Annotated in this window: 43 protein-coding genes; 9 read left to right on the forward strand and 34 right to left on the reverse strand. The window is 55.5% G+C overall.

Annotated features, from left to right (window positions below; genetic code table 11):
- Positions 1-333: 333 nt before the first annotated feature.
- On the reverse strand, positions 334-1,137 hold the full coding sequence (locus KI367_RS22850; RefSeq protein ID WP_212952285.1) for a stalk domain-containing protein: 804 nt from the start codon (positions 1,135-1,137) through the stop codon (positions 334-336).
- A gap of 457 nt (positions 1,138-1,594) precedes the next feature.
- Between KI367_RS22850 and KI367_RS22855 the strand changes: the two genes are divergently transcribed.
- From KI367_RS22855 to KI367_RS22865, 3 genes are all read left to right on the forward strand, one after another.
- On the forward strand, positions 1,595-2,029 hold the full coding sequence (locus KI367_RS22855) for a copper amine oxidase N-terminal domain-containing protein (protein WP_212952286.1): 435 nt from the start codon (positions 1,595-1,597) through the stop codon (positions 2,027-2,029).
- Between the two features lie 140 nt (positions 2,030-2,169).
- Positions 2,170-3,051: an AraC family transcriptional regulator gene (locus KI367_RS22860; RefSeq protein ID WP_212952287.1), complete on the forward strand. Its 882-nt coding sequence runs from the start codon at positions 2,170-2,172 to the stop codon at positions 3,049-3,051.
- Positions 3,052-3,111: 60 nt separating this feature from the next.
- Positions 3,112-4,215, forward strand: coding sequence for a DUF1835 domain-containing protein (locus tag KI367_RS22865; protein WP_197070100.1), 1,104 nt, complete (start codon positions 3,112-3,114; stop codon positions 4,213-4,215).
- Positions 4,216-4,298: 83 nt separating this feature from the next.
- Here the strand turns inward: KI367_RS22865 and KI367_RS22870 are convergent, their stop codons facing one another.
- Positions 4,299-4,559 carry a YqkE family protein gene (locus tag KI367_RS22870; RefSeq protein ID WP_212952288.1) on the reverse strand — a complete coding sequence of 87 codons (261 nt, stop codon included), beginning with the start codon at positions 4,557-4,559 and terminating at the stop codon, positions 4,299-4,301.
- 167 nt (positions 4,560-4,726) lie between these two features.
- Here KI367_RS22870 and KI367_RS22875 point away from each other — a divergent pair, with 167 nt between their 5' ends.
- Both KI367_RS22875 and KI367_RS22880 read left to right on the forward strand, forming a co-directional pair.
- The gene (locus KI367_RS22875) at positions 4,727-5,629 is read left to right on the forward strand and encodes a DMT family transporter (protein ID WP_212952289.1); all 903 of its coding nucleotides are present in this window, start codon (positions 4,727-4,729) and stop codon (positions 5,627-5,629) included.
- 39 nt (positions 5,630-5,668) lie between these two features.
- On the forward strand, positions 5,669-6,466 hold the full coding sequence (locus KI367_RS22880; RefSeq protein WP_036715721.1) for a Cof-type HAD-IIB family hydrolase: 798 nt from the start codon (positions 5,669-5,671) through the stop codon (positions 6,464-6,466).
- Between the two features lie 132 nt (positions 6,467-6,598).
- Here KI367_RS22880 and KI367_RS22885 read toward each other — a convergent pair whose 3' ends face one another.
- From KI367_RS22885 to cysT, 5 genes are all read right to left on the reverse strand, one after another.
- A complete protein-coding gene (locus KI367_RS22885; RefSeq protein WP_212952290.1) occupies positions 6,599-7,369 on the reverse strand; it encodes an MBL fold metallo-hydrolase in 771 nt (256 codons plus the stop codon).
- Between the two features lie 251 nt (positions 7,370-7,620).
- Positions 7,621-8,688, reverse strand: coding sequence for a sulfate ABC transporter substrate-binding protein (locus KI367_RS22890; RefSeq protein ID WP_036715398.1), 1,068 nt, complete (start codon positions 8,686-8,688; stop codon positions 7,621-7,623).
- A gap of 446 nt (positions 8,689-9,134) precedes the next feature.
- Positions 9,135-10,199, reverse strand: a complete 1,065-nt coding sequence (locus KI367_RS22895; RefSeq protein ID WP_212952291.1) for a sulfate/molybdate ABC transporter ATP-binding protein — start codon at positions 10,197-10,199, stop codon at positions 9,135-9,137.
- Position 10,200: 1 nt separating this feature from the next.
- Positions 10,201-10,998 carry a sulfate ABC transporter permease subunit gene (locus tag KI367_RS22900; RefSeq protein WP_036715396.1) on the reverse strand — a complete coding sequence of 266 codons (798 nt, stop codon included), beginning with the start codon at positions 10,996-10,998 and terminating at the stop codon, positions 10,201-10,203.
- A complete protein-coding gene (gene cysT, locus KI367_RS22905; protein ID WP_036715395.1) occupies positions 10,995-11,810 on the reverse strand; it encodes a sulfate ABC transporter permease subunit CysT in 816 nt (271 codons plus the stop codon). Before cysT ends, KI367_RS22900 begins: the two co-directional genes overlap by 4 nt.
- Before the next feature lie 299 nt (positions 11,811-12,109).
- Here cysT and KI367_RS22910 point away from each other — a divergent pair, with 299 nt between their 5' ends.
- Complete coding sequence (locus KI367_RS22910; RefSeq protein ID WP_036715394.1) at positions 12,110-12,511, forward strand: secondary thiamine-phosphate synthase enzyme YjbQ; 402 nt, start codon at positions 12,110-12,112, stop codon at positions 12,509-12,511.
- Between the two features lie 315 nt (positions 12,512-12,826).
- On the opposite strand, the gene KI367_RS22915 is transcribed toward KI367_RS22910, so the two are convergent.
- The 3 genes from KI367_RS22915 to KI367_RS22925 all read right to left on the reverse strand — a co-directional run bounded on the left by KI367_RS22915 (position 12,827) and on the right by KI367_RS22925 (position 15,509).
- Complete coding sequence (locus KI367_RS22915; RefSeq protein ID WP_036715393.1) at positions 12,827-13,411, reverse strand: TetR/AcrR family transcriptional regulator; 585 nt, start codon at positions 13,409-13,411, stop codon at positions 12,827-12,829.
- Positions 13,412-13,416: 5 nt separating this feature from the next.
- Positions 13,417-14,049, reverse strand: coding sequence for a YigZ family protein (locus tag KI367_RS22920; protein ID WP_036715401.1), 633 nt, complete (start codon positions 14,047-14,049; stop codon positions 13,417-13,419).
- Positions 14,050-14,153: 104 nt separating this feature from the next.
- Complete coding sequence (locus KI367_RS22925; protein ID WP_036715391.1) at positions 14,154-15,509, reverse strand: glucose-6-phosphate isomerase; 1,356 nt, start codon at positions 15,507-15,509, stop codon at positions 14,154-14,156.
- Between the two features lie 244 nt (positions 15,510-15,753).
- Between KI367_RS22925 and KI367_RS22930 the strand changes: the two genes are divergently transcribed.
- On the forward strand, positions 15,754-16,653 hold the full coding sequence (locus KI367_RS22930; protein ID WP_036715390.1) for an NAD(P)-dependent oxidoreductase: 900 nt from the start codon (positions 15,754-15,756) through the stop codon (positions 16,651-16,653).
- Positions 16,654-16,830: 177 nt separating this feature from the next.
- Here the strand turns inward: KI367_RS22930 and ppnP are convergent, their stop codons facing one another.
- From ppnP to KI367_RS22995, 13 genes are all read right to left on the reverse strand, one after another.
- Positions 16,831-17,151 (reverse strand): pyrimidine/purine nucleoside phosphorylase, encoded by a 321-nt coding sequence (gene ppnP / locus KI367_RS22935; RefSeq protein ID WP_212952292.1) that lies wholly within the window; start codon positions 17,149-17,151, stop codon positions 16,831-16,833.
- Positions 17,152-17,206: 55 nt separating this feature from the next.
- Entirely contained in the window at positions 17,207-19,225 is a 2,019-nt protein-coding gene (gene tkt, locus KI367_RS22940; protein ID WP_212952293.1) for a transketolase, read from the reverse strand.
- 331 nt (positions 19,226-19,556) lie between these two features.
- Positions 19,557-19,694 (reverse strand): hypothetical protein, encoded by a 138-nt coding sequence (locus KI367_RS22945; protein WP_212952294.1) that lies wholly within the window; start codon positions 19,692-19,694, stop codon positions 19,557-19,559.
- A gap of 255 nt (positions 19,695-19,949) precedes the next feature.
- A complete protein-coding gene (locus tag KI367_RS22950; RefSeq protein ID WP_212952295.1) occupies positions 19,950-22,871 on the reverse strand; it encodes a VWA domain-containing protein in 2,922 nt (973 codons plus the stop codon).
- Positions 22,855-24,825 (reverse strand): vWA domain-containing protein, encoded by a 1,971-nt coding sequence (locus KI367_RS22955; protein ID WP_212952296.1) that lies wholly within the window; start codon positions 24,823-24,825, stop codon positions 22,855-22,857. The genes KI367_RS22950 and KI367_RS22955 overlap by 17 nt, the downstream gene beginning before the upstream one ends.
- A gap of 38 nt (positions 24,826-24,863) precedes the next feature.
- Positions 24,864-25,799 (reverse strand): DUF58 domain-containing protein, encoded by a 936-nt coding sequence (locus tag KI367_RS22960; protein WP_212952297.1) that lies wholly within the window; start codon positions 25,797-25,799, stop codon positions 24,864-24,866.
- Positions 25,796-26,785, reverse strand: a complete 990-nt coding sequence (locus tag KI367_RS22965) for an AAA family ATPase (protein ID WP_212952298.1) — start codon at positions 26,783-26,785, stop codon at positions 25,796-25,798. The genes KI367_RS22960 and KI367_RS22965 overlap by 4 nt, the downstream gene beginning before the upstream one ends.
- Positions 26,786-26,843: 58 nt before the next feature.
- On the reverse strand, positions 26,844-28,505 hold the full coding sequence (locus KI367_RS22970; RefSeq protein WP_212952299.1) for a DUF8809 domain-containing protein: 1,662 nt from the start codon (positions 28,503-28,505) through the stop codon (positions 26,844-26,846).
- A gap of 89 nt (positions 28,506-28,594) precedes the next feature.
- A complete protein-coding gene (locus KI367_RS22975) occupies positions 28,595-29,539 on the reverse strand; it encodes an ABC transporter permease (RefSeq protein ID WP_212952300.1) in 945 nt (314 codons plus the stop codon).
- Positions 29,536-30,465: an ABC transporter ATP-binding protein gene (locus KI367_RS22980; RefSeq protein ID WP_212952301.1), complete on the reverse strand. Its 930-nt coding sequence runs from the start codon at positions 30,463-30,465 to the stop codon at positions 29,536-29,538. Before KI367_RS22980 ends, KI367_RS22975 begins: the two co-directional genes overlap by 4 nt.
- Positions 30,462-32,870, reverse strand: coding sequence for a DUF8725 domain-containing protein (locus tag KI367_RS22985; protein ID WP_212952302.1), 2,409 nt, complete (start codon positions 32,868-32,870; stop codon positions 30,462-30,464). The genes KI367_RS22980 and KI367_RS22985 overlap by 4 nt, the downstream gene beginning before the upstream one ends.
- Positions 32,871-33,198: 328 nt before the next feature.
- Positions 33,199-34,101, reverse strand: coding sequence for a formyltetrahydrofolate deformylase (gene purU / locus KI367_RS22990; protein WP_036714779.1), 903 nt, complete (start codon positions 34,099-34,101; stop codon positions 33,199-33,201).
- A gap of 67 nt (positions 34,102-34,168) precedes the next feature.
- A complete protein-coding gene (locus KI367_RS22995) occupies positions 34,169-35,290 on the reverse strand; it encodes a deoxyribonuclease IV (protein WP_212952303.1) in 1,122 nt (373 codons plus the stop codon).
- 121 nt (positions 35,291-35,411) lie between these two features.
- Between KI367_RS22995 and KI367_RS23000 the strand changes: the two genes are divergently transcribed.
- Positions 35,412-35,882, forward strand: a complete 471-nt coding sequence (locus KI367_RS23000; protein ID WP_036714776.1) for a DUF2621 family protein — start codon at positions 35,412-35,414, stop codon at positions 35,880-35,882.
- Positions 35,883-36,011: 129 nt separating this feature from the next.
- Entirely contained in the window at positions 36,012-36,929 is a 918-nt protein-coding gene (locus KI367_RS23005) for a TIGR01777 family oxidoreductase (RefSeq protein ID WP_246537216.1), read from the forward strand.
- On the opposite strand, the gene KI367_RS23010 is transcribed toward KI367_RS23005, so the two are convergent.
- The 11 genes from KI367_RS23010 to KI367_RS23060 all read right to left on the reverse strand — a co-directional run bounded on the left by KI367_RS23010 (position 36,908) and on the right by KI367_RS23060 (position 48,343).
- A complete protein-coding gene (locus KI367_RS23010) occupies positions 36,908-38,884 on the reverse strand; it encodes a DUF6382 domain-containing protein (RefSeq protein ID WP_212952305.1) in 1,977 nt (658 codons plus the stop codon). The two genes, KI367_RS23005 and KI367_RS23010, sit on opposite strands and share 22 nt — an antisense overlap.
- A 12-nt stretch (positions 38,885-38,896) precedes the next feature.
- Positions 38,897-39,409 carry an A24 family peptidase gene (locus KI367_RS23015; protein WP_036714773.1) on the reverse strand — a complete coding sequence of 171 codons (513 nt, stop codon included), beginning with the start codon at positions 39,407-39,409 and terminating at the stop codon, positions 38,897-38,899.
- A gap of 72 nt (positions 39,410-39,481) precedes the next feature.
- Complete coding sequence (locus KI367_RS23020; protein ID WP_212952306.1) at positions 39,482-40,483, reverse strand: TadE/TadG family type IV pilus assembly protein; 1,002 nt, start codon at positions 40,481-40,483, stop codon at positions 39,482-39,484.
- Positions 40,452-42,686, reverse strand: a complete 2,235-nt coding sequence (locus KI367_RS23025) for a TadE/TadG family type IV pilus assembly protein (RefSeq protein ID WP_212952307.1) — start codon at positions 42,684-42,686, stop codon at positions 40,452-40,454. The genes KI367_RS23020 and KI367_RS23025 overlap by 32 nt, the downstream gene beginning before the upstream one ends.
- A 19-nt stretch (positions 42,687-42,705) precedes the next feature.
- Positions 42,706-43,395: a TadE/TadG family type IV pilus assembly protein gene (locus KI367_RS23030; protein ID WP_212952308.1), complete on the reverse strand. Its 690-nt coding sequence runs from the start codon at positions 43,393-43,395 to the stop codon at positions 42,706-42,708.
- Positions 43,373-43,567, reverse strand: coding sequence for a Flp1 family type IVb pilin (locus tag KI367_RS23035; protein WP_036714770.1), 195 nt, complete (start codon positions 43,565-43,567; stop codon positions 43,373-43,375). Before KI367_RS23035 ends, KI367_RS23030 begins: the two co-directional genes overlap by 23 nt.
- A 13-nt stretch (positions 43,568-43,580) precedes the next feature.
- Positions 43,581-44,432 carry a type II secretion system F family protein gene (locus KI367_RS23040; protein WP_212952312.1) on the reverse strand — a complete coding sequence of 284 codons (852 nt, stop codon included), beginning with the start codon at positions 44,430-44,432 and terminating at the stop codon, positions 43,581-43,583.
- Positions 44,433-44,466: 34 nt separating this feature from the next.
- A complete protein-coding gene (locus KI367_RS23045; RefSeq protein WP_212952313.1) occupies positions 44,467-45,261 on the reverse strand; it encodes a type II secretion system F family protein in 795 nt (264 codons plus the stop codon).
- A 56-nt stretch (positions 45,262-45,317) separates the two neighbouring features.
- Positions 45,318-46,562, reverse strand: a complete 1,245-nt coding sequence (locus KI367_RS23050; RefSeq protein WP_212952309.1) for a TadA family conjugal transfer-associated ATPase — start codon at positions 46,560-46,562, stop codon at positions 45,318-45,320.
- The gene (locus KI367_RS23055) at positions 46,555-47,700 is read right to left on the reverse strand and encodes a P-loop NTPase family protein (protein ID WP_212952310.1); all 1,146 of its coding nucleotides are present in this window, start codon (positions 47,698-47,700) and stop codon (positions 46,555-46,557) included. Before KI367_RS23055 ends, KI367_RS23050 begins: the two co-directional genes overlap by 8 nt.
- 217 nt (positions 47,701-47,917) lie before the next feature.
- A complete protein-coding gene (locus KI367_RS23060; RefSeq protein WP_212952311.1) occupies positions 47,918-48,343 on the reverse strand; it encodes a thiol-disulfide oxidoreductase DCC family protein in 426 nt (141 codons plus the stop codon).
- Between the last annotated feature and the right edge of the window lie 285 nt (positions 48,344-48,628).

The raw sequence follows: 48,628 nt of genomic DNA on the forward strand, positions 1-48,628 counted from the left end.
ACTTCCTCCATCCTTGAGGTTTTTGGGTTTGGTCACTTGAAAACTTCTCCAAGTTGGGGTGAAGTCCCTTTTTTATGTCCGAAAATCCTTACGGCTCAAGGCCTCAGATTACTGCAAAACGCTCATTCATATAATGCGTATCCTGTAATAAGAGTTCGAGATCCGCTGCTAACATGATCCACCTTCCATTTTGTCTGGCTGATATACTCAGGCAAGGTAATGGGGGCTGTATAAGTAATTGCCGTACCCAATCCTTTATTTTGAACAACCGATTTTAGAAGTTTACCAGTAAAATACGTTTAGCCCGTTCTTTTAGAACGGGCTGCGGGTATGTTAAGGATTTACTATTTCGTCTACCATTTGAAAAGAAACACCATCCACCTTCCAACCTTTATCCGTATAAACTAGAGTAGCACGTCGATAAAGGGTCTGGTTATTTGAATTCGTTCCGGAAGATTGAATAACCGTTGCAGTACTACTATCTTTATACGTAGTTCCTGACTGGAAAATGACTTCAAACTTATTCTTATTTTCAAGTCCCTTGTTCAGGATAATGGAGTTAATAAAACGATCTGTAAAATAAGGGCTGAAGTAAGCGCGAACTTGTTTAATGGAAGAAATATCAGTTGCTTCATTTAATTTACCAACCAATACTTTCAGGCGTTGATCGGTAATTCGTTTAGCAGACGGAACCTCAACTTTTTGATCAAGACTTACAACAATTTGTTGATCTGCCGTTGTAATCGTTGCTTGCTTGGCCTGCTGATCCCATCCAACCTCTGCCCCAAGCGTTTGGCTAACAAAACGCAGCGGAACGTATGTCATTCCCCCGCCATATAATTTTGCCGGAACATCCAGCGTCACCTGCCATTGGTTGACCGACACTTTCGGGGAATTAATGGTGAGTTTTATGGTCGTACTATCCTTGGTAATTGTGATTTGCTTGGTTTGTTGATTCCAATCAACTTTCGCGCCCATATGCTCCGAAACAGAACGTAATGGAATCAGCACCCGATTGTTTTGCAATTTTCCACTATCTAATTGAACAGGCGCGCCATCTGCAAAGCTGGAAGCTGCAAATGTAGGCACCATCAACACCGCCGAAGCAAGTAAAGATACAGTCCATTTTTTAAACATAACAAACCTCCCAAAAATCTTCAGTATACTCATTAGACGCCAATTTCACAGAAATGTTCATTTAGGGTTCATCTTATAAATTAAACAATAAAAATAACTAAATTGAATCGACCTCCACTATGGCCAATCTAATAGTTTGTTAAACTCGTGCTGCGCCCGAAATTACAAGCATATCAAGGCTTTATCGAAGCTTTAAAAAATCAGTTTCACGTAAACCTTTTAGGCCATCCACAGAAACAACTCGAACACTTTCATTAGTGGTTGCAGGCTCGGCCTGGCAAAAGGCCCTGCTCGCGTTACCATACGGAAGGCATTTCTTCCTCGAGTTATCCCCGATCATGCTTATGTTACTCGCGACATTAATAACACCGTAACAATTACCGTAGATAGTCGTTATATAAATAACGTATTTAATAGGCAATGGATACTATTAAACTTCAAAGGAGGAATTTGCAACATGAAAACTACGGTAAAATTATTCATTTCGACTATGGCCATTTCCATGATACTTGGGGTAAATGCGGCCTTTGCTTCCCGAGAAAAACCTTCAATCTTCATAAATAATGAGAAAATGGATATTTACGCAAGCGTCACATACAGTGGAACCACCTTAGTCCCGATGAGGCCTATTTTTGAAAAATTCGGTATGACTGTAGTTTGGGATAATAAGACGAAGTCAGCTACCGCAACAAAAGGTGAAACATCCATAAAACTTATTCATAATGCCAATGAGGCTTACATAAATGGAAAAGTTCAAGTTCTGAATCAGGTCCCTAGTTTTAATCCAGACAACAGTACTTTTTATGTAATCCTCAGATTTATCGCTGAGACATTAGGAGCAAAAGTCGAATGGAAAAAAACAGCTAATGACGCATCCATATATATTTATTAGAAATGTTCGCTCACCTCCTCCTTCGCCTCGAGTGTATCCGTTTTCTGCCTATTGTATAATGAACCAAAGAACGCAAAAAATCGGGCATTCATTGCATTTAAATAGGGGATACCGGATCATTTCTAAAGGGAGGATTTCCTTTGAGAACAAGCTCGTTTGTGATCATGCAGATCGATTCGTTGCTGAACCCGAATGAAAGCATCTTCGTGAACCGGATCGCGGAGTCATTCGAAACGCCGCAGCACGGCCATGATTTCGTCGAAATCAATTACGTCGCCGAAGGGCGGGGATTCCATTATATCGGCGAAGATCGGGTCGACGCGGAGAAAGGCGACGTTTTTCTCCTGCCCGTCGGAACGACGCATGTGTTTCGGCCAACCGCGGTGTCGCCGAAGGAGCCGATCGTCATCTATAACTGCGTTTTTCATCCGCGGACGATCGAGAAATGGTCCGAATCGGTCCCGATCCCTCAGCGGCTTCTCGAATACCTGTCGCTGCCGTCTGACGAAAACTCGTCGCCCTCCTGGCTGAGAACGACGGACAATAGCGGCGACTTCGCGCTGCTTTTTACCGGCCTGTACTCCGAATATATCCGCAAAGCGGATGGCTACCGGGCCATCCTATGCGGAAAGCTGCTGGAATTGCTGGGACTACTCGACCGCCAACTATTCAGCACCGGGGAGGCTTGCAATCAAGACCCGTTGTTCGAAGAAATGCTGAGCATCGTTCATAAACGCTGCGGCGAATCCCAGTTTACGATCGGAAAGTTGGCCGGACAGCTGAACGTTTCTGCCGGATACGTCCAGCGCATGTTCAGGCGGTACTGCGGCGTGACGTTTCTGACGTATTTGCAGAATGTCCGGATTGACCGGAGCTGCCGCCTGCTGCGCGAAACTTCGTTTAAAATCCCCTACATCGCCGAACTATCCGGGTACCAGGACCCGAAATTTTTCCACGGCATTTTTAAAAGAAAAACCGGGTCGACACCGCATCAATATCGGCTAAAACACCGACAGTCTTAAGCGGTTAAGGCGGCGGCGTTCCAGGTTATGCAGTCATTTCGGAAAGAAAGGATTCGGAAGATGGACAATATCGTGAAGATGAAAGAAGCATTGAACCGGCTTTCCGCGCAAGAACTGAAGCAGCTGCTGTTGCTGACGTTTCATCAGGTAGAGGCCGCTGCAAATGACCAGCTTGCAAAAGAAGAGCTGTACCCTTTTCTAAAAGAGATGTACGACCATCTTCTTGACATCCGCCAAAACCAGGTCCGCCGCTGGCAGCCCGATACGGGCACAAAAACAGTCCATGTGGTCTTCGGCCGCTCGCCCGCTGGAAGCCTAAAATGCGTGATTGAGGCGCTGGGCCGTGTCGACACGGACAAAATCGTTTCGTTCGACCTGGATTATTTTGCGTTTGGCCCGCTGCATGATCTTCATACGGAAGAAGGCCGAAAACGCAGGGAGGAATGGTTCAGGGATCACATCAACGAGTCCCGAAAAGATGACGGGATTAGCTATGAAGAATACCATGGGGAGCTCGTAAAGCAGCTGTCCGGGATTCCCCCGGAAGCGCGAATCGTCATTTTGAGCTGTAAAAATGCCCATGAGCGGACGGGCTTGCTGTGGGCCGTCTATTTGCTGCGGCACCATCCGAACCCCATCCATATCATCGATGCGGACGAAGCCTGCGGCAAAAAATACAACATGCCGGATTATTGGTGCAAGTACAACCATACGGGCGAGATCACCCCTGAAAAACTGCAAGAGGTATACATGGAGGCCGAACAGGAAGACCCGATCCCCGGCGAGACCCGGCGGCAGTTGGAGGACAAATGGCTAAAGCTGTCCGGTCGGCACGAGACGCTGCGTCTGTGGGAAGACGATGATCTCCGGAGCGTCGGCGTGGACTACCTTGATGCCTACTTGCTTCGAACGGTAGAGGAACTTCAGCACAGGTTGCCGGAGCATGAATTCATCAAAGCGGCCCGCGTGATCGGCCAAGCCATCGGCATGTGGGACGACTATATCGGGGATGTCTTTTTCGAGTACCGGCTCCGGCATCTCATTTATGAGGGGCGGCTGGAAATCAAAGGAGTGCCGCGGGCGATGCGATATTACGGGGTAAGGCTTAAAAAGCGGAGCGTTCAGGGCCGCATGAGTCCCGGGAGTTCAACGAACGGGCCATGATCATGAATCACCGATCCCGCCCCTAAATCATAAGCCTGACGCGACATACGTAAAGCTGCCCGTGTGGGCAGCTTTTCCGTCGGTCATTTATATTTCTTCCAATCCATATTGCTGTTTTCAAGCAAATATTCAAAGTCGTTATCGCGGCGTTTTTGCTCGGCTTTGCGCGCTTCCTCCGCTTTTTTCAGCTCGGCTTCCTTTTGCTTTTGCTGCTCGGCTTTTAATTCCTCCGACTGCTGCTTCAGCTTGCTCAGCACCTCGCTGCTCAAAAGATCTTTCAGGGTTGCCGGCTTGTCCGCCGCCTGCGGCTTCACGGCCGCATCCTGTTTTCGTTTTTTGGCCATGTCATCAACTCCGTTTCACCCCACATTATAGCAGGTTTCCCGTTTAAGGTCAGGTAGCTTTGCGGCAATTTTTCTTGTCCGCCCGGCGGATTTGCGATACAATTTGGTCACTTGCCTTGGGGCTGATAGGAAGCGCCCGGGGTTCATGCATGAAAGGAATGACTTCATTGAACCGCTCTCGTCTTGCCGATCTCAGCCTGCTTATCGTCGCCGCGATGTGGGGATGCACGTTCTTGATCGTCCAGCATGCCGTGAGGGTGCTGCCTCCGCTGGCTTTCAACGGCATCCGCTTCGTCGGGGCGGCGGTGTTGCTTGCTTTGATCATCACGGTGTTTTACCGCGGCCAGTGGCGTGCCGTCAGCATCCGCATGCTGCTTCATGCCTGCCTGCTGGGTCTCTTTTTGTTTTTGGGTTATGCGTTTCAAACGGTCGGCCTGCTGTACACCACGACCTCCAATGCCGGTTTTATCACGGGGTTATCGGTCGTTTTGGTGCCCTTCCTGGCCCTGATCCTGCTCAAGCATCCGATTTCGCGTTTTACGTGGCTGAGCGCCCTGCTGGCGGCCTGTGGACTGTACCTGCTGACCTTTGCCGGTTCCGCGTTTGAAATGAACAAAGGGGATGTTCTCGTCTTCCTGTGCGCGATCGGGTTCGCCCTTCATATCGCCTATACCGGCATTTTTGCGCCCCGATATCCCGCGCTGCCGCTGGCTGCGCTGCAAATGGCCGTCGTCGGCCTGCTTAGCTTGATCGGATCGCTGCTGTTCGAGGATATGGGGCCCGCCGCCCAAACGATGGACAAGCTGCTGCAGCCGGAGGTGTTATGGGCGCTGGCCGTTTCGATCGGACCTACCAGCGCGTTTGCGTTCTGGATTCAAACCGTCTGCCAAAAATATACGAGCCCGTCCCGGGTGGCGGTCATTTTTGCGATGGAACCGGTTTTTGCCGCCCTTACCGGCTTGTGGTTCGGGGGAGAGACGCTCGGCGTCGCCGCCGGGGTCGGCTGCCTGTTTATTTTCGCAGGCATGATTATTGCGGAATTGAAATCCGCGCCCCCTACGGTACAATAAAGGAAGCCGGATACTATAGAAAAAGGGAGAGAAGCCATCATGTACAAACTGATCGCCATCGACATCGACGACACGCTCATCAACGATGACAAGGAAGTGACCCCTGCCACGCAAAAGGCTTTGGAGGCCGCAATCGCCAAAGGCGCCGTCGTGACGCTGGCCACCGGCCGCGCTTACGCGTCCGCTCAAGCCATCGCCCGCCAGACCGGCCTGAACGTGCCGATCATTACGTATCAAGGTTCGCTCGTCAAAAACCTGATGGACGAAAAGGTGCTCTACGAGCGTTACGTCCCCAAAGACGCGGCGCATAAGCTTTTTGAATACTGCATTCAGCATGATCTCCACCTGCAGGTATACATCGACGACAAGCTGTACGCGCGCGAGGAAAACCAGAAGCTGATCGACTACTGCAATCTGAACCGGACGCCGTATTATATCGAACCGGATTTTGAAAAGCTGGTCGAACAGCCGACGCCGAAAATGCTGATCATCGACGACCCTGATTATTTGGACAAGCTGATCCCTATTTTCCGCGAGCTGCTCGGCAGCGAGGTGCATATCACCAAGTCCAAGCCGCATTTCCTTGAGATTATGCATCGCGAAGGCACGAAAGGACATGCGCTGACCTTCCTCGCCAACCATTTTGGCGTGAATCTGGAAGAAACGATGGCCATCGGCGACTCCTGGAACGACCACGAGATGCTGGAGGCCGCAGGCCTTGGCGTGGCGATGGGCAACGCTATTCAAGGACTGAAGGATATTGCCGATTACGTGACGCTCAGCAACAACGAGGACGGCGTAAAGGCTGCAATCGAGAAGTTTGTTTTGAACGCCTGAGGCCGAAGTCCGCTCGTGTCGATCCATGACCCTAAGCCGCATCGTATCCTTGCACGGATAAAAAAACAGCCGCAGAGCAGGTTCGTTTCCGAACCCCTGCGGCTGTTTTTTACGTTTAGCTGGCGCACGGTTTCAGGCCAAATCCACCTTCATGCCGGTGCGCGCAAGCGCCACATTCGGCGGCAGCGGTATATCCCGATTCAAATCGACGTCGTGGGACATATGCGTGTAGAGCGCCCGTTTCGGGCGAACCTCGGCCAGAAGCTCCGCCGCTTCCCGCATGTCATAGACGGAACGCGTCTCGTACGGAGCCGTTTCATGCACGAAGCTTGTCCCCAGCACCAGCAAATCCAAATCATGCAAAGGCTGTTTTTCCTTCTCGTTCAAACCGATGGAATCGGAGCAGTACACCCAGCGGAAGCCGTTTTTTTCGAGCCGGTACGCGTAGCTGAACCCGTTGTAGCCGTGGCATACCTTCCAGCCCTGAATCTTCCAACCGCCCAGTTCGATCCCCTTATCGACCGCCGTCGTCATCAAATGTCTCGCAAGCCATGGAAACTGCTTCAGGATCGTGTCGATCACTTCCTGCGGGGCGTACAGCTCCCCTTTCCGGCCCAGCCGGCGGCAGGCATCCGCCCATTCCGGAAGTCCTCCGATATGGTCGAAATGCGCGTGCGTCACCAATATTTTTTCGGCAAAACGAATCCCTTGGCTTTCCATCTGGCCTCGCCAATCCGGACCGCAATCGATCAAAAAGCCGCCTTCCGGCCCCTCGACCATCACGAGCGAGCGCAATCGGCGGTTGATTCCCGTCGTTCTTGCTTCCCTGCATACGTCGCATTCGCAATAAACCCGAGGCACGCCCATCGCGTCGCCGGTTCCCAAAAACACAAGCGTATCCATTCTGTTTTTCCTCCTCCACGCCCCTTTTGGCGCCTATCATGTTCCGGGCCATTCAAACCTCATGGAATGCTTATATTGTATCACGCCGCGCAAAGGGGTGCCCGCCGAATACCGGCGATATCGCTCTGCGCAAAAAAACGGGATCTGCCATACAGGCATAATCCCGCTTGTTGTCCCTCTAGAGTCAAGCCAACATGTTAGCCGCAATTTCCCGTCCTTGACCGGCGGCTTTTGCCCGAAGATGCTTTCGGTTAAATGCCGGCGAGCACCTGATACCAGATTCCTTTTTTGGAATAGAGCGTTTCCCGCACCTCGTCCCAGCCGCCCAGATAGGAAATGTCAAACAATCCGGATGGCACCGGATACCGGCTTTCGTTGGCTTTCAGCACCTCTTCGTTCACCGGCCGGAAGCCGTATTCGGCAAACACCGTCTGCGCCTCTTTGCTTCGTAGGTACTCTACAAAAGCCTCCGCTACCTTGCGCGTTCCGTGCTGATCGGCGTACTTGTCGACGACCGCTGCGGGATTTTCGATTTTGATGGTGTATTTAGGGATGATGACGTCATATTTTTGCCCCTGCCTGATGCGGGCGAGCAGCTCGTTTTCGTAGGTCACGACCACGTCGCCGACGCCGTATTCGAAGGCCGCCATGGACGCCCTGCCGCTTTTGTCCAGCGATTCGATATTCCGATGCACCTTCTCCAAAAAGGCTTTGGCGTATGCCGGATCTTTTTGTCCCTGCTCCTCCGAAAGCTTCAGTCCGGCTCCGTAAATGGCGTTGATATCCCACTGGGCCCCTCCGGAGGTTTGCGGGTTCGGATACAGTACCTTGACGCCTGGTTTGGTCAAATCCGTAAAATCGCGGATGCCGAGCGGGTTCCCTTCCCGCGTGCCCAAAGCGACGATGGAGCGCGTAATCATGCCGCCGTCCGGAGCGTCTCGCCACTGCTTGCTGACGAGCCCCTCCTTGACCAGCTTATCGACGTCTCCTTCCATCGCAAGCAGCGTCACGTCCGCCTCAAAGCCGCCGATGATCGCGCGGGCCTGCGTACCGGACGCTTCATAGGATTCCTGGAATTTGACCGTTTGCCCGGTCTTGGCTTTCCATTCCTGCTGGAACTTGGGCAAAATGTCCGCCATGGCGTCCTTGACGATGCTGTAAGCGCCGATGACCAGCGTGACCTCTTTCCCGCTCGCCGGAGCCGCGCTGGCTTCCGTGGCGGTTTCCCGGCTGCATCCGGACAGCAGGGCCGACATCAGCAGAAGGAAGGCGAGCAGACCCGACATATTCACTTTCAACCGGCTTAAGGATGGTTTCATATGCGCTTCCTCCTGATTTTAAAAAATTGTGATGAACTCACATTAGAACATGTAAAAGCGAACGTATCGGAGGGGATTGAAACAAATCTTCCGAAGCTGCGGAGGTCGTCTGGGAATCTTTCGGAGGAAAGCGCGCTTCGTAAGGACAGGCTACTCCGAACCGGCTCATAAGTTATTAGGTATTTGACAATAAGCGTAAAAGTAGCGGAGGGGACGGAATCGATCTGAAGAAGCGTAGCGTTCGCCTTTGTCTCCGAATTTCTACGTTTTCGATAAACAAAATAAGAGAAATTTGGAGACAACAGCGATCGGAAGAACGATCCGTAACCGCAGCGTCACCTTGCGCCATACCTTAATAATTTTTCCTGAGCACCACAATTATTTTAAAGACGAGCAGACGATCGTAATCGCGGCGGCTTCTTCGTCACACGTGAAGCAGTCAATTTTCAGATCATCACCGGCATCGGATCGACCTTCAGCCGGTTCTCCTCCATCCAGCTCCGCTCCTCGTTGAACATATACGCGCGGTGCACCAGCACCCTCACATGCTGTCCCGGCGTCAACGACGGCTTCTCCAGCGAGCGGTAGGTCATCAGCTTATGGCCGCCGACCTCCACCTCCACCATCCACTCGCTGCCGCGGAAATGAAGGCGGTGCACGACCCCTTCCTCCGTGGCGGAAGGCATGGTGAATTCATGCGCATCACCGACTTCGATGTATTCGGGCCGTATGAGCGCGCGCGTTCCTGCGCCCGATCCCGCTTCCTCAAAGCCCCGAAGCTCCGACACGTCGTCGATGATCGTCGATTCCCCGATGAACGACGCGACGAATGGCGTTTTCGGCTCTTTGTATATGTCCCAAGGCGTTCCTTTCTGCTCCAGGCGCCCCTGATTCATGATCATGATCTCGTCGGCGACCTCGATCGCTTCATCCTGGTCATGCGTCACGAAAATCGAGGTGATGCCCACGCGTTCGATCAGCTCGCGCAGCCAGGAGCGCAGCTCCTGCCTGATTTTGGCGTCGATGGCCGCAAAAGGCTCATCCAGCAGCAGCAGCTGCGGTTCGGGGGCCAGCGCCCGGGCAAAAGCGACGCGCTGCCGCTGCCCGCCGGACAGCTGATGGGGATATCGCTTTTCGAAGCCGGACAAACCGGTCAGCTCCACCAGCTCCATCACCCGCTCCTTCAAAACCGCTTTCGGCACCTTTTTCACTTTAAGCCCGAACGCGATGTTGTCGAACACCGTCATATGCTTGAACAGCGCATAGTTTTGAAAGACGAAGCCGATCCCGCGCTCCTGCGGCAGCAGATCGGTGACCGGTTCCCCATGGAACAAAATCTCTCCGGCATCCGGCTGCTCCAGGCCGGCAAGCATTCGGAGCACCGACGTTTTCCCGCCGCCGCTCGGTCCCAGCAGCCCGATCAGATGGCCTTTCGCAATGTCAAAGCTCACGTCCTTGACGGCGTGGAAACTGCCAAAATGCTTGTTTAAACCGCGAACCTCAATATGCATATCAGTGCACTCCCCTTCTTTTTTTCGCCCATTCCATCAGCAGCATGAGCCCGATCGAAAACGCCGCCAGCACCAGCGCCGCCCCGTTGGCCGAAGTGACGTTGAAGTTTTCGACGTCCTGGTAAATGAGGGTCGTCGCGGTCTGCGTACGGTTGATGATATTGCCGGAAACGACCAGCACCGCGCCGAACTCCCCGAGCGCCCGGGCGATCGTCAGCACCACGCCGTAAATGACCGCCCAGCGGATCGACGGCCACGTCACCTTCCAGAACGTCGTCCAGCTGTAAGCCCCGAGCGTGGAAGCCGCTTCCTCCTGCTGCGTGCCGATCTCCTGCAAAACGGGCATCACCTCGCGCACCATAAGCGGGAACGTCACGAACAGCGTCGCGATGACCATGCCGGGAAACGCGTAGACGATCTTGAAGCCGATATGGTCAAAAAAAGCTCCGGCGGCGCTGCCCGGGCCAAGCAGCAGAACGATCATCAAACCGCCGATGACGGGAGACACCGCATAAGGCAAATCGACCAGGCTGTTCATCAGCCTTCTCAACCATCGGCTCATCCAATTGCCGCGTACGAGGTAAACCGCCGTCATCATCCCGAGCAGCGTGTTCAAAAGCGTGACCGTGACGACCACAAGCGCCGTCATCATAAACGCGTGAAGGGCCTCCGGCCGGGACAGCGCGTCTCCCAGCGCCCCAAGCCCGCCGCTGAAGGCGGCCGTCGTCATTTTAACGAGCGGAATGATCAAAAGAACGGTAAATACGGCATAAGTAAGTACGATCCAGAGTTTATTCATTGATTTTTCCCCCGTGTCTGTACCCAGTTCACAACCCATAAAATGATGAAGGACAACGTCAGCAGAAGGATCGACACCGCGGCCGCGCCCGCCGTATGGTCGCTTTCGACTTCCCCGTATATATACACGGAAGCGACCAGCGTCCGTCCGGGGATGTTGCCCGCCACCAGCACGACCGCCCCGAATTCCGCCAGCGCCCTGGAAAAGGCAAGCATGCCGCCGCTTAATATGCCGGGCAGCATGGACGGCAGCACCACTTGAAAAAAGACTCTGAAGCCCGACGCTCCCAGCGTTCTTGCCGCCTCCTCCTCGGACGGATCAATTTCCTCCAGCAGCGGCTGTACCGCGCGGATCACGAACGGAAACGTCACGAATACCATCGCGATAATGATCGCGGGCGGATGAAACACGATATCGAATCCCAGCGCTCCGGCAGCCTGGCCGACCCAACTGGCGGGTCCGAGCAGCAAAAGGATCATCAGTCCGCCCACGGCGGTCGGAAGCGCAAATGGCAAATCCACCAGGCTGTTCAGCAGCGTTCTTCCCGGAAAACGGCAGCGTACCAGCACCCATCCGATCATCGTGCCGATCAGCATGTTGATGACGGCCGCGACGAGCGCAAGCCGGACCGTCAGCAAAACGGCCTTCCAGGCAATCGGATCCGTAACGCTTTCCGCAAATTGGCGCCAGCCTTCCGAAAAGGAATGATAATAGACGCCAAGCAAAGGAAGGATCACCAGCAGCAGAAAATATAAAAGCAGGGTGCTGCGGAACCCCCAGGTCCAGCCCTTATGTCGCAGCAATGTATTCATACGGCTTTCCTCCCCGTTTTTTTGAATCCGCGTGACGCAATGCGCCTATTGCGCGTATGGTGCATATGGTCATCAAAATGGTTTTTTAATAAAATGAATTGAATTCCTATTTGTATACTCGGCTTTTCACTTAAGAGATACTTTACCAAAAACTGTTTGTCATCGTCAATATGTAAGTTTGTATGGAAATTAGAAAATAATGTACACTGCAAAAGGAATTGAAAATAGCTGCGGCGAAGTGGTTAAGTTGCCGTCAATCATCAAATCGTTTTGGAGAAAAAGAAGGGAGAATCCATATTATGCTGCATACGCTTGAATTGACCACTGCCGGCCGCGACGAAATGAGGGATATTACGCGGGAAGTCCGCTCGCTCGTGCAAAAAAGCGGAATCAAGGAAGGCACGGTGCTGATTTATTGCCCGCACACCACCGCCGGAATCGCCATTAACGAAAACGCGGATCCGGACGTCAAGCGGGACGTGTTGATGCGGCTGGACGAAGTCTATCCGTGGGAACATCCGAAATACCGTCACATGGAAGGCAATACGGCATCGCATTTAAAATCGATCACCTGCGGGCCGTCCCAAACGGTCATCATCGCCGAAGGCGATCTGCTGCTCGGCCGCTGGCAGGGCATTTATTTCTGCGAATTCGACGGTCCCCGCCGCAGGCAGTACCATGTCAAAATCATGCAGGGGTAACTTAGATCCACGCAAACGGAAGCAAGCATCCAAAACAAAACAGGCGTTGGGGTTCAGGCCGTTCCGCCTATCCCCTTCACCATCCCATCTGCACGATCGCTTTGACGCAATAACAATTTAGTGCTATAAAGTAAACGTCCGTCAAGAGACGGCCGATTCACGAATTTTCTCTTGTCCGCCGATCCCGGTGTCGTCGTTTTGGGGGATTCGGAGGAGGCGGCATAAACCCGCCCAAAAATGGCACCGGGGCATCTTCCCAGCGAATGAACCGCGCTTTGCGGAATGTTCATCAAATCTCGGACGGCCAAACCATAGCTACCGCAAGCATTCGCAGCATATTTTGACATGCGCGAGCGCTGCGGGCTTCACTTCCTCAAAAGTAACCCGGTCTTGGATGTAATACGAGATGAAGCCATGCATAGACAAAAACAGTGTCAGCGGAAGATTCCGGCAGAAATCCTGGCCGTGCTTTTCTTCGTTCATGTAACGGCGCACGATGGATGCAAACAATTCCAAACAGCGCCCCTGCTCCGTACGGCAGTAGGACAACAGCTCTTCGTCCCGGATCATGAACATGATCTCGTACTGGTACGGATGGTCCAGGCCAAAGCGGATAAACTCGAGCATGAGCTGCTCCACCTTGGTCAAATCCTGAACCGGGGAGGCCTTGATGACCTTTTTCAGCTGAACCGCCAGGTTGTTGAAATCCTCCACGACGATAGCGTAAAACAGCTCCGCCTTTTCCTTAAAATGATAATACAAGGAACCATGACTGTAACCTAAATGCTGACCTATACTGCGCATGGAGATGGCCCTGTAGCCCTTTGTGACGAACAAATGTCTGGCTGCTTCCAGAATCCTCTCCCTGGATAACTCCTGTTCCACTGCTCTTCTTGCCATAGACCTTATTCCCCTTCAATAAAATAAAGCTGCTCACCCTCCGTAATCAGGGATTGACCCTGCGTCAGATCCACCATCCACGACATGAACGCATCCTTTTCCGCATCCAGCGGCAGGCATTCCAGCGTTACCTTGTCCGTAAAACGTGTCTCCCCCATGCGAACCTCGCGGTTCCGAAGCTCATTTTCAACCTTGCCGAGCCACGTGTAATCTAATTCTACAAAAATTTGCCGATGAAGTACACGAGTAATCGCTTCCCCGGCTTCAATCGCCGCGACGGCGCCGTCCGTGTAGGCCCGGATCAATCCCCCCGCCCCGAGCATGATGCCGCCGAAATACCGGGTGACGACGATCGCCACGTTTTTCAGGCCCTGGTTTTTGATGACCTCGAGAATCGGCTTGCCCGCGGTTCCGCTGGGCTCCCCGTCATCGGACTGCTTTTGGATTTCGTCACGCTCCCCGATCATGTAGGCGAAGCAGTTATGCGTGGCGTTCCAGTGTTTTTTGCGGATATCCTCGATAAAAGCGTTTGCATCTTCTTCGCTTTCAACCGGCATGATATGCCCGATAAAGCGCGACTTCTTGATGACGATTTCTTTTTCCCCGCTCCTGCGAACGGTACGGTAACGTTCAATCATGTCCTTCGGTACCCTTTCCCAGATTGGCAAGAAAGCAGTCCCCCGTATTTTTCCAACCGGTGAACTGCTTCCTTCTGCCTTATGTCTATGCTTAAGATGCGTCGTTATTCAGAAAGTCTGGCTTCCAGATCAGCCTTTTCTTTTTCATAGCCTGGTTTGCCAAGCAATGCGAACATATTTTTCTTGTAAGCTTCAACGCCCGGCTGGTCGAATGGGTTCACGCCGGAGAGGTAACCGCTGATGCCGCAAGCTTTTTCAAAGAAATAAACCAGGTATCCGAAAGAATATGGCGTCAGATCCGGCACGGTTACGATCAGGTTCGGAACCTGTCCGTCGGTGTGTGCCAGCATCGTGCCTTGGAAAGCCTTTTTGTTCACGAAATCCATCGTCTTGCCGGCGAGGAAGTTCAGGCCGTCCAGATCGTCCGGATCGCTTTCGATCGTAATTTCATGAGGAACCTTGTCCACCTGAATGACGGTTTCGAAAATGTTCCGGCTGCCTTCCTGAATGAATTGACCCATGGAATGCAGATCGGTGGAGAAATCGACGGAAGCAGGATAAATGCCTTTGTAGTCCTTGCCTTCGCTTTCGCCGTACAGCTGTTTCCACCATTCCGATACATAGTGCAAAGAAGGTTCGTAGTTCACGAGAATCTCGATGGCTTTGCCTTTGCGGTAGAGCGCGTTGCGAACGGCAGCGTATTGGTACGCTTCGTTTTCGGCCACGTTCGGGTTGCTGTATTCTTTGGCCGCGTCGGCAGCGCCTTTCATCATTTCTTCGATGTCGATGCCGGCCGTTGCGATCGGCAGCAGGCCTACCGCGGTCAGCACGGAATAACGTCCGCCCACGTCGTCAGGAATCACGAAGGACTCGTAGCCTTCTTCGGTCGCAAGCTTTTTGAGCGCGCCTTTTGCTTGGTCCGTGGTGGCGTAAATGCGTTTTTTCGCTTCTTCCTTGCCGTATTTTTTCTCCAGGGCTGCGCGGAAAATGCGGAATGCGATCGCCGGTTCCGTCGTCGTTCCGGATTTGGAGATGACGTTAACGGAGAAATCCTTGCCTTCGATCAGGTCGAGCAAATGCGTTACGTACGTCGAGCTGATGTTGTTGCCGGCAAAATAAATTTCAGGCGTTTTGCGCTTGTCCTTCGGCAGGTAGTTATAGAAGGAATGCGACAAAGCTTCGATCGCCGCGCGCGCGCCGAGGTAGGAACCGCCGATGCCGATGACGATCAGGACGTCGGAATCGTTTTGGATTTTGGCCGCCGCTTTTTGGATGCGGGCGAATTCTTCTTTATCGTATGCCGTCGGCAGATCGATCCATCCCAGGTAGTCGGAGCCTGCGCCGGTTTTGTTGTGCAGCTGCTCGTGAGCCAGCCGGATGGGATCGGCGAAATAATCCACTTCATGTTGGTTGACGAACGCAAGGGCTTTGCTGTAATCGAATTTCAACGGTTTTGACATTTGTCTGTACCTCCTGGTTTCATCTCTACTCCACGCTCTAAAAAATAGCTTTAGAATAGGATACTGTAATTTCTTGCCGCTAGCAAGCACGAAAGAAAGCTTCCATGAAAAGCGTCTCCTCGTGGTATGCCGGCCGGGCTTCATGGTAAAATAGATCCAGCTTCATAAATTCTCCGGGATGCGCCGGGGGCTTCATCCGAAGCCCCTTCGCGCGTTCCTCCACGGAAAGAAAAGGTGATCTGCTATGAAAAAAATAGGCTTTATCGGACTGGGAACCATGGGAGCGCCGATGGCTTCCAATCTTCTAAAAAAGGGCTACGAAGTAACCGTATATAACCGCACGCCGTCCAAATGCGAGCCGCTTGTCGCCGAAGGCGCAGCCGCCGCCGCAACGCCGCGCGAAGCCGCGGCCGGCCGGGACGTCGTCATCACGATGGTCAGCAACGACGATTCCATCCGCGAGGTGTTTTACGGCGAAGACGGCATTCTGCGCTCGCTGGAGGCCGGCGTGACCGTCATCGATTCGAGCACCATCTCCCCCGGACTGGTCAAGGAAATCGCGGCTTCCGTCGGGGAGCTTGGAGCTTACTTCCTGGATGCCCCGGTGACCGGCAGCAAACCGGCGGCGATCGACGGCACGCTCGTGTTTATGGTCGGCGGCGAGGCTTCCGTGCTCCAAAACGTGACCGACGTGCTGGATACCCTCGGCAAAAAGATCATCCACATGGGACCGAACGGCAGCGGCTCCGTTGCCAAGCTGGCGCATAACACTATGGTCGGCATCAACAACCTTGCGCTCGCCGAAGGTTTCGCCATCGCCGCCAAATCCGGCATCCCTGCGGACAGCTTCCTGGAGCTCGTTCAGCTTGGTTCCGCGGGAAGCAAAGCCGCGGATCTGAAAGGCCGCAAGATCATCGAAGCCGATTTCAGCAACCAGTTTTCGCTGGCCTTAATGCTGAAGGACCTCAAGCTCGCTTCCTCCCTGACCGACGTTTCCGGCATTCCCGCGCCGATGCTGAACATGGCCAAAAGCCTGTTCCAGGCCGGAGCGACGCAAGGTTACGGCGACGAGGACCTGTCTGCCGTCGTCAAATGCTACGAAGCTTGGATCGGCCAAACGATCGGCGGCAAGCCGCTGGAATAAGTTTGGCCCGTTCCTCCGCCCGTATGCATCGAAGTTTCGGCAATCCCGATGTTCGAACCTGCCAAGGGCCCTCTTGAAAAGATGACTAAAAGGGTAAGGCTGCGTATGACGCAGTCTTACCCTTTTATAATTATTCGTTTTTCGGATTCGGCCGCCCCCATTAGCATGGGGAACGTCTTAAGCTTCCTCCGGGTAGGAGCAGCAGTAATCCGTTACGCCAAACACTTCCAGGGCAAACTTCGAGTGGGCGGGCACATGGAACTTCGCGGAGCCGTCAATGTCCTGCCAAGCTTCTTGGCCCGGCAAAAGCACTTTAAGCTTCCCGGAGAGGATTTCCATGATTTCAGGACCCTCCGTACCGAATTCATACTTGCCCGGAAGCATGATGCCCAGCGTAACCTTGCTTCCGTCTTCCAGGATGACGGTCCGGCTCGTGACCTGACCGTCATAATAAATATTCGCGGCTTTGACAACCGTCGCGTTGTTGAATTCCGACATGAATACCACTGCTCCTTATCCCATGAAACTTAGATCGATGCCGATAGCGAACGTATTAAAGCAGCGCTTTGACGCGTTTAACGACGTTTTCTACCGTAAATCCGTATTCTTTCATGACGATGTCCCCAGGAGCGGATGCACCGAAGGTCGTGATGCCAAGGATATCGCCTTTGTCTCCGACATAACGTTCCCAACCGAAGGTTTGCGCCATTTCCACCGCAAGACGGGCTTTGACGTCAGGCAGGATCACGGAATCTTTGTAAGCCTGATCCTGTTTTTCGAACAGATCCCAGCTTGGCATGCTGATGACGCGAACTTCAATGCCTTCTTTGGCGAGTTCTTCCTGGGCTTTGACAGCCAGTTGAACTTCGGAACCCGTTGCGATGATTTGGGCAACCGGTTTGCCGTTTTTCGCGTCGGATACGACGTAAGCGCCGCGCTTGATGCCTTCTCTTGCCTTTTCAACTGTTCCTTCAAGGATCGGCAGGTTTTGGCGAGTGAGCACCAGCGCTACCGGATTTTCCTTGTTTTCGACCGCATAAGCCCAAGCCGCGGACGTTTCGTTGCCGTCAGCCGGACGAATGACCGTCAATCCAGGGATGATGCGCAGGGAAGCCAGTTGTTCGATCGGCTCGTGCGTTGGTCCGTCTTCGCCGACAGCGATACTGTCATGCGTCAGAACGTAAGTCACAGGCAGTTTCATGATCGAGGACAAACGTACCGCAGGGCGCAGGTAGTCCGTAAATACGAAGAACGTACCGCCGAACGGCTTCAGACCGCCATGCAGCATCATACCGTTAATGGCTGCAGCCATGCCGAATTCGCGTACCCCGAAGTAAATGTTGCGTCCGTCGCGGCTTTGCGGCGTATAGTTGCCCACGCCGTTCAAGTGCGTCATCGTGGAGCTTTCAAGGTCGGCGGATCCGCCGAGCAACTGAGGCACGTTGCCTACCAGCCCGTTCAGCGCATTGCCGGATGCCACGCGAGTGGATACGGCTTTGTCGCCTACGGCGTATTTCGGCAGGTCTTTATCCCAGCCTTCAGGCAATTCGCCGGCAACGGCTCTCTCGAATTGGGCAGCGAGTTCCGGATAAGCTTTTTTGTAAGCCGCGAACTGCTCGTCCCAAGCCTTGTTCGTTTGGATGCCGCGTTCTTTTACTTTCGCAAAATGCTCGCGCACTTCTTCAGGCACGTAGAAGTCTTCTTCGTATACCCATTTGTAGAAATCTTTGGTCAGCTTCGCTTCTTCGGCGCCAAGCGGGGAACCGTGCGTACCGCCATGGCCGCCTTTGCCCTGCTTGTTCGGGCTTCCGTAACCGATGACCGTTTTCACTTCGATCAGGGTCGGTTTTTCCGTTTCGGCTTGCGCTTCGGCAATCGCCTTTTCGATCGCGGCCAAATCGTTGCCGTCCTCTACGCGCAGCACTTGCCATCCGTAAGCTTCAAAGCGTTTTTGCACGCTTTCGGAGAAGGACAGGTTCAGTTCGCCGTCCAGGGAAATGTCGTTGGAATCGTAAAGCGTGATCAATTTGCCAAGCTTCAGGTGACCGGCAAGGGACGCAGCTTCGGAAGCTACGCCTTCCATCAGGTCGCCGTCGCCGCAAATGGCGTAAGTATAGTGGTCGACCACTTTGTATTGATCTTTGTTGTACGTTGCAGCCAGCTGCGTTTCGGCAAGCGCCATGCCGACAGCCATCGCAATGCCTTGGCCGAGAGGACCCGTCGTAGCGTCAACGCCGGCGGTATGCCCGAATTCAGGGTGGCCTGGAGTCAAGCTTCCCCATTGACGGAACTGCTTCAATTCTTCCATAGGAAGATCATAGCCGCTCAGGTGCAGCAAGCTGTACAGCAGCATGGAGCCGTGTCCGGCGGACAGGACGAACCGGTCGCGGTTGATCCAAGTCGGATTTTCCGGGTTGTGGTTCATCGTTTTGGCAAACAGTTGGTATCCCATTGGAGCAGAGCCCATTGGCATGCCGGGATGACCGGATTTCGCCTTTTCGATGGCATCGATGGCCAGCGTACGGATGGTCGTAATCGATAGGTTATCGATTGTCTGATTTTTGTCAGTCATGTGTATCCTCCTTAAAGGTTTTCGGATGAGGTAAAGCCAGCGGCGCCAAATCGCGTAACCGGGCGAACCAGCTGCAATAACACGACAAAAGAAAGCGCAAAAGCCTTCTCCCGCTTACGGATTTTTAAGAAGCTCCGCTTGAATGTTTCATTTTGACTTATTGTAACACTTGGCAGTCTTCTTTTCCATATCCTTTATCACCATTCCCTGCAGCGAACGTCATTATGCGGCAACAATTGACAGCGGACGGAAGGTTGCAAAATCGTAATATACCGCGGATTAAAGCGGTCACATGTTCCGTCGGGATTCCCCTCCTTTTGCACAACATTTGTCACAAAATTTTTTTTGAGCCGGAAGGCGCATGGCCCGAAAAACTAAAGACCGCAAGAACGAATCTTAATTCCCGGATCGCCGTCCGGCGCATGATGGCTGTCTTGGAGCGAGCGGCAGAACAAACTTTTTTTGCCAAAAAAGGGACTCCCGGATGAGGTCCTTAGGGGCAACGAAAATAACCCACTCTTAGCCGCGGCCAAAGTGGGTTACAGTTATCCGGGTTGCACGCCATCCTGGAGGAACATCCCGCTCAACAGGTTTGTACCGGGGACGGTCGGAGCAAAATACCTCAAGGCCATTTTGTGCCGATTGAACGTCGCCGGCTTGCTGACGGAGCATAGGCGACGCCGGCTTTCAGCTGGCCGCGGCTATGCCCCCTGGCGGCGCGCAGCTAACGCGAGTTACGCTTGCGCGCGGCCAGCAGGCGGTCCATCGCCGCGGACCGCTCGTCCTGCGGCGGCTTCGCTTCGGCCGCCGCCGGTTGGCCCGGCCCCGCCGCAGGCGGCCGGGCCCCTTCCCGCCCGCGCGCGCCGCTCTGGCTCTGCGCCGCGGGGCGGGCCTCCGAAGCCGGACGCTCCGCTCCGGCTTCCCGCTGCCCGGCGCGTGCCTGCGGCTGCGCCGGTTCGGGCGGCGGCGCCGGGCGTTCGCCGCCGCCGTAAAAGGCTGCCGCGCGCTGTTTCCGCGCGGCAAGCCTGCCCAGGCCGGCGTCCGGGGCTTCGGCCCCGCCGGCCGGCTGCGGCCGCCTGCGCAGCGCGGCGGCCAGGCTTGCGCCGATCCGGCCCCACGGGAGGGCCAGGCGGCGCACGGCGACATCCGCGACCCAAAGCATCAGGGCCGCGGCCAGCAGCGCATAACGGAGATCATGCAACTGCCGGCTCGGGCGCGGAGGCGCCGCAAACAGCTCCTCCGGCCGGTCCCAGGACAACACGCGCCCGCCGGTCATGTCGGCGAGACGTTGTAGCTCCCGCTCCGCGTCGCCGGTTTCGATCCGGTATTCGGGAGAATACGGAACGATCAGCCCCGTCGGCATGGCGACGTTTTGGCCGCTGCCGTCTTCCAGCGACAGCAGGAAAGATCCGGGCTGCTCCACCGTCATCTCCCCGCTGTAAGTGCCCGGCGATTCCTGAACCAACTCCGTTGCCACCGGCTCCAGCTCATCGCCGGTCACGACCGCCCGCAGCTGCTCGGGCCCGGTTCCGGAGGCGGAGCTTACTTCGAACCGCACCTTGTTGCCCTCGACCTGCGTTTTGACATCGTACGGGGAAGCGGCAAATTGCGGGAAGGTCCATTTCACCATTTGCGTCAGCACGTTGGAAAATGCCGGCCAGGATACCCAATCCTTCGACCATTTCCCCATCATGTCGCTCGTCCAGGCCACCGTCCGGCCCGAGCCGTACTGCCAGCGGGCAAGAAGCGGATCCGGTTCGGGGCTGGTCAGCACCGTCTGGGCCGCGGGCTTGGCCGTCGTTGCCACGTAACCGTAAATTTGCGGCACGCCGTCCTCAAACAACGTTCTCCAGTCGCCCGGATCCTGCAGCGCGGGAACAAACGGCTTGTCCACAATATACGATTTCGAGATCATCGCCGCTTCGCGGCTGAAAATCGCCGGAATCGTCGTCTCGTCAAACGCCATGTAAAACCGTCCTTTGGCTCCATCGGCAAGCGTTTGGAGCAGGTTGACGTCCGCGTCGCTGCCTACGGCTACCGTGGACATCGTAATTTTGGCGTCGTTCATCTGATCCATAAGCGGCCCGTATCCGCCGTTGCCCGCGGACTGTCCGTCCGTCATCAGGATGATATGTTTGCGCTGGGCCTGGATCTTCAGCATTTCCTCTACCGCGGAAGCGGCGGCGGGATAAATGTCCGTTCCCCCGTCGCTTTGGATCGACTGGATTTCGTCGATCACTTCCTGCTTTTTATCGTTCAGTGTCATGGGCGGGACGACCCACCAATTGTTGGTATCGAAAGCCAATACGCCGACCGTATCCTTGGACCGGAGCATTTCGACGGTCCGGACCGCCGCTTCTTTGGCCATCTCCATTTTATAGCCGGACATGCTGCCCGAGCGGTCGATGACGAGGATGAGTCCCAGCGACGGGATTTGCCTTTTGCCTTCGAGCTCCATCGATACCGGCAAAGCCCGTTCGATCGGCGTTTTGAAATAACCGCCCATGCCGAAGGAATCCTCGCCGCCGACCATCATAAAACCGATGCCATAGCTTTTGACGGCCTGCTCGATCATTTCCATCCGCCGTTCGCCGACCTGATCCCCGGATACGTCGTTAAAGATGATCGAATCGTAGGCGGCATATTTCGCAAGCTCCGTCGGCAGCAGCGCGGGGCTCGGCAAGATATCATACTTCACGAGTCCGGACTGCAGCGCGGCCGCAATGTTCCCGGAGGTCCCCTTTTTGCCTTCCACGATGAGCACCTTCGGCGGACCGTCCACGCGGGTGAACGCATAACCGGCATTGTTCGCCGATTGGCCGTCGCCGTCCATGAACATTTCCGCCCGGTAACGGTGGAGTCCGGTCTGTTTCGCGAACGCTTTGACGGCAAAACGGTTTTCGCCTGCGCGGATATCCACCGTTTCCCTGCCGATTTCCCGGCTGTCCTCGTAGAGCCTCAGTTCGCCGCGGCCTTTGTAAGTGCTCCTGACGAGCACTTCGATCGAAAAGGATTCGGCTTGGTATAGCTTAGAGGGCACGGTAACTTCCTCCACCGAGACATCTTGGAGCTGCCGGGAAGGCGACGGCAGCACGTCGACGGGAATTCCCCGGTCCTTCAGCATCCGCCCTGCGGCCAGCATGCTGCCGACGTTTTCCTTGCCGTCGCTGATCAGCACGATCCTGGAATCTCCGCTGCCGCCCAGCAGGTTCCCTGCCAACATAAGGCCTGACTCCAGGTTGGTGAACTCCGGCTTTCCGGCGGCGTTGAGCCGGAACGGGTCCGGCAGCAGATTCAGCAGCTTCTGCTCGTAAGAACCTTGGAGCGTCGAAGAGACGACGCCGACGGCGTCGGCTTCCTTTTTCGAAGCCGCCGATTTCTGCACCCAATCTTCGGCCGGCCCGGCTTCCGGCATGCTTGCGGACCGGTCCACGACATACACGACCTTTTTTTGCTCGAGGACCGTATACGATTGCAGACCGGAAATGGCCAGCACCAGCAGCAGGATCACGGCGGAACGAACGGTCGCCGCCCCTATTTTCCGTGCGCCGGACAGCCGGTAATCCGATTTGAATGCGTACAGCATCAACGCCGCCAGCGGAAGCAGCAGAAGCAGCAGCCAGGGATGATTAAATTGAACGCCCACGCTGGTACACCCCCCATTCCGCGAGAATAACGAGCAAAGCCAGGCAGGCAAGCAGCGTCATCAGCGGTGCTTGGCGCCGCTCCCCGCGGCTGTTGTCCGCGGCTACTTCAGCCGCCTTGCCGGCGGCCGCATCCTTCCCGTCCGCCGTTTGGCCTATCGCCGCAAGCTTGGCATTCGGCGTTCCCTGCTTCCCCTCGAAAGGATCGGCCGACGCTTCGGCGTAATACTCCGTCATTTGTCCTTCGCGATTCCGCTGCTCAAAAACGTACAACCCCGGAACCGGAGGCAGCTGCTGCAGCGCGTTGATTCCTTTTTCGTTCGCATCGGCCTGGATTTCCGGCACCTGGAGCGTTTTGGCCAGTCCGTCTTTGGCCACCCACCGGGCCGAAACGGCATCGGCCGCGACCGGGATTTCGACCCGGGATCCAGCCGTATGGCGCCCCAGATTTTGGCCTCCGCTTCCCGTCAGCCAGGATACCGCCTCATGAACGACGATCGGGAACTCCGCCGACAGCGGAAAATCCGTATCCTGCAGGTCGAACAAAAACGACAACCTCGGCTGTCCGTTTTCCGTCCCCGCAATGACCGCGGGGTGGGTGCCGATGCTGACGATCGGGGACGCCCAATCCGGAAGCTTCCGGTTCAAGAGGCTCCCGATGTAGACGCCGTTATAGCTCGCATATTGGTTCACCGGGTGACTTTCAAGCTTCGGCTGGGCTCCGCCCACGTCGATCTTGCTTTCGCCCCCTCCCACCGTCCACACCGGCGTACGTTCCATCAGCTTTTTCCAATCGTCCTGAGCCGTAAAAGACGGCGCCGTCCCGTCGATGACGACCAGATCCGGCGGGTTTCCGGGAACGGCTGTCCTGCCTGCTCCGCCGGGAGCGGACTCCTCGCCTTCTTTCCCGGGCAGCGTCATTTTGACGACTTCGGCGCCCGTCAGCTGCAGCGCTTTTTCCAGAAACAGATTGCCCCGGGTCAGCAGCAAAATCCGCGCCGTTTCATTCCGCTCCGAAAACGCGTACGCTTCGTTGTCGGCGGCGTAATCGTCCGCCTCCTCCACTTCGGCCCGGTACACTTCCGCCTCCGGCACCTCCCGGAACGTAAGCGTGGCCGTTCCTCCCGGCGCCAGCATTGCGTTTTCCGTTTGCAGCAGCTTGCCGTCGCCATACAGGTTGACGTTCGCTTCTTTTGCCGCCCCGCCGCTTTGGCCGACAACGGCCACCGCCGTTTTGCCTTCCGCTCCGTTTTTAACGCCAAATTGCCGGAGGGCAAGATTAAAACCGGCTTCCGCCTCTACGTTCATCACCTTCACCGGAACCCCAAACGGCACCGAGTCCGGCTCCCCTCTCCACTGCCCGTCGGTAAACACGACGACTTCGGCATCCGTTTCATCCCGGGTGAGCGCGGAAGCGAGGGACAGCGTTTCATCGTAAGCGGCCCTTCCAAAATAGGGTTCCAGCGAATCGACGGCCTGCAAGGCGCGGCTGCGGTCTTTTTCCCGGGAAATAAGCAGGTTCGGCTCCGCATTCATGCCGAGCAGCGTAATCTCGCCGTCTTTGGCTTCGTGTTCGAGATAGTCTTTGATCATCCGCTTCATCATCGCCAGCTTCTCCTCGCCCGGTTGCCCCTGTGCCGAACCGGAACGTGCGCTCATGCTTCCCGACGTATCGGCCACCAGCACGACATGCGCTTTGCCAATGTCCGCAGCAGACCCATAGGGCTTCATTAAGGCGAAAACGAGCAATGCCGCGGCAAGGAGCTGCAGCCAAAGAAGAAGCCTGTTTTGCAGCTTTTGCCAGGGCCGGTTGGCTTCCAGGTTTTTTATCACCCGCTGCCACAGCAAATGGCTTGGCACAGTCGTGTCCAAAAATTTGCGCTTCAGCAAATACATCGCCAAAATCGCCGGTATGCTCAGGCCGAACCAGAGGCCCAGCCATGAACCGATCCCCACTCGGATTCCTCCTTCCCCCATTAGGATTCAAGTCCGGCTTACGCCCGGATTAGCCCCGAGCCGGCCAATGCGCCGAACACCGCTTCTTGAAGCGTCATGCCGCTGGACAACGCGACAAAGGAAATGCCGCGCTCCGATGCGATTTTTCGCAGCTCGTTTTGGTAACGGTGCAACTCCTCCCGATAACGTTCGAGCACCCGTCCGGTAATGGCCACTTCTTTCCCGGTGTTCAGTTCGCTGTCGACAAGACGCAAATCGCCGCTAAGCTCCGGACGGATTTCCTCCGGCGACAGCACCTGCACCAGCACGACCTCCTGACCGGCGCCCGCCAAGCGGGAAAGCGCGTTTCCCACGTCGGCTTCGCCTTCGGCAAGCCAAAAATCGGAAAAGATCCAGGTCATGCCTTTCAACCGCGGGATTGCGCCGGGTTGTCCCAGCGCCGCCGATAAGCTTCCTTCCCTGCCGGGGGGCATGTCCTGCAAAAACCGAAACAGCCGCACCGCCGAGCCTTTCCCCCGCAGAACGGGCAAACGGGCGTCGATCCCGTCGCTGTAGCAGCAGACGCCGACCCGCTCGTAGGAGCAAAGGGCGATGTACCCGATGCTGGCGGCAAGCCTTTTGGCAAAAAGCAGCTTGTTTTCTCCGGACTTGCGGCCCCCTTTTTCATCCGGCGACGGCGCGCCGCCAAAATCCATCGAAGCCGAACAGTCCACATAGAGGCTCAGCATCAGCTCCTGCTCGTCCATGAACTGGCGCAAAAACGGTTTTCCCGTGCGGGAATACACGCCCCAGTCAAAGCGGCGGATGTCGTCTCCGGGCGCATAGGAGCGGTAATCGGCAAATTCCAAGGATGAACCGAGCCTGCTCGAACGGCGTTTGCCCTGAAGCGTGCCCGCCACCCTTCTGCCGGAAGCGAGCGTGAGCCTTTCCAGGCGCGCCATCCAGTCCGAAGGCAGCAGATGCGCGCTGGTCATGGCCGCCCTCCGAGGGCTTGCAGCATTTCGCCTATGATCTGGTCGGTCGTGATGCCGAGGGCCTGTCCCTCGAAATTCAAAAAGATCCGGTGCCGCAGCGCGGGCACGGCCACCGCGTGAATGTCGCTTTGCGCCAAATGCATTCTTCCCTGGCAAACCGCCCGCACCTTGCCGGTCGATATAATGGATTGAATTCCGCGCGGTCCGGAGCCGAAACGCACGTATTTTTTGACGCCTTCGGGGGCCGAGGCTTCCTCCGGATGGGACATCATCAGCAGCCTGGCGGCATAATCGAGCACATCGTCAGCGACCAGGACCTCCCTTGCCCCATGCTGGATTTCCAAAAGCTCCTCCGGTCCCGCCTGCTTCACGATGGACGGGGCAAGATTTGCGGTCGTTCTTCTGACGATTTCCTTGAGTTCGTCGGCGCTTGGATACGGCACGAGGATTTTGAGGAGAAAACGGTCGAGCTGCGCCTCCGGCAGCGGATAGGTGCCTTCGTTTTCGAGCGGGTTTTGCGTCGCCAACACGAAAAACGGGCTTGGCAAACGATGCGTTTCGTTCCCGACCGTCACCGTTTTTTCCTGCATCGCTTCCAGCAGCGCGCTTTGCGTTTTGGGCGTGGCGCGGTTGATTTCGTCCGCCAGCACGATGCTGCTGAACAGCGGTCCGCGCTGGAACGTCATGCCCGTCTCGCCCTGCTTGCCGAAGGACAGGATTTGGGTTCCCGTAATGTCGCTTGGCATCAGGTCGGGCGTAAACTGGATGCGGGAGAAGGAAAGGTCCAGCGTATCGGCAATGGTGCGGACAAGCATCGTTTTCCCGAGTCCCGGAATCCCTTCCAGCAGCGCATGCCCGCCCGCGAAAATGCACCAGAGCATCTGCTCGACGACCTCCTGCTGGCCGACGATGATTTCGCCGATTTGGCCGCGCACCCGCGCAATCGTTTCTCTCCAGGCTTCAGGCTGGATGATAGTTTCCTGCATCTTCGTGCTCCTTCCCGTTCCCTTAAATGTGTTAGACCCGGTTACATCCTAGATATCGTTACGGATTCGGATTAATCCCGGTAAAATAGCTTTCGACGAGGTTCTGCATCTGCTGCGGCAGCTCCTGCCGCCCCAGCGATTTTTTCGCTTCGGCTTCGTATTCCTTGTAGACTTCTTCGTACGGGCGGCTCGCTCCATCTACGGCAGGGGCCGGGCCGCCTTTTTGGATCGTTCCGCCTTGGCCTTGCAGCGGGCCTTTGTCGTTTTGCTTATTCCCGCTGCCCGCAAATTTGCGCGGCGTTTTGACGAAGTTTTGTTCCCCGGCGCCAAGCCCCGCTCCGGGTCCTTGACCCGTGCCCTTGCCGGCGCTTCTTCCCGGCCCGGAACCGCTCCCGGAACCGCTGCCGCTGCCGGAGCCGTTCCCCTGCCCCGACCCTTGCATCCCGCTGCTTCCCCGCGAAGCCGAACCGCCGTTTTCCGCATCGTTGATGTCGTATTCCTCGGCCAGGGCCAGCTCTTCGGCACTTCCTCCGCTGCTCCAGGCGTCCGAGACCTCCATGCCGGAGGCGGTCATTTGCGACGCCAGGCCCAGCCCTTGCGAAGCCAGCTTCGAGCTGAGGCTGGCGGCTGCCGCCGATTGGCTCGCGGCTTGGGCTTGGGCGGCAAGCGCTTTGGCAAGCGCGGCCTCCAGTTCGTCCAGCGCCTCTTCCGTCTCTTTGTCTTTAGCCCCTTCGGCAAGGGCCTTTTCCGCCTTTTTCAAGGCTTCCTTCAACGCCTTCGTTTCGGGATTTTTATCGGCTTCGGCAGCCAGCTTGTTCAATGCTTCCCGGAGCTGCTCTTTTTGCTCCTTCGAAAGCCGCTTCACTTCCTGCTTGAATCGTTCCATCGATTTTTCCAGGTTCTCCGCTTGCCCATCCGCCAGGCTTTTCCCTAAAGAGGACATGTTCGGAGCGTTTTGCATCTTTTTCCCGAGTTCCTTGACGTTCCGCACGGCCGCTTCCTGTTTGGCCGCCGTTTTTTCCATTTCCTTCATCGTTTTTTCGAGCTCGGCCAACGCTTTTTCCGGATCCTTTTGTCCATCCAGCTTTTGTTGCAGCGATTGGAGCCGATCTGCCAGCGGTTTTTTCACGGAAGGATCGAGTTTTTGCGTCTGAAGCTGCTGCACCAGCTCCTCGGTTTTCTTTTTCTGATCCTGAACCCATTCCTTGCGGCGGTCCGCTTCGGCAAGTTTGGCGTCCATCGGGCTTGGCAGCAGCGAAAGCGCGATCGTCCCGATGAACAGCAGGCTGGCCGCGATCGCGATTTTTTTATGGCTTGGAAACGGCAGCCTGCGGCTCAGCTGGGAAACGAAACGGTTCCCGTAAGCTTCCGCTTGCTTTCGCTGCCAAACGGCCGCCGGAGCGTCGGAACCGGCAAAAGAAAGCGCCGTGACCATCATGTCGGTCCGCTCGGCTCCGCCGGTCGCCGCATCCATGGCCTCCGCGGCCTCGCGGTCCTTCACGCGGTGCGCAAGCCCCCATGCCATCCCGGCTGCCAGGCCGAGGATCGCAGCGGCCAGCGCCAGAATGCGATAAGACGGAACCGGCCACAGCCGGGCCACGAGCAGAATCAGCAAGGCGCCCGACAGTCCTGCGGCGATCCCGTATAAAGAACAGCGCAAAAAACGGAACTGCTGCAGCCGAAATTTTGTTTTGCCGATGGATTTGCGAATGGCGTCCACCCGTGTACCTCCTTTAACGTCGCGCGTTGTCGCCACGAACGTTCGATGCTTCTAAAGCAGGTCTGCCCTTCCCTTAAAACGTCCAGGTCTCAAGAGGGATCGCTTGCACCCGTTTCGACGGAAGGCGCGTCGTACGTCCCCTTTCTAAGCTTGCGTTTCGCCACCGGTCGGATTTTGCGGATGCTGATCCACAACGATCCGATGATGACCACGCTGTACACCAACAAAAATTCCTGCCACAGCTGGATCGGGGCGTCGGAATTGAGATTGCCGTTCCGGACGAGAAACGCCCCCTTCGAAAAGCCGGGCTCAAACAAGCTGATCAGCGCCCCTGCCGGGTTCAGCCCAAGAATGTAACCGACAAAAGAGTACGTCGGCCCCGTTGCCGTCGTCGGCATCGAAAAATAATTGCGCTGCACGATGCTCATCACGAACAAATAAAGCAGTCCCGTCATCAGAAATATGCACAAACCGACGCCGTACGTGACAATGACGGAAATCATCGTTCGCTTGAACAAGGTCGAAAACATCACCCCGAGCGAACCCAGCAGCAGCATGACAAACAGGTAGAACAAGAAAATATAGATCATTTGTTTCAGCGAAATGCCTCCGTACAGAAACACGATGCTGTAAATGGGCATGGTCGCCACGACAATCAGCGTCATAAAGCTCAAGGAAGAAAACAGCTTGCTCAGGATGATCGTGGACGAGCTTTGCTGCGTCGTCAGCAGCATGCTCAGCGTCTGCTTTTCCCGCTCGCCGCTGATGACGCCGGCCGTCAGCGCCGGGGCCATAAACGCGATCAGGACGAGCTGGGCAAAACTCAGCACGTAAAACATCATGCGGCCGGCGCCCGAATTAAAGGCATGGTTCCCCTGCCGGCCAAGATAAAGCGAAACATAAATGTAGCCAAGCGCGATCATCCCAAGCACCAAAACGTATGCCAGCAGGGAAATCGCCGACCGCGGGGTCCGCATGCGCAAGCGGAATTCCTTGTCGAGCACCGGGTTGATCCATTTGCGGCTCCAGTTCATTCGGCAGGCCCTCCTTTGGTGATTTCGAGGAATACGTCCTCCAGGTTGGTTTGCGCTTCATGGAAGGATATGACGGCAAATCCCCAGGAGATGATCTTTTGCAGCAGTTGTACCTGCTCCAGGTCTCCGCCGCCGAAATGGACGTGGACGCCCGTATTGTCGGACAGCACCGCCGAGACCATGGCTTCGTCCTGCAAACGCGCGGCCAGTTCTTCCTGGCGTTCCATGACGCGGACGTGGAGCACTTTTTTGACGCGGAGGCGTGCCTGGATGTCGGCCACCCTGCCCTGCGCCACCATTTCCCCGTGCTCGATGACGCCGATCTCGTCCACCATCTCCGCCAGCTCCGGCAAAATATGCGAGGAAATGATGATCGTTTTGCCCATCTGCTTCAGTTCCTTCAGAATTTCGCGCATCTCGATTCTGGCCCGGGGGTCGAGCCCGGAAGCCGGCTCGTCCAAAATAAGCACCTTGGGATCATGGATCAGGCAGCGCGCGAGGCATAAACGCTGTTTCATCCCCCGCGACAGGCCATCGACGTAGACGTCGCGTTTGTCGCTCAAGTTGACGAGCTCCAGCAGCTGCGGAATGAGCTTTTCGCGTTCGGTGCGCGGAATGTTGTAGCTCGCCCCGTAGAAATGCAAATATTCCGTCGTTTTAAGCTGGTCGTATACGCCGAAGAAATCCGGCATATACCCGATCCGTTTGCGGACCTCTTTCGGATGCCGGGTGACGTCGAAGCCGTCCACTCGGGCCACGCCCGAAGTCGGCAGCATCAACGTCGCCAAAATCGCCATGGTCGTCGATTTTCCGGCCCCGTTGGGACCGACGAAACCGAACACCGTCCCTTCGGGAATATGCAGATTGATATCTTTTAAGGCGGCAAAGTTGCCGTACCTTTTGCTTAAATGTTGAATGTCGATCATGGTTTGACCGCCCCCTCTACCGCAAGCTCGGGCAGAATCAGCTCCGTTGCCGCTTTGGCCGTCACCTTCATGCGGATCCGTCCTTGCGAAGCATACTGGCCGTTCGGATTCGCTGCGCTCCACTGCTTGGAGGTATCCCATTGGATGAGTTCCCAATCCTGCTTTTTGTAATTGAAGATATGATATTCCGTTTGCTTGCCCGCATTTTTGCTCCGCAGCTTGAGGACGCCGCCCGCCATCTTTTTCAAATCCGGAACGTCGTAATCGAACGTAACGTTTCCTTGCTCGATATGGCTGATTCCGTTTGGTTCTTCGTACCACCCCGGCGCCGAGATCTGATTGACGACAGGCGCAATGAAGCCGAACGGAAGGTTTAATTTGCCGTTTTGGATCCAGTGGACGTTGACCGGCTGCAGCCACAGGTTCAGCTGTTCGCTTTCGATTTCGCGGTTGTCGCTGCGGTAATTGAATAGTTTATCGTTGCTGAACGCCAGCACATAGGCATCCTGGGATGTCCAGGCCGAACCTTGAAGGTAATTATCCACCAGCCCTCTCTCCCGGACGTAAGGGTCGTTGCCGTTCGGATATCCCTGGAACAGCGCCACGCTGAGCATGCCGTTCCGGGCCGTTTGCACGTTTTGGACCGATGCCAGGGAGACGGTTTTGCCTTGCTCCAAATCCCCCAGCGTATAAAGTTTCCCTCCGACGACGAGAGCGGCGTTCTTCAAGTTCGTGTTGGTCGTGTTTGCGACGTTTCCGTCGATATTGCCCTTATCGTTGATGAACAGGTTCACTTTCAGCTGCCCTAAACCTTCGTTTTGGCGGCGTTGTTCCACCCAAAGCTTGGCGAGGGACCACTGCGGCATATCGAGCAGCTGGACTTCCGTGCTTTTCGGTCCGACCTCGACCAGATTGCGGCTGCTGTCCGCCCCGGAAAATGCCCCTCCGTCCCGTTGGATTTTTACGTACGTGTTAGCGGGAAGCTCCAGTCGGTAATCGCCGCTGCCCGGGGAGAAAAACGCGGTTGCGCTTTTGACCTTCCCCAGCCCGCTGCCGTCCAGCTCGACGACGTTGAACGTGTGCGCAAGCTCCTTTGTTTTGTCCGAAGCGCCGATCATGTACACCGTACCGCTGGCAACCACCGCAATGAGCGGGATGATCCACCATGCCCATTCCCGCTTGTCCGCCTTTTTCAGCAGCCAATAAAGCAAAGGGGCAACCACAATGGCGTAAACCGCGATCAGCCAGGCGAGAACGTTGAACGACGGCATTTTAAGGGTAGGGAAAAAGTTCAAAATATAGCTCAGGTTCATCAGCGGACTGTAATTTCCGGTCATCGCTTTCATGTTGTTTTTTTGCAGCTCATTGCCAAGCAGGGCGGACCATGCAAACGGATGGCCGGGCCAAGAAGCGACCGGCTCCTGGGCTAAATCGTAAGCGGCATACAGCACCCGACCGTTTTCGATCTGCCTGCTGGCAAACAGCGGTTTCCCCGCGGTCGAATACAGCACCGTCGCTCCTTTCGCCAGCTGGACGTCAGCCAATGTCAGCTCCCCGTCCAAAATCAGTTTGCCGGGACTGCCTTTGCCGTTTCCTTGCTTGTACGCCCCGAGCTTTTCCAGTTCGGGCAATGCTGCAACGCTGAAGGTGCCTTTATATTCGACGGGCGAAATCGCGGCAAAAGGGGCAGCCGTTTTCGGATAAGCCGCGCCGCCTCCAAGCACCAGCTTGCCTCCCGTTCTGACCCACTGCTCGATCGCCCCCACCTGGGCAGGAGTCAGGGAGTCGGATGCGAAGCGGTTCAATACGATCACGTCCAAGCCGTCCATCAGCATTGGATCGCCAGGCACGTCCTGCTGCTTCATGTGAAGCACGCTCACTTTGGAATTGCCGCTCGGCAGGAGGGTCAGAAAATTCATCGCATCCGGATCTTCCGACAGGACGGCGACGTTCGTCGGATTCATGCCGGCTCCGGAAACATAACTTTTCCCGGACGAAAAACCGACAAGATTTCCTTTGTTTACGGATCCTTCATAAAAACGGATTTCGTTATTGTTTTTGTCGTATTGCTGCCCCGGAATCGCCAAAACGACCTCTTTCGCCGTATCCTTCGGCAGTTCGACATGCTGAATATAGGACGCCGGGCTGTTCCCGTAACGGTCCTGCGTCACTTGGAACACGATATCCCCGGAAAGGTCCCGGTTGCTCGTCAGAGTCAGTTTGAGCGGATTCCATGTCCCCTCTTTGATCGTTCCTCCGTAACCTGCTTCGCTTTTCAGGGCGATGGACGGCTTGTCATCGGCGTGTACCGCACCTCCGCCAGATACCAGCGGAAGCAGCAGCAAAAGCGCGATCGCCCATAAAGGAAACCTTGTCCGCTTTTTATCACGTGTCGTGAAAAACAATATTTCCGCTCCTCTCTTCTCATGGGTTGAAATGGTTTTTATCTGCACTGGCAAAATTGCCCTCATAATAAAGACGCATTTTTTTGCCGTTTCACTTCAATATTTTTAAAATTTTCTAAGAAATTTCCTGCCCGATCGTCAAAATTCGAGAGAAAAAGGCCGGCTGGAATCCTCCGAATCCCGTTGGGATGCGCCATACATGGGGTTCGGAAGGCAACTCCCCCGCAGCAAAGGCCCTTCGGATTCGGGATGTATAAAAAAAGCCTGCTTCCATGCGAAGCAGACTTTTTTGTAGGTGAATATGGTTTTGACGATATAAGACGAAGGTTTAGCCGTTAAATACGACCGTTTTGTTTTCATGCACCAAAATCCGGTCTTCGATATGCCATTTGACGGCTCTCGCCAGAACGACTCGTTCGATGGTCCGGCCGATCCGCTTCAATTCGCCGACATTGTCGCGGTGGCTGACGCGCTGCACGTCCTGCTCGATGATCGGGCCGCCGTCCAGCACTTCCGTGACGTAATGGGCGGTTGCCCCGATGATTTTGACGCCGCGCTCATAAGCTTGGGCGTAAGGCTTGCCTCCGACAAACGCCGGGAGGAAGGAATGGTGGATATTAATGATCCGGTTCCGGTAATGTTCGATGAAGGACGGCGAAATGATCTGCATGTACCGCGCCAAAATGATGACGTCGATATCGCTGCCGACCACTTCAAGCTGCCGTTGCTCGGCTTCTTTTTTCGTATCGGGCGTCACCGGAATGTGATGGTACGGGATGCCGAACGACTCCACGTATTCCTTCATGTCCGGATGGTTGCTCACCACCATCGCGATGTCGGCGTCCAAATCGCCGGCCTGCCACTGCCACAGCAGCTCGACCAGGCAATGGTCCTCTTTGGAAACGAAAATGGCGAGTTTTTTCTTGCGGTTAACGTCGTATATCTTCCATTGCATGCTGAACTTCGCCGCTACGGCCGCAAACTCTTTTTCAAGCTCGGGCAGCCGCTGCTGCAAATCCGGCAGGTCGAATTCGACCCGCATAAAAAACATGCCGCCTTCCGGGTCCATCGAATATTGGTCGGACTGAACGATATTCGCCCCGTGTTGATGCAGGAAATGCGATACGGCCGCGACGATTCCCGGTCCGTCCGGACAGGAGATCAGCATCCGCGCGCGGTTGGCATGTGCTTGGGATGTACTGGATGCATTTTTCTTGACGTGTAGTTCCATGAAGCTTCTGCTCCTCCTCGTTCTCTCTATAATCTTCTTTTGGTTCCAACGTTTCTTGGCCCGCCGGTTACTTCAACGCTTCTTTGCCGGCGAGGCAGGCGATAAGCCGTTGGTTGATTTGCTCCTCGCTGAGATCCGGGAACAGGTTCGCTTCGGCGATCATGTCGTATAAGCGTTCCAAAGGCTCCCGGGAATCGGCTTTTTTCGCTTTGGCATCGTTTTTGAGCAGCGTCCATACGTCCAGGACGTATTGGCTTGGCTGGATGTCCTGCTTCGCGAAAAACGAGTGCAGATCCTCCACCTGATTCATAAAATCGCCGCCGAAACGCTCGGATACGCTGCCGCGCAAAAGCGCGATTTCGATTTCGTACATCGGACGCTGCGTTTTGGCGTCTTTGCCGATCCAAGGCGTTTCCAGGATAAACGGTCTGCCGGCCAGCTTCTCATGATGCACGACGGAATGAATCGTATCGAAACCGATCCATCCGGAACCGATCGGGGCATGACGGTCCTTCCCGGCTCCGCGCGGGTTTTTGCTGTCATTGATATGCACGACCCCGATGCGGTCCAGTCCGACGATGCGGTCAAACTCTTCAAGGACGCCGTCCAGGTCGTTGACGATATCGTAACCGGCGTCGTGGATATGGCATGTATCCATGCAGATCGTGAGGCGGTCGTTTTTTTCCACCTTCTCGATCATGCGGGCGATTTCCTCGAAGGTCCGTCCCATTTCCGTCCCTTTGCCGGCCATCGTTTCGAGGGCGATGTGGACTTCCGTCTCATCGGTTCCGTTCAGCACCTCGTTCAGGCCGTCGGCGATCCGCTGAATGCCGTATTCCGGGTCTTTGTCGGTATACGCTCCCGGATGGAGGACGATATTCTTCACGCCGATGGCGTGCGTGCGGCGGATTTCCTCCTGCAGGAAGCTGACCGCAAGCTCGAACGTATTCGGCTTGTAAGATCCAAGGTTGATAATGTAAGGCGCGTGAACGACGATTTCCTCAAAGCCGCTCTCCTTCATTAATTGCTTGCCTTCTTCGAGATACATCGATTCGATCGGTTTGCGGCGCGTATTTTGCGGTGCGCCTGTATATATCATAAACGAGCTCGATCCATAGCTGTTGGCTTCGTTGGTTGCGCTTAACAGGCCCTTGTCCGAAAAGGACACATGAGAACCGATTTTTAGCATAATCCATCCCCCTCATTCGAATTAAACCTTATTTTATCGTGAATGCTGAAATAAATCTAGGAATGGGTTATAATTCTAAGAAGGTAAAATGAAATCGAAGATTAGTGTAGAGGTGAACCGCATGCACAGTACATGGGGCGTGAGGCTGCTGTCCTCGTCCATGCCTTCCGATATGTTCATGGATTCCATCATGTTATGGGCCGTCATCCTGCTCGTTTTGATGATGATCGGCGGATATTTCATGATCCGGAAATTTTTGAAGGTCCTGCCGAAAAACGACGGCAAGTCCAAGCTCGATTGGCAGAACCATTGGGTCGAATCCAGCCGCCATCTTTGGACGGACGAATCCAAGGCATTTTTGGAAAAACTGGTCAAGCCCGTTCCCGGACCGTTCCGGGACATCGCCAAACATTCCATCGCCGCCGAAATCGGCAGAATCGCTTTGGAAGAGGGAGCCGCGGAAGTGACCCGCGACCATTGCATTAAAGGGTACATCTCCGCGACGCCAAAAAGGGACAACAAGTTCCTCGTCGCTTTTCTGAACAAAAACCAGATCGACTACAAGCCGTACGAGCATTTGATGCAAAAGTAGGTTACGAGATACTAGCGAAACAAGCCCCCGGGCAGGAGCATCACTCTTGAAGAAATGAATCATTTCGTCAATTGGATCCCATGCCCGGGGGCTTTTGCATTCCGAGAACCAGATAAGAAGGTGATCAAATTGAGGAACATAGCCATTGGCGGCGGAACGGGGTTCATCGGGAAAGCGCTGACGGCGCATCTGGTGGGACAAGGATGCGAAGTCACCCTCATTTCCCGAAAAAAGCCGGCTGATGCCCAAGCTGGCGTGCGATACCTGACCTGGGATCAGCTCAAAACCGCCCCGGATCTTCTCGAAGGCACCGAAGCGATCATAAATTTGGCCGGGGCTTCGCTAAATCAGCGCTGGACGCCAAAAGCCAAGCAAAACATTATCGAGTCGCGCCTGGCCACCGTCCATGCCGTCGCCAAACTCGTTCAAGCGTTGCGCGAGAAGCCGGCGGTCGTCGTCCTAGGTTCAGCGGTCGCCATCTATGGCACATCGCTTACCGAAACTTTCCGTGAGGACAGCGAACGCCGCGTCGTCGATTTTCCTTCCTCCGTCGTCCAGGAATGGGAAGATGCCGCCGACGAAATTCAGGGCGTTCGTTTGGTCAAACTCCGGACGGGAGTGGTGCTAGGGAATGACGGCGGAGCGTTTCCGCTCATGAAGCTGCCGTATATGCTCGGTTTCGGCGGCCGGATCGGCAGCGGCAAACAATGGGTCCCATGGATCCATGTGCAGGATATGGTTCGCCTGATCGAGTACTGCGTCCTCCATCCGGAATTGCGGGGGCCGGTAAACGCAACGGCTCCGGAGCCCGTCACCAACAACCGGTTCGGGCAAACGGTCGGCCGGATCTACCGACGCCCGCATTGGTTTCCGGTGCCGCCGTTTATGATACGGGCCGTTCTGGGCGAACTCTCCCTCATGCTGCTGGAAGGTCAGCGGGTGATCCCGGAAAAGCTGCTCTCGCAAGGTTTCCGCTTCGAATATCCGACCTTGGAACAGGCTCTGCGTCAATTAATGGAGGAGCATCAAGCGGATCGGAACGTATAACGTCCTTTGACGATCACGAACGTATCCCCGTCCTGCAGCGGATATTCCTTATAAGGCACCATCTCTTCCCCTTTGAGCCTCGTTCCGTTTTTCGAGCCGAGATCCTTGATCAAAAACCTTCCGTCTTCGCTCCGGCTTAATTCCACATGCGCACGCGATGTTCCTACGGAGCGCTCGACATACTGCGATACCTCTTCGGACCTGCCGATAACAAAATGCTGCTGCCTTAGCTCGATCCTTTCGGCTGCCCCTCCTCCATCGCTTTCCCGAAGCAGATAGCCCAAAGGAGGGGAGGACACGGGGGTATGGCTTTCCCGACCCGACGAGGGGAGTGGACTTAAGAGCACGGTAGCGCCGGCTCCTTTTCCAGGCTGCAGAGTTTCCGTTTTTAGGCCAATGCCGCCGTCCCCCTCCCCCTCGTCTGTATCCGGAAAACGCAGCGGCACATGATCTTCGGCCCGGTTCCATCCTTCCCGGCGATGCGGGAGCCCCGTAATGCCCACGGCTCCAGCGCCGCTCTCTCTTGTCCTCATTTCACGGTTGCCGTCGCGGTCTTGCACGGCATCCTGCGGAGGGAATTTCCACTTCCACGCCGGCTCCGGATCCTTGTCCGCTTGGACGAAAGCCTCTTCTTTGTTTTTTCTCCCGCCTCTCAAAAATCCCGTAAACCGTTCAATTTCAAAACGGGAACGGCCCTGACGAAGGTTCGGTTCGGCGGAAAGCTCGGCGGAGCCGAAATCGGGCAGCGCTTCGAACGAAGCGGAATCCGCCGCGGCATATGTGGGCGCGAAGAGTTTGCCCATCCAGCTCAGAGTAGCGACGCCTCCCAAAATCACGGTCAATATGGCGCATAGGATCATCGTCCCGTTGCCCGGATCCGGCATATAAATCATCCTCCAAACAACCGCCGCGGCCAGCAGGCAGCCAAGCGCGATGTAGGTTTTGCGCGCGGAGGCGGATTTCTGCGCCGCCTCATCAACGTTTTCAGCCGCTTCCGGTTCCGTTTCCAGGTCACCACCGTTCCAGCTTTTCAAGAAATCGGGCAGCGCATCAACGTTCCGGCCGGCCGGATGAAGCTTCGAGCTCAAGAGATCCTCGCCAGGCATGGCAGCTTCGGCCTGCAACCCGCTTCGCGCCGCCGAAAGGCTCGCCGAGTCCCTGCGTAACCCCCGCTCTCTCACGGGGCTCACCGGTTTTTCCTGCATCTGGGAAACGGCTCCGGGACGTTGCCAAGGAAAGGTCCCCCCATTTATCGCCGCGGGTTCATCTGCTTCCCAACGGCCCGCATCCTCAATGCGGGGAGCTTCCTGCATCCGGTCCCGTTTCCTGGCGGCAGGAGGAGCATGATTGTTCGCGCCTGCTTGAATCCGGACATCGCCTTCCTTAGAGAGAAGACCCAGGAGCAGCTTTTTAAATCCTCCCGGGGAAAAATCCTCGGATGCCGTATACTGCAGCAGCTGCTGCACTCCGCTGCCGCTCAGTTCGGTTACAGATGCCATGAACCGGGTGACCAGCTCCTTCAAGGCGTCTTGGACCGGCTTCAAGCCTTCCGTCCGGTCAAGCGGAACGTAGGTCAGGTAAAGCGTCCCTTCCTGCAGCGACCCGTGCACGAAAATATAGTCTTCGTCCAACACGTATTTGAGCGGCTGCAGCATGTAAAGCGCGCTGTCTTCCAACGCCTCGGCCACCTGCAGCAGCAAAGCGTAATATTCGGTCATGTTGATTTTTTCGCTTTTCAGCATATGGGACAACATCTTTTTTTCCGTGATGTCGTACCAAAGCGTAACCCGAAGATCGACTTCTTTGACATGGAGGGGCAATAAGCGCGGGATCCGCGAAGCCCCGATCATCGCCACCTCTACCTTGCTCAGTTCGTCCGAAGCGATGCCGGATGAGTCCGACAATACCATATAGGTTCCGCCCTGCTGCATAAAATCGCGCGACAAACCCATCATTCCTGTTCACCTCTAACCGAGTGTATAGACGCTGGCCGCAACATAACCGGGAAGCACCGCAAGCATAAACGGAAAACGCAGCTGCTTCTCCTTGCCTGCCGTCAGGGACCGGAAATTCCTCAATATAAAAAACCCGGCCAAATTGCGTGCCACATTCCGCATTCTTTGCATGGTCTCGCGTCTCCACAATAAAATCAGAATACCGATGAATCCGGCGCATAGCACCGAATAAACGATGCACTGGATGGTTAACAGCGTCCCCAGCCATGCGCCGATCCCTCCAAACAGCTTGACGTCTCCGGCGCCGACCGCCCCCATCATATGCATCAGCAGAAGCAGCACGAACCCCGTTCCAAGTCCTTTGACCGAAAACAACAGTCCCTGGAAACCATCCGCTGCGAAGTGGATCAGAATCCCGCTAAGCATCGCCGACAGCGTTAACCAATTCGGAATTTTCATCGTGCGAATATCCGTGACGAATGCCGAGATGATGATCAGCGCGCACCCCCAAATCCAAAAAGCCATGTCCGAACCTCCTTTTCTTTCACGACGCGCCCGGCGCTCTGAGACTTCAAGCAGACATCTTTGCGCCCGGGCTCATCCTTTAACAACCGTAAACATCACCTCGGTCCTTTTCCCGTCCGAGGTCGTAATGACAAACGGCCACGTGCCCGGCGTGGTATTGGTTCCGACGAACCACTCCCATTCGACATACCCTTCCGCATCCGCTTGTTGATCCCCGAGGTATTTGGCCGTGCTTTGTCCGCTTTTATAAAAAACGGAAAGGTTGGCCGACGCCCCGGGTTGGATTTTGACGCGCACTTTTGCTTTTTTGCCGACGTAGGCAGGGTCCGGTTTTTCAATAATTTGTACCGCCGATCCTTCGGATCCGGACTCGTCCCCTTTGCCCGCGTTCTCTTCCGTTTCCCCAATCCACAACCGTTCCTGGGCTTTCGCCTGGATTATGATTTTTTTATTCAGAAGCGGCACCTTCATCGGCAACTCATAGCTGACTTCGATCCCGAAATAAGGATCCGTGCGGGTCCGCAAATTCGGAATTTGAATGTTCGATACATGGATGCGCTCATAGTCAAGCAGCCGGCTTTCCATGTACGGCTTAAGAATCGGCTTTATGACCGGGTCAAGGACGGCCTCCGCCGCCTGGTTTTTCAAATCCTGAAGCGGTTCGTCCGCCCTGGCGGCCGCGTCCGCCATCCATTCGTTCAAGGGAGCCGGCAGCGTATCCGTGTATTGGGCGGCCCAATCGCTTAAAGAAAGCTTCGGGATGCTCCAGCTGCCGGCAGGTTTCTTGCCGTCTTCGTTATCCCCGGGCTTTTTGGGCTCAATGGCCAACGCAACCGGGTACATATGGGTGGATACCATTTTGACGGTATCGCTAACCGTGCTTTGCAGCGCCGTAGAAACCAGCGTCATCTGCACGATATAAATCAGGAAAAGGACAAAGAAGATAAACATCGGCATCACCAGGGATGCCTCGACGACCATGCTTCCCTGCTCGGTGCCGCCGGGTCGGGGGCATCCTTCCCCGAAATTCGCCCGCATTCGGTTAATAAGAATAATCCGCTTGTTTGACCGCATAATATCGGTTTCCTTCCACCTTATCCGGACTGCCGCCGGCATATCCGACCCATTTCATCACGCCGGGGAGAAACCACAGTCTCATGCCCATCTTCACCTCTCCCGAAGCGTAAGTGGCTCTTTCCGCGGGGTTGATTCCCGTATTGAAACGGATCAGCGCTAACATGCGCGACATTTTTTTCTGATTGTTGCTGTGCAGGAGTAAAAAAAGACGCAAATGGTCGCGGTACGTCAATTTCGCTTTGATGTAGCTGGACAGTTCTACGGATCCCGTCGTACACAGCGTGATCATGTCAGCCATCGCCATTTCGATGCCGTAGAGCAGAGCAGCGGCGAGCACAAGCAGCGGATGGCCGAGGCCGCTGTTTTTGACCAGCCCTTCCATCGTACGGATCGCCAGCCTGGACGCGAAGATTTCGGCATAGGCCGCCGAAACGTTGCCTACGGGGTTATGAAACCCGTATACGATGTACTCCAATTCTTGGTTTTTGACGCTTAGCTGGTCCGCGACCGCGTCTCCCAAACCCGCCTTCGGATCGGACGCCGCCTCCTTCAGACGGCTGATATCAAAATGATTAAAGTACATGGCCGCATATTCGTTTTGCAGCAATTCGTCCTTGACCCCGGACATCATGCCCCCCAGCGCTCCGTACAACCCGTCCATTCCGTTCATCGCCGACTTCCCTGCATCGTAAGGATCGTCGTCAAGGTCGGCTCCCTTGGTTTCCCCCTCGGCAGCTTGCTTGTTAAATTCGATGCTTTCGCCGTAATAGGTTTGCAGCGTGTCGTATTCTTTCCTATAAGACTTTGCCTTTTGATCCAGCTCGTTGATCCGTTCCAAAATATTCGCTGCCTCTTTCAATTTGGCCTTGCCCTGTTTTTCCTTTTCCTTCCGCTCTTTATCCGAACCGCGGTGCTGCTCGATCACCGCCGCTTCCTGGTCCAGCCTGTTCGCGGAACCCGACTCGGCGTAGGCCCGCAAATAGCCGTCGATCACCCCTCGGGCCGCAATGACCGCGCTTTTCATGCTGCTTGAGCTGCCGTAAAGCCCGGATGCCCCGGCCAGCTCGGACCGTGCCGACGAAAGGCTTTGGTCCGCCTGCCGGAACTCGTCCCGCTGGCGGCTGATCTCTTGCTTCAAATCCCCCAGCAGGCTTTCGCTCAGCAAAAGCTGGTCGGTTTGTCCGCGCAAGCCGCGGATCGTCGCCGCGTCATCCCCGTTGATTCCGGCCGTATGCCCCGGAATGACGCTTCGCGAAACCGCGTCGTAACCTGCGCTTTCGGAGCGGTTTTCGGAAGCCGCGATGACTTCTTTCATCTTTTCGTTCAGTTCGGATGCCTCCTGCCATGCCAGATCGGCCTCCTGCAAAAGCTTGCCGTGGCTGTTCGCCGCCGAACGATGCTTGCTGCCAAGCCGGGACGTCACGTCCGACGAATCCGTCAAATAATCCCGGATCTCGTCGCTGTACTGCGGCTCCTCATCCTCGCCGCGGTTCGCGTCTTCATTCGCCTTGGCGACGTAATCATCGTATTGGGCAGCAATCCCTGCTGCAGCGCTCACCCGCGAGGATCCGAGAGACTCATTGGAAATGGAGGAGGAATACACGCCCATGAGCATGCCCGGTATGCCGTTTGCGCTTTGCGCCGCCTGTCTTTGCTTGTCCAGCATCCGGTCCAGCGCGGCCTCACGTTTGTCGTACAGCTTTTGCAGCTTGCGCAGCACGTCGACCGTGTCGGAAGCCTCTTTCATCGAAGAAGACAACGGCTTCATTTTCCCGGCAATCTCAAGCGTAAAATCGATTGGCGCCTTATACTTCATTTCCTCCCCGATTTGGCGGTTGAAAATGTCGTATTCGCCGAGCATCCTTTCCATCTGCAGGCCGGAACTGTCCAGCTCCATCGGCAGCAAATCGAACCGGTCGCTCCTTTTCCCCTTTTCCAAACTGCTGCTCAACACGCCGGCCATAATCTGGTCCCCGCTCTGTTCCCCGTAGGCAAATAAACCGTACCGTTCCTGCAGCTCCACGTCATAGGAAGACATGACGGAACGAACCGCCGCATGCGCCAACCGTTCGGTTTGAACCTTCATCGCCGCGATGCGCGCATAATCGATAAAAAGAGCGACGAACGCAAATATAAAAGCAAGAATCATGATTAAAAATACGGAAACCGAACCGTTTTCCGTCCGCCTTCCAGCAAACACACCTTATCCCCTCTTTCCGCTACCTGCCCGAAGACCTGAATTGATTCAGCACCTCCGCGGCGCTGCCCGGATCGGTTTTGGCGTCTTCCCTTGTACCTTTGAATTTCGAAGCATAATATCTCATTAAATCAACCGTACGAATGAATTCGACGGGTTCGACGACAGCGGAATTGCCAAAGCTGCTCGCATCCGAACCGTCTTTCAGCAGGGTATCCAGCGGCGGGAGGGACAGCATGCGAGTCAGGTCTACCCTCACCGTCCGCTGCACGATCGTGTTTTTGTAGCTGATCTCGCCTTTCATTTCAGGCGGGACCATGCTTCCGGAATGGTTCATTTTGATGACAGGAAGGCTGCCTCCCGCCCCATTTCCCCCCGGCATGGGAACGGTTTCCGTATTCTCCGTTATCCCGGTCCAGCCAAACAACGCCCCAAGCATCCCGTCTTCGCTCAGCCTCCAATACAAGGAATCGTATTGTCCTTTCCCGACCTGGCCGGTGGCTGCTTGCTTGTGGCTGTTGTCCCAGCTGTAAGCCGCCCGCTCCGCGACGGCGGACGCGGTCTGGTGCAAAAAGCTCTGCTGATACACGTACAGGCAAAAAAATACGAGCGTCATCGTGACAAACAGGACGATCGGAAGCACGAGGGAAGCTTCGACGGTGAAACTCCCCTCGCTGCCTTTGAGAGGTTTAGCTATCCGAAAAAACTTCATCGCTTTTTTTGTCCACTTTCGTTAACAGCCGTTGCACGATCCGAAGCAGCTCTTTTCGGAACAACAAGGCGATGATGATAATCACCGCAATGATCAAGATCATTTCGAGCATTCCGAGTCCGTCTTCCTGTTTCCAAAAATGTTTGGCTTTGCTCCAAGCAAGCATCCACATACCTTCATTCCTCCTACAAATTCATCATCATAAAAGCAGGCGTTCCGACAAGCACAATCACAATCATAAAAATGACGACCATCGGAAAGATCAGCTTGGAAGACGCCTGTTCTCCCCGGGTCCGCGTAATGGCCTTCCGTTTCTCCCACAGAACCCGGGACAAATCGGTCAATGCCAGCACGAAGTCGCTCCCGCCCCGCCTGAAATTGAGCAGGACGGTCGTCGTAAAAATCGAAACCTCCTGAACGGCGCAGCGTTTGCTGAAGTTTTCGAAGGACTGCTGAAAGGAGTATCCCCCTTCGAGGTCATCCTTCATCTTGATCAGCTCGCGGTAGAGCGGATGATGAACCTGCTGCTTTTTCTGCTCCACGCAGTGGCTGATCGCCTTTTGGACCGTTTCGCCGGCTCCGACCAGCAGCACGATTTTGTTCAGCAGTTCCGGAAGCTCCGTCAAAATGTCCTGGTCGCGCTTGACGACCTTGCCGTGCATGTCCTTGATCATGGCCGCCGGCACCAGCACGCCCATCGCCCCGCCGATCGCCAGCCCCGCGGCGTCTTTCATGGCGAGCGTCAGCAAGCAGCCCAGCATAAGCAGCAGCCAGCCGTAAGCCATCATTTCCCCGGCGTATAACAGCGTCAATTCGGCGCTGTAGCGCTGGCCGTTCAGCTTTTGGATCGAGCGCTGAATTTTGAAGAAAAACAGCGGGAAACGGGACATCAGCTTCAATCGCTCCACAACATACAGCATCGGGGGAGCCAACCTCTTAAGCCGCAGCCCCTCCATATGCAGCTTCATCACGCTCCGGTATTTCGCGCCGCCGATCCGGTTCAGCACCACCCAACCACCCGCCAGCAGAACCAGCATCACGACCGCAATCAGCTCCACATCCTCACCCCGCTCAAATTTTGATGTTCATAATTTTGATAATCCATAATAAACAGCCCGCAAGCCCAAGCAGCGCAAACGTCGATATGACCATCCCCATGCCCCCGAACATCGGCTTCATGTAATCGCCCGAGGTCAGGTTCATGAACACCAGCATGAGGATGGGCGCGGCGAGGAGCGCCTTCGACTCGAATTTTTTCTGGGCCACGAGAACGGCGATTTCCTGCTGAATGTCCAGCTTTTCGCCGATGATGGAGGAGGTTCTCCGGATGACTTCCACCAGGTCTCCCCCCGTCCGTTTGCAAGTGATGAATACATCCGCGAAATTCGTGATGTCCTCCATGGAGGCCCTGCGGCTGAAATCCCTAAGCGCGTCTTCGATCGGCTCCCCATATTCCAAGCGGGCGCAAATGATGGACAGCTCCGTAATCAAATCGTTTTCGGCGTCCGGATCGAGCATCCGCAAGTCGGAAATCGCCTCCCGAAAGCCGTTCTCCACGGATCGTCCGGCTGACAGCGAGGAGGAAAGCGAATAAAGGGCCTGCTTAAAATGCAGGTTTAATGCCGCGCGCCTCCGCTGCAGCATATGTTTCCTCCAGAATCGGGGAACAAGCAGGCCGCCCGTCGAAAGCACAAGCGCCATCAGCCACTGATGATAAAACAGGTATCCGATGCCAAAAAACAAGACGGCTCCGGAGATGACGCACATTATCCGCTCTAACGGGCTTAAAACATAGACGCTGTAGTCAGGCAGCTGCTTATGCCCTTCAGGCTTTGCTTTGGGGGGACGGCGGCTCCGGCGCAGCATGCTCCCGCTCCCGGCGTGTCCCTGGCGGCCGCGCCCTTTGAACGCATGTCCGGTTTTCATACGACAGCCTCCTTCGACGCCGGCGGGTCATAACGGATGCCGGCCATTTTCAGCTTGTCCTGGTTCAGCAGCGGTCCCTGGGGCTCCAGCTCCCCAATGATCCTTCCGTCCTTTTCTCCGGTTTCCCTGAACTTGTACAGCGTATGAAGGACAACCTCGCCATTTTCCAGGCCGGCCACCTCGCTGATTTCCATGACCCGCCGCGACCGGTCGCGCAGCCTGCTTAGATGGACGAAAACATCGATTGCCGAGGCGATCTGCTGCCGAACGACGGCGATGGGCAGCTCCGCTCCGCTCAACACCATCGTCTCCAGCCGGCTGATCATGTCGCGCGTGCTGTTCGCGTGCCCGGTGGATAAAGACCCGTCATGGCCGGTGTTCATGGCCTGCAGCATGTCCAGGGCTTCGCCGCCGCGCACCTCCCCGACGACGATCCGGTTCGGCCGCATCCGCAGCGAAGACCGGATCAGGTCCCGGATCGATATTTCTCCCCGTCCCTCCGTGTTGGCGTTGCGGGTCTCCAGCGATACGAGGTTCGGCACGGTCACGATCTGCAGCTCGGCCGAATCCTCGATCGTGATCACGCGCTCGTCCCCAGGGATAAACTGGGACAAAGCGTTCAAGAAGGTCGTTTTCCCCGAACCCGTGCCGCCGCTGATAAAAATGTTGTACTTGCCGGCAACCAGCTTTTGCAGAAACAACGAAGCTTCCTCGCCGAGCGCCCCCCGCCTCGTCAAATCGTCCATCGTCATCGGTTTTTCCGGAAACTTCCGGATCGTCATGGTCGGACCTTTGAGCGCGATCGGGGGCAGGACGATATTGACGCGGGAGCCGTCCTTCAGCCTGGCATCCACGATCGGCGACGATTCATTGACGACCCGGTTCACGCCGGACACGATCGTCTGAATGATGTCCTCCAGCCTCGTCCGGGACTCGAATTCCAGCGGCAGCTTCGAAACCTCGCCGTTTTGCTCGATAAAAATGTCCCGGTGGCTGTTCACCATGATTTCCGTGATCGCCGGATCATCGACGAGCGGCTGCAAAATGTCGAGCCCGCGGAACGAATCGAATATGCGCCGGACCAGCTTTCTTTTTTCCGTCGCGGTCAGATCCTGCAGCTCCCTGCGGCTGAACACCGTCCGCTCGATGAACTTCATCAGCTCGTCGTTGTCCAAAGCCGACGTGACGTCCAGGCCGGAGCGGACCTCCGCCCGCAGCTGCCTGAAAAGCTCTTCATCCATATCCCTTCACCCCGGTTCCGCTGACCAGCTCTTCCCCGAGCAAATCCCGGCAGAGCTTCAACATGTCGCGTTGAAAAATCGGCGAGCTCAGCAGCAGCTCTTCGTTATGGTTTTGTTTCCAGGACGGTATATAAGGAAGGACTCCGTCAATCTCCCGAATGATCTCCGGGGGCGTATTGGCCAAGCTGCCGGCGAAACGGTTGACGATAAACCGGCTTTTCCCCGCCACAAGCCCGAATGCCTCGGGATGGCTGCGTTCCATGTAAGCAAGCTGCTGGCCGCTTTTATACATATGGATAAGGTCGTCCAGCAAAATCCAGACCAAATGCTCGCACCCCTCCAGGACGGCGGACGTCCGGTCATTCATTCCGGAATCGGTATCGGCGATGACGACGTCGTAACTCCCGCAGGCCGCGATTCGTTCGATCAGGTTCAGTACGTCGGCTTTACTCAGTTGAAGAATTTCGTTGCGGTTCGATACCGGCTCGAACCAATCGCACTTCATCGCCGGATGTTTTACCGAAAACGGTTCGATCGGAATCGGCGCCGGGTTTTTGCTTTCTTGCGCCGCCTTCATCTCGTACAGCAGGCGCGGCAGGCCTTGGGCGTCCTCCGCTTTGCGGTTGGGCCTGGGAAAAACGGCGCTGCTGTTCATCGCCTCCAGATTCAGGTAAAACACGGAACATCCCAATCCGCCAAGCTGTTTCGCCATATTGACCGCTGCCGTCGTTTTCCCGCTGCCTCCGACCGCGGACACAAAGCCGATCGTAACAGCCCCGTCCCCTTTCCGAGCCGCCTTTCCCGCCGGCATTCCTTCCTTGGAACAGGCCTGAAGCAATGCTTCGCATAATTCGGGAAGCGCCTGAAATTTCGCTATCTCATGAGGCGGGCCGCCGCCCGTTCCGAGAACCTTCCAGGAGCAGGTTTTGCCCCCTTCCATCCAAGTCTCAAGCATATCCCGGTCCCCGACGACCAAATCGGGACGCTCTTCTCCGTTCATGAACTCCAAAAAAGCCTCCTGTTTCGTAAAACCGATCATCCGCAATTTGCTTCCGTATTCGCTCGCATGCACGTAATGGAGCAGCGGCTCCAAGTACTGCGGCTCTTTGACGGCAACGACCACCGTATACGGCACCATAAACCTTCGCATCCCCCATTCCAAGACATAAAAAAGCACCGTTGAACAACCGCAAAGGCGGCTGTCAAACGGTGCTTCCGTTATCGGCTTCATATTAAGCTCGTCTATCCTAAATTGATCATGACTTAATTAGGAATTTACCATATCCTGAATTGAATTACAATACAAAATGTGTAAATTATCGACATATCTTGGATAAAGAGTACTCGCGCTTTCCCTATAAAAACCGTTTTTTCAACTCGGGCGTCGGGAGCAAACACTGCTCCTCCTTGCCGAACCAGCGGTAGCGGTTCCGGGCGACATAACGGTACAGGCGATCCCGGATGGGCTTTGGTACGGCCACAAATATATACAGCAGCGGCCAAGGCATTTTCAATTGCCGGGCGATTCGCAGCACCGCCTCCGAACGGACATAATAGCGCCCCTTTTCGATCAGAACCACGGTATCCACCTCGCCTGCGGGCAAACCGCCTTTGACCAGCAGCTCGGCCCCGATCCCGGATTGCAAGGATGCGAAGCGGAACTTTGCCTTCGGGTCGCGCTCAATGATAAAACGGGTTAATCCCTGGCACAAATGACAGACTCCATCGACAAGCACGATGCCTTCATAGCCGCCGCTTTCAGGCGTGCGTCCTTTTTCCATTTTCGGCACCTCCTGAAGTTAGTATCCGCCGTATTTGCCCTGAAATCAAGCATGGCAGAAAAAAGGGGCGGGGAAAACGTGCCGCATTTTTATCGATCAAGCAGGTATGGATACTTTTAACCTTAGGGTGACGTATCATTAGGCTTACATAATCCAAAAAAAATCATAACCACCCGTCCAACGGGTGGTTTGCACTTGGGGTATAACCCCCTGTTGCCAAACTGCGCCTAAAGACGCTAGCCTGACAATAAATTGTTCAGGCTCAGTGTAATTTGCCTCTTTCAC

The sequence above is a fragment of the Paenibacillus cookii genome, assembly GCF_018333375.1.
Taxonomy (GTDB): domain Bacteria; phylum Bacillota; class Bacilli; order Paenibacillales; family Paenibacillaceae; genus Paenibacillus_AQ; species Paenibacillus_AQ cookii.

What these genes read in the sequence shown, in the direction of transcription:
- KI367_RS22850 (WP_212952285.1), bottom strand. Translation starts at nt 1,137, where the DNA reads ATGTTTAAAAAATGGACTGTATCTTTACTTGCTTCGGCGGTGTTGATG.
- KI367_RS22855 (WP_212952286.1), top strand. Translation starts at nt 1,595, where the DNA reads ATGAAAACTACGGTAAAATTATTCATTTCGACTATGGCCATTTCCATG.
- KI367_RS22865 (WP_197070100.1), top strand. Translation starts at nt 3,112, where the DNA reads ATGGACAATATCGTGAAGATGAAAGAAGCATTGAACCGGCTTTCCGCG.
- KI367_RS22870 (WP_212952288.1), bottom strand. Translation starts at nt 4,559, where the DNA reads ATGGCCAAAAAACGAAAACAGGATGCGGCCGTGAAGCCGCAGGCGGCG.
- KI367_RS22880 (WP_036715721.1), top strand. Translation starts at nt 5,669, where the DNA reads ATGTACAAACTGATCGCCATCGACATCGACGACACGCTCATCAACGAT.
- KI367_RS22885 (WP_212952290.1), bottom strand. Translation starts at nt 7,369, where the DNA reads ATGGATACGCTTGTGTTTTTGGGAACCGGCGACGCGATGGGCGTGCCT.
- KI367_RS22890 (WP_036715398.1), bottom strand. Translation starts at nt 8,688, where the DNA reads ATGAAACCATCCTTAAGCCGGTTGAAAGTGAATATGTCGGGTCTGCTC.
- KI367_RS22895 (WP_212952291.1), bottom strand. Translation starts at nt 10,199, where the DNA reads ATGCATATTGAGGTTCGCGGTTTAAACAAGCATTTTGGCAGTTTCCAC.
- KI367_RS22900 (WP_036715396.1), bottom strand. Translation starts at nt 10,998, where the DNA reads ATGAATAAACTCTGGATCGTACTTACTTATGCCGTATTTACCGTTCTT.
- cysT (WP_036715395.1), bottom strand. Translation starts at nt 11,810, where the DNA reads ATGAATACATTGCTGCGACATAAGGGCTGGACCTGGGGGTTCCGCAGC.
- KI367_RS22910 (WP_036715394.1), top strand. Translation starts at nt 12,110, where the DNA reads ATGCTGCATACGCTTGAATTGACCACTGCCGGCCGCGACGAAATGAGG.
- KI367_RS22915 (WP_036715393.1), bottom strand. Translation starts at nt 13,411, where the DNA reads ATGGCAAGAAGAGCAGTGGAACAGGAGTTATCCAGGGAGAGGATTCTG.
- KI367_RS22920 (WP_036715401.1), bottom strand. Translation starts at nt 14,049, where the DNA reads ATGATTGAACGTTACCGTACCGTTCGCAGGAGCGGGGAAAAAGAAATC.
- KI367_RS22925 (WP_036715391.1), bottom strand. Translation starts at nt 15,509, where the DNA reads ATGTCAAAACCGTTGAAATTCGATTACAGCAAAGCCCTTGCGTTCGTC.
- KI367_RS22930 (WP_036715390.1), top strand. Translation starts at nt 15,754, where the DNA reads ATGAAAAAAATAGGCTTTATCGGACTGGGAACCATGGGAGCGCCGATG.
- ppnP (WP_212952292.1), bottom strand. Translation starts at nt 17,151, where the DNA reads ATGTCGGAATTCAACAACGCGACGGTTGTCAAAGCCGCGAATATTTAT.
- tkt (WP_212952293.1), bottom strand. Translation starts at nt 19,225, where the DNA reads ATGACTGACAAAAATCAGACAATCGATAACCTATCGATTACGACCATC.
- KI367_RS22960 (WP_212952297.1), bottom strand. Translation starts at nt 25,799, where the DNA reads ATGACCAGCGCGCATCTGCTGCCTTCGGACTGGATGGCGCGCCTGGAA.
- KI367_RS22965 (WP_212952298.1), bottom strand. Translation starts at nt 26,785, where the DNA reads ATGCAGGAAACTATCATCCAGCCTGAAGCCTGGAGAGAAACGATTGCG.
- KI367_RS22975 (WP_212952300.1), bottom strand. Translation starts at nt 29,539, where the DNA reads ATGAACTGGAGCCGCAAATGGATCAACCCGGTGCTCGACAAGGAATTC.
- KI367_RS22980 (WP_212952301.1), bottom strand. Translation starts at nt 30,465, where the DNA reads ATGATCGACATTCAACATTTAAGCAAAAGGTACGGCAACTTTGCCGCC.
- purU (WP_036714779.1), bottom strand. Translation starts at nt 34,101, where the DNA reads ATGGAACTACACGTCAAGAAAAATGCATCCAGTACATCCCAAGCACAT.
- KI367_RS22995 (WP_212952303.1), bottom strand. Translation starts at nt 35,290, where the DNA reads ATGCTAAAAATCGGTTCTCATGTGTCCTTTTCGGACAAGGGCCTGTTA.
- KI367_RS23000 (WP_036714776.1), top strand. Translation starts at nt 35,412, where the DNA reads ATGCACAGTACATGGGGCGTGAGGCTGCTGTCCTCGTCCATGCCTTCC.
- KI367_RS23010 (WP_212952305.1), bottom strand. Translation starts at nt 38,884, where the DNA reads ATGATGGGTTTGTCGCGCGATTTTATGCAGCAGGGCGGAACCTATATG.
- KI367_RS23015 (WP_036714773.1), bottom strand. Translation starts at nt 39,409, where the DNA reads ATGGCTTTTTGGATTTGGGGGTGCGCGCTGATCATCATCTCGGCATTC.
- KI367_RS23020 (WP_212952306.1), bottom strand. Translation starts at nt 40,483, where the DNA reads ATGCGGTCAAACAAGCGGATTATTCTTATTAACCGAATGCGGGCGAAT.
- KI367_RS23030 (WP_212952308.1), bottom strand. Translation starts at nt 43,395, where the DNA reads ATGAAGTTTTTTCGGATAGCTAAACCTCTCAAAGGCAGCGAGGGGAGT.
- KI367_RS23035 (WP_036714770.1), bottom strand. Translation starts at nt 43,567, where the DNA reads ATGTGGATGCTTGCTTGGAGCAAAGCCAAACATTTTTGGAAACAGGAA.
- KI367_RS23040 (WP_212952312.1), bottom strand. Translation starts at nt 44,432, where the DNA reads ATGCTGGTTCTGCTGGCGGGTGGTTGGGTGGTGCTGAACCGGATCGGC.
- KI367_RS23045 (WP_212952313.1), bottom strand. Translation starts at nt 45,261, where the DNA reads ATGCTGCGCCGGAGCCGCCGTCCCCCCAAAGCAAAGCCTGAAGGGCAT.
- KI367_RS23050 (WP_212952309.1), bottom strand. Translation starts at nt 46,562, where the DNA reads ATGGATGAAGAGCTTTTCAGGCAGCTGCGGGCGGAGGTCCGCTCCGGC.
- KI367_RS23055 (WP_212952310.1), bottom strand. Translation starts at nt 47,700, where the DNA reads ATGGTGCCGTATACGGTGGTCGTTGCCGTCAAAGAGCCGCAGTACTTG.
- KI367_RS23060 (WP_212952311.1), bottom strand. Translation starts at nt 48,343, where the DNA reads ATGGAAAAAGGACGCACGCCTGAAAGCGGCGGCTATGAAGGCATCGTG.